At 61.9% G+C, this 50,715-nt stretch carries 52 protein-coding genes and 1 pseudogene; 38 read left to right on the forward strand and 15 right to left on the reverse strand.

What is annotated here, in order from left to right:
* A partial coding sequence (locus CKO42_RS18090) for an SDR family NAD(P)-dependent oxidoreductase (protein ID WP_200247099.1) occupies positions 1-544 on the reverse strand: 544 nt, incomplete at its 3' end.
* Between the two features lie 108 nt (positions 545-652).
* Here CKO42_RS18090 and CKO42_RS18095 point away from each other — a divergent pair.
* From CKO42_RS18095 to CKO42_RS18110, 4 genes are all read left to right on the forward strand, one after another.
* On the forward strand, positions 653-1,132 hold the full coding sequence (locus CKO42_RS18095) for an aminoacyl-tRNA deacylase (protein ID WP_200247101.1): 480 nt from the start codon (positions 653-655) through the stop codon (positions 1,130-1,132).
* 107 nt (positions 1,133-1,239) lie between these two features.
* Positions 1,240-1,710 (forward strand): hemerythrin domain-containing protein, encoded by a 471-nt coding sequence (locus tag CKO42_RS18100; RefSeq protein ID WP_242479505.1) that lies wholly within the window; start codon positions 1,240-1,242, stop codon positions 1,708-1,710.
* Positions 1,707-2,174, forward strand: a complete 468-nt coding sequence (tsaA, locus tag CKO42_RS18105) for a tRNA (N6-threonylcarbamoyladenosine(37)-N6)-methyltransferase TrmO (RefSeq protein ID WP_200247103.1) — start codon at positions 1,707-1,709, stop codon at positions 2,172-2,174. Before CKO42_RS18100 ends, tsaA begins: the two co-directional genes overlap by 4 nt.
* Positions 2,175-2,182: 8 nt before the next feature.
* Positions 2,183-2,872 carry a hypothetical protein gene (locus tag CKO42_RS18110; protein ID WP_200247105.1) on the forward strand — a complete coding sequence of 230 codons (690 nt, stop codon included), beginning with the start codon at positions 2,183-2,185 and terminating at the stop codon, positions 2,870-2,872.
* Here CKO42_RS18110 and CKO42_RS18115 read toward each other — a convergent pair.
* Both CKO42_RS18115 and CKO42_RS18120 read right to left on the reverse strand, forming a co-directional pair.
* Positions 2,853-3,089, reverse strand: a complete 237-nt coding sequence (locus tag CKO42_RS18115) for a hypothetical protein (protein WP_200247107.1) — start codon at positions 3,087-3,089, stop codon at positions 2,853-2,855. The two genes, CKO42_RS18110 and CKO42_RS18115, sit on opposite strands and share 20 nt — an antisense overlap.
* A complete protein-coding gene (locus CKO42_RS18120; RefSeq protein WP_338034945.1) occupies positions 3,086-3,442 on the reverse strand; it encodes an SOS response-associated peptidase family protein in 357 nt (118 codons plus the stop codon). Before CKO42_RS18120 ends, CKO42_RS18115 begins: the two co-directional genes overlap by 4 nt.
* Before the next feature lie 137 nt (positions 3,443-3,579).
* On the opposite strand from CKO42_RS18120, the gene CKO42_RS18125 reads away from it, so the two are divergent.
* Entirely contained in the window at positions 3,580-4,230 is a 651-nt protein-coding gene (locus CKO42_RS18125) for a peroxiredoxin (protein WP_200247111.1), read from the forward strand.
* Positions 4,231-4,311: 81 nt separating this feature from the next.
* On the opposite strand, the gene CKO42_RS28745 is transcribed toward CKO42_RS18125, so the two are convergent.
* The 3 genes from CKO42_RS28745 to CKO42_RS18135 all read right to left on the reverse strand — a co-directional run bounded on the left by CKO42_RS28745 (position 4,312) and on the right by CKO42_RS18135 (position 6,999).
* Positions 4,312-5,163 (reverse strand): ATP-dependent DNA helicase, encoded by an 852-nt coding sequence (locus CKO42_RS28745; RefSeq protein WP_476737476.1) that lies wholly within the window; start codon positions 5,161-5,163, stop codon positions 4,312-4,314.
* Positions 5,079-6,503 (reverse strand): helix-hairpin-helix domain-containing protein, encoded by a 1,425-nt coding sequence (locus CKO42_RS18130; RefSeq protein WP_476737477.1) that lies wholly within the window; start codon positions 6,501-6,503, stop codon positions 5,079-5,081. The genes CKO42_RS28745 and CKO42_RS18130 overlap by 85 nt, the downstream gene beginning before the upstream one ends.
* Before the next feature lie 103 nt (positions 6,504-6,606).
* Positions 6,607-6,999: a hypothetical protein gene (locus tag CKO42_RS18135; protein ID WP_200247113.1), complete on the reverse strand. Its 393-nt coding sequence runs from the start codon at positions 6,997-6,999 to the stop codon at positions 6,607-6,609.
* Here CKO42_RS18135 and CKO42_RS18140 point away from each other — a divergent pair.
* The 8 genes and pseudogenes from CKO42_RS18140 to CKO42_RS28590 all read left to right on the forward strand — a co-directional run.
* On the forward strand, positions 6,901-7,641 hold the full coding sequence (locus CKO42_RS18140) for a metal-dependent hydrolase (protein ID WP_242479509.1): 741 nt from the start codon (positions 6,901-6,903) through the stop codon (positions 7,639-7,641). The genes CKO42_RS18135 and CKO42_RS18140 overlap by 99 nt on opposite strands.
* Positions 7,623-7,889 carry a hypothetical protein gene (locus CKO42_RS18145; RefSeq protein ID WP_200247115.1) on the forward strand — a complete coding sequence of 89 codons (267 nt, stop codon included), beginning with the start codon at positions 7,623-7,625 and terminating at the stop codon, positions 7,887-7,889. Before CKO42_RS18140 ends, CKO42_RS18145 begins: the two co-directional genes overlap by 19 nt.
* 19 nt (positions 7,890-7,908) lie before the next feature.
* Positions 7,909-8,748, forward strand: a complete 840-nt coding sequence (locus CKO42_RS18150) for an endonuclease (protein ID WP_200247117.1) — start codon at positions 7,909-7,911, stop codon at positions 8,746-8,748.
* Positions 8,745-9,020 carry a hypothetical protein gene (locus CKO42_RS18155; protein WP_200247120.1) on the forward strand — a complete coding sequence of 92 codons (276 nt, stop codon included), beginning with the start codon at positions 8,745-8,747 and terminating at the stop codon, positions 9,018-9,020. Before CKO42_RS18150 ends, CKO42_RS18155 begins: the two co-directional genes overlap by 4 nt.
* 894 nt (positions 9,021-9,914) lie before the next feature.
* Positions 9,915-10,277, forward strand: a complete 363-nt coding sequence (locus tag CKO42_RS18160; protein ID WP_200247122.1) for a hypothetical protein — start codon at positions 9,915-9,917, stop codon at positions 10,275-10,277.
* Positions 10,278-10,502: 225 nt separating this feature from the next.
* Complete coding sequence (locus CKO42_RS18165) at positions 10,503-11,309, forward strand: restriction endonuclease (protein ID WP_200247124.1); 807 nt, start codon at positions 10,503-10,505, stop codon at positions 11,307-11,309.
* Positions 11,302-11,496, forward strand: coding sequence for a hypothetical protein (locus tag CKO42_RS18170; protein ID WP_200247127.1), 195 nt, complete (start codon positions 11,302-11,304; stop codon positions 11,494-11,496). The genes CKO42_RS18165 and CKO42_RS18170 overlap by 8 nt, the downstream gene beginning before the upstream one ends.
* 416 nt (positions 11,497-11,912) lie before the next feature.
* A pseudogene (locus CKO42_RS28590) lies at positions 11,913-12,020 on the forward strand (HNH endonuclease); the annotation flags it as partial.
* Between the two features lie 226 nt (positions 12,021-12,246).
* Here the strand turns inward: CKO42_RS28590 and CKO42_RS28300 are convergent.
* Positions 12,247-13,593 carry a trypsin-like peptidase domain-containing protein gene (locus CKO42_RS28300; RefSeq protein ID WP_200247129.1) on the reverse strand — a complete coding sequence of 449 codons (1,347 nt, stop codon included), beginning with the start codon at positions 13,591-13,593 and terminating at the stop codon, positions 12,247-12,249.
* A gap of 52 nt (positions 13,594-13,645) precedes the next feature.
* Positions 13,646-14,743 (reverse strand): endonuclease/exonuclease/phosphatase family protein, encoded by a 1,098-nt coding sequence (locus CKO42_RS18185; protein ID WP_200247132.1) that lies wholly within the window; start codon positions 14,741-14,743, stop codon positions 13,646-13,648.
* 379 nt (positions 14,744-15,122) lie between these two features.
* Between CKO42_RS18185 and CKO42_RS18190 the strand changes: the two genes are divergently transcribed.
* The 11 genes from CKO42_RS18190 (at position 15,123) to CKO42_RS18240 (ending at position 30,147) form a co-directional block, all read left to right on the forward strand.
* The gene (locus CKO42_RS18190) at positions 15,123-15,539 is read left to right on the forward strand and encodes an H-NS histone family protein (protein WP_200247134.1); all 417 of its coding nucleotides are present in this window, start codon (positions 15,123-15,125) and stop codon (positions 15,537-15,539) included.
* 192 nt (positions 15,540-15,731) lie between these two features.
* Entirely contained in the window at positions 15,732-16,505 is a 774-nt protein-coding gene (locus tag CKO42_RS18195) for a hypothetical protein (protein ID WP_200247137.1), read from the forward strand.
* 813 nt (positions 16,506-17,318) lie between these two features.
* Complete coding sequence (locus CKO42_RS18200; protein WP_200247140.1) at positions 17,319-18,302, forward strand: GIY-YIG nuclease family protein; 984 nt, start codon at positions 17,319-17,321, stop codon at positions 18,300-18,302.
* Positions 18,303-18,369: 67 nt separating this feature from the next.
* Positions 18,370-21,102, forward strand: a complete 2,733-nt coding sequence (locus CKO42_RS18205; RefSeq protein ID WP_242479506.1) for an HsdM family class I SAM-dependent methyltransferase — start codon at positions 18,370-18,372, stop codon at positions 21,100-21,102.
* On the forward strand, positions 21,093-22,313 hold the full coding sequence (locus CKO42_RS18210; protein ID WP_200247150.1) for a restriction endonuclease subunit S: 1,221 nt from the start codon (positions 21,093-21,095) through the stop codon (positions 22,311-22,313). Before CKO42_RS18205 ends, CKO42_RS18210 begins: the two co-directional genes overlap by 10 nt.
* Before the next feature lie 91 nt (positions 22,314-22,404).
* Positions 22,405-25,518, forward strand: a complete 3,114-nt coding sequence (locus CKO42_RS18215) for a type I restriction endonuclease subunit R (RefSeq protein WP_200247152.1) — start codon at positions 22,405-22,407, stop codon at positions 25,516-25,518.
* On the forward strand, positions 25,518-26,234 hold the full coding sequence (locus tag CKO42_RS18220) for a M48 family metallopeptidase (RefSeq protein WP_200247154.1): 717 nt from the start codon (positions 25,518-25,520) through the stop codon (positions 26,232-26,234). The genes CKO42_RS18215 and CKO42_RS18220 overlap by 1 nt, the downstream gene beginning before the upstream one ends.
* 24 nt (positions 26,235-26,258) lie before the next feature.
* Complete coding sequence (locus CKO42_RS18225; protein WP_200247156.1) at positions 26,259-27,026, forward strand: hypothetical protein; 768 nt, start codon at positions 26,259-26,261, stop codon at positions 27,024-27,026.
* A gap of 616 nt (positions 27,027-27,642) precedes the next feature.
* Complete coding sequence (locus CKO42_RS18230) at positions 27,643-27,828, forward strand: hypothetical protein (protein WP_200247158.1); 186 nt, start codon at positions 27,643-27,645, stop codon at positions 27,826-27,828.
* A 1,657-nt stretch (positions 27,829-29,485) separates the two neighbouring features.
* On the forward strand, positions 29,486-29,680 hold the full coding sequence (locus tag CKO42_RS18235) for a hypothetical protein (protein ID WP_200247161.1): 195 nt from the start codon (positions 29,486-29,488) through the stop codon (positions 29,678-29,680).
* A gap of 74 nt (positions 29,681-29,754) precedes the next feature.
* A complete protein-coding gene (locus CKO42_RS18240) occupies positions 29,755-30,147 on the forward strand; it encodes a PIN domain-containing protein (RefSeq protein ID WP_242479507.1) in 393 nt (130 codons plus the stop codon).
* A 5-nt stretch (positions 30,148-30,152) separates the two neighbouring features.
* On the opposite strand, the gene CKO42_RS18245 is transcribed toward CKO42_RS18240, so the two are convergent.
* Positions 30,153-30,785, reverse strand: a complete 633-nt coding sequence (locus CKO42_RS18245; RefSeq protein WP_207148770.1) for a hypothetical protein — start codon at positions 30,783-30,785, stop codon at positions 30,153-30,155.
* 1,094 nt (positions 30,786-31,879) lie between these two features.
* Positions 31,880-32,428 (reverse strand): hypothetical protein, encoded by a 549-nt coding sequence (locus CKO42_RS18250; protein WP_200247167.1) that lies wholly within the window; start codon positions 32,426-32,428, stop codon positions 31,880-31,882.
* Between the two features lie 289 nt (positions 32,429-32,717).
* On the opposite strand from CKO42_RS18250, the gene CKO42_RS18255 reads away from it, so the two are divergent.
* Positions 32,718-33,623: a hypothetical protein gene (locus CKO42_RS18255; protein ID WP_200247169.1), complete on the forward strand. Its 906-nt coding sequence runs from the start codon at positions 32,718-32,720 to the stop codon at positions 33,621-33,623.
* Positions 33,624-33,649: 26 nt separating this feature from the next.
* On the opposite strand, the gene CKO42_RS18260 is transcribed toward CKO42_RS18255, so the two are convergent.
* On the reverse strand, positions 33,650-34,201 hold the full coding sequence (locus CKO42_RS18260; RefSeq protein WP_200247171.1) for an ankyrin repeat domain-containing protein: 552 nt from the start codon (positions 34,199-34,201) through the stop codon (positions 33,650-33,652).
* A gap of 195 nt (positions 34,202-34,396) precedes the next feature.
* On the opposite strand from CKO42_RS18260, the gene CKO42_RS18265 reads away from it, so the two are divergent.
* The 7 genes from CKO42_RS18265 (at position 34,397) to CKO42_RS18290 (ending at position 39,009) form a co-directional block, all read left to right on the forward strand.
* A complete protein-coding gene (locus CKO42_RS18265) occupies positions 34,397-35,095 on the forward strand; it encodes a DUF4417 domain-containing protein (protein WP_200247173.1) in 699 nt (232 codons plus the stop codon).
* A complete protein-coding gene (locus CKO42_RS18270; RefSeq protein WP_200247175.1) occupies positions 35,092-36,528 on the forward strand; it encodes a B12-binding domain-containing radical SAM protein in 1,437 nt (478 codons plus the stop codon). Before CKO42_RS18265 ends, CKO42_RS18270 begins: the two co-directional genes overlap by 4 nt.
* Before the next feature lie 26 nt (positions 36,529-36,554).
* Positions 36,555-37,094, forward strand: a complete 540-nt coding sequence (locus CKO42_RS18275; RefSeq protein ID WP_200247177.1) for a LexA family protein — start codon at positions 36,555-36,557, stop codon at positions 37,092-37,094.
* Between the two features lie 15 nt (positions 37,095-37,109).
* Complete coding sequence (locus tag CKO42_RS18280) at positions 37,110-37,940, forward strand: Y-family DNA polymerase (RefSeq protein WP_200247180.1); 831 nt, start codon at positions 37,110-37,112, stop codon at positions 37,938-37,940.
* Complete coding sequence (locus CKO42_RS28305) at positions 37,840-38,076, forward strand: hypothetical protein (RefSeq protein WP_338034946.1); 237 nt, start codon at positions 37,840-37,842, stop codon at positions 38,074-38,076. Before CKO42_RS18280 ends, CKO42_RS28305 begins: the two co-directional genes overlap by 101 nt.
* The gene (locus CKO42_RS18285) at positions 37,965-38,312 is read left to right on the forward strand and encodes a DUF4113 domain-containing protein (protein ID WP_200247182.1); all 348 of its coding nucleotides are present in this window, start codon (positions 37,965-37,967) and stop codon (positions 38,310-38,312) included. Before CKO42_RS28305 ends, CKO42_RS18285 begins: the two co-directional genes overlap by 112 nt.
* A gap of 124 nt (positions 38,313-38,436) precedes the next feature.
* Positions 38,437-39,009, forward strand: coding sequence for a hypothetical protein (locus CKO42_RS18290; protein WP_200247185.1), 573 nt, complete (start codon positions 38,437-38,439; stop codon positions 39,007-39,009).
* Positions 39,010-39,156: 147 nt separating this feature from the next.
* Here the strand turns inward: CKO42_RS18290 and CKO42_RS28310 are convergent, their stop codons facing one another.
* Together CKO42_RS28310 and CKO42_RS18300 are read right to left on the reverse strand one after the other, a co-directional pair.
* Positions 39,157-41,001 (reverse strand): mechanosensitive ion channel domain-containing protein, encoded by a 1,845-nt coding sequence (locus CKO42_RS28310; protein ID WP_200247195.1) that lies wholly within the window; start codon positions 40,999-41,001, stop codon positions 39,157-39,159.
* A gap of 165 nt (positions 41,002-41,166) precedes the next feature.
* A complete protein-coding gene (locus CKO42_RS18300) occupies positions 41,167-42,633 on the reverse strand; it encodes a sensor domain-containing diguanylate cyclase (RefSeq protein WP_200247197.1) in 1,467 nt (488 codons plus the stop codon).
* Positions 42,634-42,799: 166 nt separating this feature from the next.
* On the opposite strand from CKO42_RS18300, the gene CKO42_RS18305 reads away from it, so the two are divergent.
* Positions 42,800-44,197 carry a metal-dependent hydrolase family protein gene (locus CKO42_RS18305; protein WP_242479508.1) on the forward strand — a complete coding sequence of 466 codons (1,398 nt, stop codon included), beginning with the start codon at positions 42,800-42,802 and terminating at the stop codon, positions 44,195-44,197.
* 358 nt (positions 44,198-44,555) lie between these two features.
* Here CKO42_RS18305 and CKO42_RS18310 read toward each other — a convergent pair whose 3' ends face one another.
* Entirely contained in the window at positions 44,556-45,800 is a 1,245-nt protein-coding gene (locus CKO42_RS18310) for a serine hydrolase domain-containing protein (protein WP_200247199.1), read from the reverse strand.
* A 187-nt stretch (positions 45,801-45,987) separates the two neighbouring features.
* Complete coding sequence (locus CKO42_RS18315; protein WP_200247202.1) at positions 45,988-46,350, reverse strand: SpoIIAA family protein; 363 nt, start codon at positions 46,348-46,350, stop codon at positions 45,988-45,990.
* A gap of 517 nt (positions 46,351-46,867) precedes the next feature.
* Between CKO42_RS18315 and traL the strand changes: the two genes are divergently transcribed.
* The 5 genes from traL to CKO42_RS18340 all read left to right on the forward strand — a co-directional run.
* A complete protein-coding gene (gene traL, locus CKO42_RS18320) occupies positions 46,868-47,149 on the forward strand; it encodes a type IV conjugative transfer system protein TraL (RefSeq protein WP_200247204.1) in 282 nt (93 codons plus the stop codon).
* A gap of 7 nt (positions 47,150-47,156) precedes the next feature.
* Positions 47,157-47,738: a TraE/TraK family type IV conjugative transfer system protein gene (locus CKO42_RS18325; RefSeq protein WP_200247206.1), complete on the forward strand. Its 582-nt coding sequence runs from the start codon at positions 47,157-47,159 to the stop codon at positions 47,736-47,738.
* The gene (locus tag CKO42_RS18330; protein ID WP_200247208.1) at positions 47,735-48,766 is read left to right on the forward strand and encodes a TraK domain-containing protein; all 1,032 of its coding nucleotides are present in this window, start codon (positions 47,735-47,737) and stop codon (positions 48,764-48,766) included. Before CKO42_RS18325 ends, CKO42_RS18330 begins: the two co-directional genes overlap by 4 nt.
* Positions 48,763-50,082, forward strand: coding sequence for a TraB/VirB10 family protein (locus CKO42_RS18335; protein WP_200247210.1), 1,320 nt, complete (start codon positions 48,763-48,765; stop codon positions 50,080-50,082). The genes CKO42_RS18330 and CKO42_RS18335 overlap by 4 nt, the downstream gene beginning before the upstream one ends.
* A gap of 104 nt (positions 50,083-50,186) precedes the next feature.
* On the forward strand, positions 50,187-50,715 hold a 529-nt coding region (locus CKO42_RS18340; protein ID WP_476737478.1), incomplete at its 3' end, for a thioredoxin domain-containing protein.

Here is a 50,715-nt window from a genome sequence, read left to right on the forward strand (position 1 = left end):
TGATCAGGTGTGCGACATGAATCCCTTGCGGGCCAACCTCGCGTGCCAGACTGCCTGCCAGTGCTCTCAGGCCATGCTTGGCCGCAGCAAAGGCGGAAAAGCCAGCGCTCTGTTTGACCGAGGCGGTGGCGCCGATGAAGAGCAATGATCCAGAGCCGGCCGGCAGCATGCGCTTGGCCGCCTCACGCGCAATCAGGAAGCCTGCCAGCGTGCTGCCCTGCCACAGCTCATAGAGCCGGCTGGGCTCGGTCTCGACCAGATGTCCCATCGCGAACCCGGCCGTCGCGAACACGACCAGCTCCGGTGTGCCGAAGTGCTCTGCCGCGGTCTCGAACAGGGCGCTGACCTCAGCCTCATCGCCGGCATCGGCCGCGACGGCCAGCGCCCGACCTCCCGCCGCCTCGATCTCCGCGGCGAGCGCATCGAGCGCCTCCGCGTTGCGCCGGGTCAGCACCACCGGCCAGCCTTCAGCGGCCAACCGTTTGGCAACGGCGGCGCCGGTGCCGGAGCCAGCGCCGACGATCATCGCGTAACCTGTTTTCATACCTTGTGTCTCCTGGACGATGAACGTCCGATCATAGGACCCGTTGTGCTGAGCGCTCGTGTGACCCTTGCCTCAAAAGGGCAAGACGACTGATCGATGGCGATTGAGATGGCAAAAACCAAAGAACCTGTGACCGCCGCCGTGCGGCTTCTACGCCAGGCTGACGTCCCCTTCAGCGGCCACTGCTATCCCTACAGCGGTGGCGGGACCGCCGAGGTGGCTCAGGCATTGGGCGTCGATGAGCACCAAGTGGTCAAGACCCTGATCATGGAGAATGAACAGCAGCAGCCCTTGATCATGCTGATGCACGGGGATCGCGAGGTCGCGACCGGTGCCCTGGCGCGCCAGATCGGCGCGAAGCGGATTCAGCCCTGCGCACCTCAGATCGCGGACAAGCACTCCGGCTACCAGGTCGGCGGCACCTCACCCTTTGCGACCCGTCGGACGATGCCGGTCTACTGCGAGCGCAGCATCCTGCAGCTCGAGCAGCTCTACATCAACGGCGGCAAGCGCGGCTACATCCTCCGGCTGCGCAGAGCGGATCTGCAACGTCTGCTGTCGCCAAAGTGGGTTGAGGTCGCGGTCTAAGCCGGCGTTGGAAGCCCGATGTCTGGCCGCCGGTCGCGGTGAGGCATTGACCGCCCAGCCCCGGCAGTGGGAACCTCAATCCTCAGCCCTCGATTCGGACCCTGCCGATGCAACGCGATCCCAACCTGGTGCGCCTGTCGCATGACCATCAATCAGCACTGGTCCTGGCCAAGCGGGCGCGTGAACTGGCGACGGCTGAAGACCCCGAGCGTCGTGCCCTCTGGGCCGAGATCCAGGCCCGCTTTGCCGATGAGCTTGAAGCGCACTTCCAGCTTGAGGAGCGGGGGCTGCTTCCTGCCTTGCGGGTCGCCGGCCAGCAGGCCTTGGTTGAGCAAACCCTTGCCGAGCATACCGAGCTGCGGGGATTGATTGTGAGCGACGCCCCTGATGCCCCGGCGCGCTTCGGCGACGCCTTGCAGGCGCATATCCGCTTTGAAGAGCGGACCCTGTTCGAGACCGCGCAGCAGGTGCTCGAGCCGGCAGTGCTCGCCGAGCTGGGCGTGCTGCATGAAGCGGCTGCGCGCCCAGCGTGTTCGACGACAGCGCGCAAGGGCGGCGCGCGCGGAGCGCCGCAATGAGTCAACAGCAAGCCAAACGCCCCGGCGAGGTTGCTGTGGAGCACTCCCAAGCGTCGGATGCCTGGCTGCAGTACATCGGGCGCATCCACACCCCTTGGCAGCGGCGCGAAGACTGTCCGCGCCAAGGTGAACTGGACGGCCCCGAGTGTCAGATCGAGGTGTTCCAGCCCTGGGATCATGCGCTGGTCGGTCTTCAGACGACGACTCCGCTCGAGGTGCTCTATTGGCTCGATCAGTCCCGGCGCGACCTGGTCCTGCAATGCCCGAAAGGGCGTGAGCAGCCCCTCGGCACCTTTGCATTGCGCTCGCCGGTGCGGCCGAATCCGATTGGCAGCAGCGTTGTCGAACTGATCGGCATCGAAGGCCAGCTGCTACGGGTGCGCGGTTTGGATTGCCTGGATGGCACACCCTTGCTGGATCTGAAGCCAGCGCGCTCGGCATTCATGACCAACCCAGGAACCTGATTGACATCGTGCTCACTGATCGCCGTTTCGACCGCTGGCTGTTCGCCGTACTCTGGCTCCTGCTGCTGACCTACGCGCTGTTGTTCGCACCTCCGGTTCCAGCGGACCTGCTCGGCCAACTCCGCGATCTCGCCTTGGCGCGCGTGCAAGCCGTCGATCCGATCGCGATCGCGGTGTTCAACCTGCTCGGGGTCTTGCCGGTCGCCTTCCTCGCCATCCTGCTGTTCGACACCGGCAAGCCTAGCCCCTGGCCCTTTGCGCTGGGCAGCTTCGTCCTCGGTGGTTTCGTCTTGCTGCCCTATCTGGTGATACGGGATCTGCGCGCGCCCTTGCAGCGGGCACCCGGTGCCTTTGTGCGCGCGCTCGGCTCTCCGATCACCGGCGTGGTGTTGCTGCTGACGGCTCTGGGGCTGATTGGCTTTGCGGTCTTGGCTGGAGATCTGAGCGTCTTCGCCGCCCAGCTTCAGGACTCGGCCTTCATCGCTGTGATGAGTGCCGACCTGCTGGTCTTGACCATTGCGCTGCATCGCTGTGCGGTGATGGATCGACAGCGGCGCGGGCTGCGCCTGAGCGGCTGGTCCGCGCTGGCTGTGCACATGCCGCTACTGGGTCCGCTGCTCTATCTTGCGCTGCGCCAGCCGGCATCGCAGGACGACCTCGGGGTGAGTCCAGACGGTGCTACAGGATCGGCTCGCTGAACGAGCGCAGCCGGTAGCGGATGCGGATCTGGCCAGCGTCCGTGCGCGTCGCGCTGATCGGGTAGCCGGAGTTGTCGAGGATGCTGGTCACCAGCGCCGCGACCAGCTCCTCAGGCGGGGTATCGCGATGCCGCTGTGCCAGGCGCTCGCGCACATGCTCGAGCAAGGACGGATCGATCTCAAGCGTTAGAGTCTCAGCGGGCGGGGATGCGTTCATGGCGCTCCAGTGGCGATTGGCTCGAGCAGTTCCGGGCTGTCGTTGGCCGACGAGTTTAGCGCCCGCGAGATCGGATAGGCCTCCCAGCATCTTGTATCAGCCGGCTTGAGCAGCGCCAGCAGCGCCGCCTTGCTCGCGCTTCCGTCACCGCTCGCAAGCCAGTTCCCATAGTCCTCAGGCGCCAGGATCACCGGCATCCGATCATGGATCGGCGCCAACAACGCGTTGGCCTCAGTCACGATCATCGTGCAAGAGTCGATGACGGCCCCCGGTGCGGCGCAGGCCAGGACACTCAGCAGCCGGCCAATCGACCGCTGAGGTGGGCTGTTGATCGGATCAATGAAAGGCTCGATCTATCGATTGACAAAACACAATAGGTCTGGCCCATAGCATCCATCCGATCAAACGATTTCACCCCGAGCGGCGCGGCGCCTAACCTGGTGTCAACCTCAAACGAGGCATCCACACCCACCGACTAGGAGCTGTACCCATGACCACCGACGTCCAGACCACCCCCGCCATGCCACGCCTGAACGAGCCGGCCCCGGCCTTCGATGCCCCGACCACCCACGGGCGCAAGACCATCGAAGATTATCGCGGCCAATGGCTGGTGCTGTTCTCGCATCCGGCCGACTTCACCCCGGTTTGCACCACGGAGTTTATCGCCTTCGCCAAGCGCCATGCCGACTTCCAGGCACTCGGCTGCGAACTGCTCGGCCTGTCGATCGACAGCAACTTCTCGCACATCGCCTGGGAGCGCAACATCAAGGAGAAGTTCGGTGTCGAGATCGGCTTTCCGATCATCGCCGACCTCTCGATGCAGGTGGCCAAGGCCTACGGCATGATCCAGCCCGGTGCCAGCGACACCTCAGCGGTGCGCGCCACCTTCATCATCGATCCCAATGGCGTGCTGCGTGCGATGGTGTACTACCCGATGAGCAACGGCCGCTCGATCGACGAGTTCGTGCGCCTGGTCAAGGCCCTGCAGACCTCCGATGAGCACGGCGTGGCGACCCCAGAAGCCTGGCAGCCGGGCGACAAGGTCATTGTGCCGCCGCCGGCCACTGCCGAGCAGGCCGAGGCGCGCATGGCTGAGGGCTATGAGTGCAGCGATTGGTACTTCTGCAAGAAAGCGCTCTGATCCAGGGAGCGAAGACGGGCGGCGTTCAAACGCCGCCCTGACCAGCGACCACCACAGCCCGCACCGCCGCTGTCCAGCCACTCATCCAAGCCCACCCAAGCGCTCCGCCAAGCGCGTGATCCGCCGCGTCGCCTGTTGCCGTCCGACCGCGATGCGCAACGCCTTCGCCTCCACAATCAGCACCACCAACTGACGTCCACGGGTAACTCCGGTATAGAGCAGGTTGCGCTCGAGCAGCGCATAGTGCTGCATCGCCAACGGGATCACCACCACCGGATACTCCGAGCCCTGCGCCTTGTGGATGCTGATCGCATAGGCCAGGCCCAGCTCATCGAGCGCGCTGGCCTCATACTCCACCGCCCGGCCATCGATCGCCGCCACCACCAGGCCCGTTTCGGCATCGATGCAGGTGATCTGTCCGATATCGCCGTTGAACACCTCCTTGTCGTAGTTGTTCACGCGCTGGATCACCTTATCGCCCGGGGCATAGGTGGTGCCGAAGCGCTGCAGCCGCGGCTGCGCATCGGGATTGAGTCGCTGCTGCAAGGCCAGATTCAGCGCCTGCGTGCCGAGCGCACCCCGATTCATCGGCGTCAGCACCTGAATCTCCGCAAGCGGATCGAACCCAAAGCGATTTGGGATGCGCTGCGTGACACTGGTCACAAGCTTCTCGGCAAGGTCTTCCGCATCAGCGGCCTCGATCAGATAGAAGTCGCTGGTCTCCCCCTTGGCCGGGGCGATCGGCCGCTCACCGCTGTGGATGCGATGGGCATTGACGATGATCCGCGAGGACAGCGCCTGACGGAATACCTCGGTCAGGCGCACCGTCGGGATCGCCCCCGAGGCGATCAGATCCGCCAGCACCCGACCGGGTCCGACTGAGGGCAGCTGATCGACATCGCCGACCAAGAGCAGCGCGGCCGCATCCGGCAACGCCCGCAGCAGCTGGTTAGCTGGTTCATCAGCACCGTATCCAGCATCGAGGCCTCATCCAGCACCAACAGCTCCGCCTCCAGCGGATACTCGGCATCGCGCTTGAAGCGATAGGCACTGGGGTCGAACTCCAACAGCCGATGAACCGTTTTTGCCTCACAGCCGGTGGTCTCCTGCAGGCGCTTGGCTGCACGCCCGGTCGGGGCGGCAAGCTGCACCTCGACCTGCTTGGCTTGGAGGATACGCAGCAGGCTGTTGACCAAGGTCGTCTTGCCGACCCCGGGGCCACCGGTCAGCACCGCGACCTTGCTTGAGAGCAGGGTGGTGAGCGCCGCACGCTGCGAGGGCGCGAGCGTCAGTCCGGTCTGGATCTCGACCCAGGGCAGGGCGCGGCTGACGTCGATCTGGCCCCAGGGTGGAGTGCCCTGCAACAGGCGCTGCAGCTGCACCGCGCAGCCCTGCTCGGCGCGATAGAGCGGCGTCAGATAAAGAAGGCCCTGATCGCGGATCAGATGCTTGGCCTGCACCTCATCCTCGATCGCCTGTTCGATGATCGGTGCCGGAATCTCCAGCAGCTGACTGGCCTGTGTGAGCAAGGCCTCGGGTTCCGAGGCACAGTGTCCCTGCTCGGACCAGACCTGCAGCGCATGGCGGACCCCGGCGCGGGCACGCAGCGGCGAGTCGCGGGGAATGCCGAGGCTCTGCGCCAGGGTATCGGCGGTCTTGAAACCGATGCCCCAGATGTCGAGCGCCAAGCGGTAGGGATTCTCGCTGACGGTGAGGATCGCCGCTTCGCCATAGGTCTTGTAGATGCGCACCGCCCGCGCGGTGCCGACGCCGTGCGATTGCAGAAAGACCATGATCTCGCGCACCACCTGCTGCTCGGCCCAGGCGGCGCTGAGCTGCTCGCGGCGCTTGCGGCCGATGCCGGGCAGTTGCTCCAAGCGCTCCGGATTCTGTTCGATGACCTCGAACACCGCCTCGCCGAAGGCGTTGACCAGGGTGCGCGCGAAGTGCGGGCCGATACCGCGGACCAGCCCGGAGCCGAGATACTTCTCGATCCCCTCGCGGGTGCCGGGCAGGATCACCTGCAGGCGCTCGGCGCGAAACTGCAGCCCATGCTTGGCATCCTGCACCCACTGGGCCAGGGCTTCGATGGACTCGCCGGGGCTGACGGCGGCGGCGCTGCCTAGCACGGTGACCAGGTCTCGCTGGCCACGGACCTTGACCCGCAGCACGCAGAAGCCGGAGGACTCACTGTGGAAGGTCAGCCGCTCGATGCTGCCGGAGAGACGCTCGCAGGGGGTGTCGGTGGCATGGCTGGGGGAGGGATGTGACATCGGGGCAGTGTAGCGAATCGGCCAGGGGCGGGATCGACGATGAGAGCCTGCGGCTTGTTGCCGATGTCTTTGGCGATTGAACCCTGATTGCCTGCTGGGTGGGTCACTCGCGTTTGGACGATCCGCAGGCGAACGGGGTAGGGGCTATGAGGCGGTGGACACTGATCAACGCGACCGCTTCGACTTCGCGCTCAGCGCCGAAGACATGCAGGCCATCGATGCGCTCGGCACTGGCGAGGCACGCCGCACCTGTCCTGATCCGTCGAGTGTTGTCTAGCCAGTGCGGGCAACACGCGGCCTGATTTCCGAAGGCCCGCACTGAGACGAATACTCCAGAGTCGCCTATCCGCCAGCTCCAGCCCCAGCCGAGGCTGCGGTCGCGCTTCTCGGCGGTCTGCTGCCCGATCTCGACAGTAAAGCCAGCTACATCGGCCGCCTGCTGCGCCTGACCTCGGGCACGCTCGAGCGCTATTTCGGCCACCGCACCTTTACCCATTCCCTGCTGCTGCAGTGCATCGCGGGACTGCTCGCGTGGTGGCTACTGCCGGGTGGCTATGTGCTGGCCCTGATCGCTGGCTGGGTCAGCCACAGTTGGTGCGACATGATGACCAAGGGCGGTGTCGCGTGGTTCTGGCCCGCACGCATCCGCTGTGTGCTGCCGGGCAATCCGGCCTATCGCATGGAGGTCATGGGCGGGGGCGAATTGGCGTTCCTGCTGATCGTGATCGGCATCGGCCTATTGATGATGCCGTTAGCCGTCACCGGGACCGGAACCGCTGGCCTGATCCGAGGCGCGCTCGGGGATCTGGAGATGGCCCGCGGCGACTACGACCGCAACAAGGGTACCGCCGCGTTTAGCGTCAAGCTCTCCGGGCGCGATAACCGCACCTACGAGGACGTCAGCGGCACCTATCCGATCATCGGCCCGTGGTCCACCGAGGGATTCATCGTTGATGCCGGCGACGGTCCGCGCTCACTGTGTGCGAGCTCTAACTGCGACTGGCACGCCAGCCACGCCAAGCTCGAGCGCGGCGAGCCGATGGAGACCACGAGCATTCCCATCCAGGGCGACACCTCTCAGCCACCGAGGTCCGCGCGCTGCTGCGCCCGCTGGAGTCCGTGGGCGAGGTCTACCTGATCGGCTCGGTCCTGCTGCAGGGCCTCAAGGCCGACCCGCCAACGCTGGAGGTGGCTAGCGACACGGTACGGCTCATCTACGCCCTACCCGAGCGCTTAGAGCCGTGGGCCGGCAAGACCCTGCGCGAGGTCGACCTGACCGCCCAAGTGCGCCACGTGCCCGGCGCCGAGATCCCCGCCATCACCCCGCTCGCGGCCTCATCCGCCGCCATCCCACCCCGACTGCAACGCTGGCTGACCGCACCATGACCACCGCAAAGGCCACCGCATGACACGCCGCACAATCCCTTGGCATCGCCTCCTGCCGCGCCATCAACGCCTGCTCGTCTGGTGGATCTTGGCCGGCGCTGGCATCGCCTTGCCTTGGCTCCTCGACGGCAGCAATCGCGAACAGACCGGCGGTATTGGTCAACTCATCGCGCGTGGCGATCTCCCGCGCGTGGCTGAAACCTTCTCCGAAGCCAAGCAGTTGCTCTACACCCGCGTTCAGCGCGGGCAGCCGGTCACGGCCTACTGCGGCTGCACCTACAACGGCCGGCGTCAAGTGGATCTCCGAAGCTGCGGGCTCGAGCGCTATGCCGGCAACGCCAGGGCGCGGCGGGTCGAGGCCGAGCATGTGTTTCCAGCGGCCCAGTTCGGCAACTTCAGGCGCTGTTGGCGTGAGCCTGAAGCCTACCGGGCTTGTCGCCAGAAGGACGGGGATCTGGTGTCGGGGCGTGAGTGCTGCCTCAGAGTCGACGAGACCTTTGTTGCGGCGCACAACGATCTGCAGAACCTGATCCCAGCGGTCGGGATGATCAATGGTGATCGGCGGGACTATCGCTGGGGGATGGCGACCAATGGCGACCGCTACGGCGCCTGTGACATCCGCATCGACGCCAGCTACCGCCGCGTCCAGCCACCCGATGCGCTCAGAGGCGACATCGCGCGAATCATGCTCTACATGCGCGATACCTATGGGTTCCGGCTCTCAAAGCAGGATGAACAGTTGTTCTCCGCTTGGAACAACCTCGACCCGGTCGACGCCTGGGAACGCACACGCCAGGCGCGAATTGCACGGCTGCAGCGGCGAGCGAATCCTTATGTGGAGGATTACAGGCCGCTATGAACCAGCATGAAATGGGTATCGCCCTAGCCTTGCTGGAGCGCCTGCGCCTCTCCCGTATCCCGCGCCTGCTGGCCCTGCACGAGCGAGTCAGCCAGGGGTCGCGGCTCGATGCCGCCGATCTGCGCTATCTCCGCGAAGCCCTGCACGACGCCCAGCGCTTGCAGCCGCAGTGGCGATTGTTCCCGGAGTTCGGGCCGATCTTCGGCGGCCTCGCTCGGATCTATCTTGATCACCACCAAAGCACTGGCCAACGAACACGCTTTGCTATCTAAAACCACACACGGTTCGCTCAACAAAATGTGATCGAGGTCATTTTTCTGTTGTTCAAGCAGGACAAATCGCCCGGTGAAGACTATTCCTGCTAGTCATAATCGCTAAACTCAAGCGAGGCGCTACACGCGCTCAGGGTCAGGGGATCTGGATAATGGTAGGGGAGCGCCAACAACCGTGGACGTATGGATGTCGCTGATCGGTGAGGACTTATCATTTTTACGTGTTACACCAACAACCGGATCTGTTTTGTGTCCGCAGTATGTAATCGGGTTGTGCATGACCGTGTCTATTTTGTGCTGGCAGGCGATCAAGACGAGCTGCTAGTAGCGATTCTTCCTGTCTCCTTTAAGGAGAATTTATGCGCCAGACCAGAGCTGAATTCTGTCCAATCAACAGGTTAGCGGACCAAAACCTCGGCGAGACGTCATCGTAATGACAGCGGACCCACACTTAACGCTTCAACCATCGGCTGGCATCGTTGTTTTACGCGGATACACAAGGCCAGACTCCAAACTTGTTGGTGAGCGCCATGCGCCTCTCGAAAAAACGCTGTATCTAGACTTGGTCGACTTCACAGAAATTCACTTCGTCACGCTCAAGAACGACCTAAAAAATTTCTACACCTATGAACTTGTGGCTCCGAAGTCGAGCATCGCAGTGTGCTTTTCTAAACCCGAATGGCACGGTGAAAGTAAACTCACTATAAAACGCTCTATTCTTTTCGCTACAGGCCGTGATTGCCCACAATACGTAAAACTAAGAAAGCAAATTGACGCGTTTCTTACGGAACAAATTAGTCGCCAAGACTGGGAACATTTATCAATATATCGTCCAATTAAAAAATAGCATGCCAACATTTTGCGCATGTTTGATATGTCTTTCCGGAGTTTTCAGTGATATTTAAGCATTTTGAAGACCTGTTACCGACCAAGATAGCTCTAGTTGCGCTGGCTAGTATTTTTGTCGTCTCGCCGGTGGCTTTCCATATTCCTGACCATCTCCCAGAAGCCTGGTGGGGAGGCAATACCCTAACTCTTATTCAGGCTCGGTTACTTTTTGTTTTAATAACCGCGATATCGCTAGTGATGGTGGCTTTGATATCCGTCGTCAATGAGTGTCGTCGCCAAGCATCTGAAATCTATAAGCTAAAGAGGCACATGAAGGCTGAAGAACTCATAGGTTTTTCGGAAAAAATGCGTGAATTGAATAGCAAAGTTAGCAAAAAATGCGCCAGCCCGACCGTCAACCGTAGCTGAAACTCCGATTGATGAGAGCGGGGAGGGCAAGAAGTTGGCGCAAAGCACCATTTGGTCGTTAAATATATTCAAGCGCTCTGTTACAGCGGGAACCAATGAGCGCGAGCGAGCAAGGTTATTAAATCATAGCAATGTATTCGCGATAGCTCTCTTTCCAGTCTGTGCCGTGATTGATGGAGAGAGTAAGGTGAGGTTTTTTGTTAGGCATTCATCAGGAGATAGAAAGTGGATTGGTCTTCTTATGAAAAAACTGTTGCAGGGATATATAAAGCTCTCGGTAAGGAATCTGGAGTAAATATCATCTGCAGCGGTAGAAATTGTAAAGTACTTGGCAAGTCAGGAGTGTGTCATCAAGTTGATGTCTTAACTGATCATTCGGTTGGGGTTCATGTATATAAAACAGCTATTGAATGCAAGTTTAGAGAAAGAAAACGCTCTAAAGACGATGTTACAAAATTGGCTGAAATAATTGAGGACGCAAGAATCCACAAAGGTGTGATCGTCTCGAAAAACGGGTTTACGGAAGACGCGATAGCTTTTGCTCAATACAAAAACATCGATCTCATGGAATTACGCGCGCCAACCCAAAAAGATTGGGAAGGAAGAATAAAAGATATACAAATAAGAGGTCGCATCCACATGCCAATAGTTGAAAATGTCAACTTGTTGTTGCTAGAGGGTGAGAGCGGTGTTGGCCTTATAGATGCTGAGGAAACAATTATACAAGAACCCAATGCAGAAGAAATTACGCTGAGCAATCTAATGCAATACATGATTTCTTCGTCCGATCATAGTGGTCGCGATCCAGTAATTCTAAGAAAAGAGTTTAAAGATGACACGGAGATACATAGCAGAGTTACTCAAACTTCAACGAAGCCAAAAGAGTTATACTTTAGCCTACGGTATGAGACAGATGGTCATGAAACACTTATCAAAGGCGAAGATCATGTCACATTGCTATTAATGTCAACTCTAGGAGAAGGGAGGTTTGTGATTTCTCCAGATGGTAATATAAGAAAATCAGATGTCTAAACAAAACATCCAGCCGACCCGCAACTACTTCGCGCTGCTTTTGCGCATGGCTGCGCCATTATTGCGCAAACGCTGCGATACGTTGTGGTCGTCCGATGTTGAGTGTGGTTATTGCGTCGGAGCCTATAGTATTATCCGCGAATACACTGACAAAATCAGCCGTTCGAAAGGCCATGCAAAAGTATGATCGAGGCGAGAGGCGGTTCCGGTTTACTGGGGCGCGAGCGTGGTATGTCCGAGGACTTCAAGAGCGGTTATATCCTCTGAAATACATTTACGCTTTGGCCACCGACTAGATTCCATCCTCGTTCAACACCTCAGACCCTATCCGGGATTTAGAACTTTTTGAATTCACTCTCATTCGTCAACCAACGGACGAAGACGCAGAGTTCAATTCAAAAGGGGAAAGAGGCACTGTGTGACTCAAAAGGTCGAGCTGCAAGATTGAATTCCGCGCCTGCAAATCCACCAATTCGTCTAGTCGAAGTGGTTACCTATGAACGCAATCCAGATGTGGCGGCCGAAATTCTGTCTCGCGCGAGCGGCGTCAGTGAGCTTTGTGGATAAAAAGCGTCTTTTTTTTGTCGATCGGACGGTTGCCCCCATCTTGATGTTCATCACAAGAAACCATTAGCGAAAGGAGGAGACAATACTGTAGCGAATGCGGTCGCTGCATGTCCGAACTGCCATCATAAGGCACATCATAGCTAGCTAGCGCTGTGCTCCAGCCTACGCCATCTCAAAACCCCCAACCAAACCACCTAAAGTCGCCACTCTTAGTCGGCGCCGAACAGCTATTCAAACCACCCGTCAGCACACCCACCAACACCCCGCTTTCCACCCGAAACGCCCCCGCACCACTGCTCCCGCCACTGGTGATCCCCATTGTCCGCTGGGCGACCTCGGGCGCAGCTATCGGCTTCCATCCACGCGCCTATCACCGCCCTAGCCATCTGCGCAGACCAGCCCGGTACGCGCAGTCAAAGCGCCCAAAGTCGTTCGGACCTTCTGGCGACCCACACCGGCTCAGTCCGCCGGTCAGCACACCGACAAGCTCGCCTGTATCGGCGCGGAAGGCCCCGGCACCACTGCTGCCGCCACTGGTCAGGCCGTCCAAACAACTGACACCAAAGTAGTGGATCGCATCGCTGTCGGCATTGGCGCCGCAGTAGACGACATCCGCGCAGTTCCAGTAATGACTCACCCGCCCGCGGGCAATCTTCGCCGTCTGCCCATGCGGATGGTGCACGCTGATCAAGGGCGTATCGGTCTCTGGCAAGCGCGCTGACCAGTGCGCGAACACCGCCGTCTGTGGCGGCTCTCCGCGCAACCGCAGCAACACCGTATCGATGCTCTCGTGAGCAGACAGCAGATCAGCGCCGCCAGTGATCCGTTCAGGCTGCCGCGCCGGGACCGCACCGCAAGCCTCAGCCCGATGCCCCCAGAATGTCTCGACGCTCGAGGCCCGCGCTTGATCGGGGATGCAATGATGGGCCGTGATGAGGTAGGGAATGCGCGTCTCCGGGTCCGCATCGGCCAGCAGGGTTCCGGTGCAAGCGTTGCTACCGCCATCCGAGCGCGTGAAGAGCACGGCAGCCGTTGCCCGAGCCAATCGCTCGAGCAGCGGATCATCGACACAGGCGAGATCGACATGGCAGTCATCCGGCCCCTGGTAGCGCTCACCCGGCAAGGTGAACGGCAGCCGGAACAGATGCGACACGCGCACGAGGTCCAGATCGAGCGCTTGCGGCTCCAACCCCGAGGGCAGGGTCAGTTCCAGCATCAGGCTGTCGCCCAGCAGGAGTGGGCTCCAGTACAGCGACTCAGCGTCCGCAGCATCCGCGCTAGCCATCGGCAACGCCGCTCGGTCGCGCTCCAGGCTGGCCTTGATCTCAGCCCCGCTGATCGGCGCCAAGTCATCACTACCGGCCGTGAACAGCCGCAGCGAAGCCCGTTCCGGCAAGGCCCGCACCGCAAGCCCAAGCCGCAACGCCCGCGCTTCCGGCGAGCGCACCTGCAGCACGAGGTGCTGTCCACCATCCGCCGTCGCCTGCCAATGCTGGGGATCACCGAGAGCCGCAGCCAAGCCGTCCTCGGGGATCACACGTCCGAAGCCAAGCCGAGCGGGAATTGGAATGCTGCCAGGATCAGCCACCCAACCGCGCTCGGTCGCATCAAGCGGGGGCAACGTGATGCTGATCGCCTCGGTGGGCGCGAGCGGGTCGTCGCTCGCTGTGGACTCACCCCGCGCGCTGTCAAGCATCGCAACGAGGGCAGTGCTCACCATCACCATCCTAAGCCCGCTTGCCCGGCACCTCAGCAGACCGGACCGCTCGCTAGCGGTTGCCATGCCGGTCGCAGGCCGCTGCCTGGCGCCCCGTAGGCGCTGGGCGCTGTGGTCGTATCAGGCCCTCGTCGATGGGCGCACACCAGTGCTGCATGTATTGCGCGATCACCGGCCGATGATCCGACCCCTGCCAGCGCTGGCCGTGGACCGGTGGCGTCCAGGAACCGAAGAAGGCATCTGCATCAGGACCGGCAACCAGGATGTGATCGATCGCCCCACCCGGAAAGTGCCGCAGCACATAAGTCGAGTCCAGATCGCCAGACAGCAGCCGCGCCGTGTCATCGACCCCTAGCAAGATCGCAATGCTGTCGTCGTAGCCATCCAGCCCTCCAGCGCCGCACAGGCCCTCACAGGTACCGTCTGTCGGCGCGCAGTCCTCGCCCGGATCGGTGCCGACGCGCAGCACCCGGCCTGGAGCCTGGATGTTGAAGTCGCCGGCGACGATGACCGAGCGCCCGGCCTCGAGCACGCCCACCGCATCCGCCGCCAGCCCGGCTGCATGGACCTCGCGCCGTCGCGCGTTCTCGCGGTCATCAGCCGTGCAATTCTCACCGCGCGAGCTTTTCCAGTGCACCGCATAGACGGTTAGCCCAGTGGCCAGATCAGCCCGCAAGAAGCCCCGCGAAGGTGCCGGATCGCCGGTGTCGATATCGACCCGCAGCTCAAGGCTCGGAACCCCGGCATCGGAGGACCGTGGCGGGTAGCCGTCGCCGGTCGGCTTGCGTCCGGTCAGATCCCATTCGGCAGCCGACTCGATCGGAACCCGGCTCAGGATCGCCACCTCGAGCGACTTCCACCAAGCGTCGGTGATCCGCATCGGTGGCGAGAAGTCGCTCATCGCCCAATGCGCGAAGCCGCCTGCCTCAGCCGCGGCCCGCACCTGCTCCTCAGCCACGACCTCCTGCAGCACAAGCACATCGATCGCGCCGACCTCAGCCAGCGCCTGCGCGACACGCTCAGCCACCACGCGCGGGGGCTGCTTGCCGCCCTCGACGTTCCAGGTCATTAGCCGCAGCCCATCGGCTAGGGCAGGGTTAAGCGCAAGCAGCAGCCAGGCCGCGGGGATTAGCGTCAGAAGGGATCGCATGGGTGTCGAGTAGCGCCTAGCCGTCGTTGATGATGGCGCAATGGTGGGGATTGAGCGGGCAGGCTTCGAGCGCCGCAGCCCTTGCACGAGTCGTTCGCACAGTCACAGGCGCGAGTCTGGCGTCTTGCTACATTCGGCACCAACCGGGACTCGCCCTGATATCGGCACCGATAATAATGATCGGATGACTTGCGCGTTATCGCTATCGCGTCATATACAAACGCCCATTCAAAACGGTCACGACTCGCAGAATCAGTGGCAAACATGCTCATTCACCTTGCATTCTGTAAAAGAACACCGAATGATACAGATCAACCCGCGATCGCCATTAGCGCAGCGCGGAGTGATCCCAAACGAAACACGAAAGATGGAGCCACTGATGAACACCACTGAACACCTCAGCGCCGATGAACTGAAAGCCCAGCTCGAAGCCATTACCGCCGAACGCGAAGCCCTCCATGTCGCGCTTCAACAGCGCCGCGAAGCAGAAAAGGCCAACCTCGCCGCCGAGATCAAGACCATGATCAGCGAGCGCGGACACGCCCTCGAGGAGATCACCGAGCTCGTGATCGGCCGCTCGCTCAACGGCAAGCGCCGCCGTTCAGCCAGCAGCGCCAACGATGCCCAGGCCAACTACACCCGCTATGCCGACCCCGACAACCCCGACAACACCTACACGCGCGGCCGTATGCCGGCCTGGCTGATCGACAAGATGGCCGCCAACGGCTTCGACCCCAGCGACGCCGAGCACCGCCAGCAGTTCAAGTCCGAGCACTTGGTCCAGCTCGCCGCCTAAACCCCGCCGCTACCGCCTGTCCGCTCGGCACGCCCCACCGGTGCCGAGCTGACAAGATCCCTTGTCAGAGGGGATCTATACACAACGATAAAAAAAACAACCCATCACACCCCGACCACCGACCCCATCACCCCCGCAGCACTGACGCCCGTCAATCCTCGCTCGCATCCGTTCCGCCGCGCACATCAAGCCGTGTTCCTCGTCACAACGCCGAGCCGCACAAAGCACCACACTGGATTCATCCGCCAGGCGCGCCGCCCCGAAGAAGAGATGTTCTCAGAGAAGCCGTCCACCGCTCACGTGCAGACCGTCGCCGCCACCCCGGCACCCAAGCCCAAGCAGCAGCGCCGCCCGAAACGGCCGATGACCGCCACCGAAGCCATCTCCACGATCGTTGTCCTAATCGGCCTGCCGATCCTGCTCATCGACTACTCCGGGCTATTCCTGATCATCCCCGGCCTTGCCGTCTACCTCTACGCCCGGATCACCTACAAGCCAATTGTCTTTGAGGAACTCGACGCCAACTGGCTCCACTCAATGCCCGCAAGCGAATCCAACGCTCCATCCAGAGAGAACCAACCACCCGTGCACGCAACCGCGCCCGCCATCCAACACCGTTATCCGGACCTCCCCGCAACCCCAGCCGCCATGCACCCGGCCGACCACCCAAAGCCGGGTCTCTCAGATCGCGAAGAATGCTGGATCACCGCCGGAGAGGGCGTCTTTCGCTCCGGTCCCAAGGCCGCGCCACTCCCGCCGCTCGACAGTCCCGCCATCCAACGCCTCTGGCTCGGTGGCTTCGCCATGGCCTGGCTCGACAGCATGGAACCCAACGACGAGCCCCAAGACAGCCCCGACAGCTGGCTGTGCGAAGACGACGTGCGCGCCGCCCTCGCGCAGCGCCTCGCAGACTATCCGGAGCTACTCGACCAGCTCAACACCTGCGGGATAAACAAGCCTCGCTAGATCCACCTCGCGCGCCTCACCGCGCGAGCGTCACGCAACCAAGGCATCCTCGCGGTGCCATCTGGTGAGCCCCTGCGGAATCGTCTATGCTCAAAGGGCACTTGGACAACGCACGGAGGCCTTGTGGAAACCTCGCTTGCCCGTTCCTTCTCGCCAACTCACTCCCTCGCCACCTGGCGCACTCTCGGCCGCCGCGCCTTTCACACCCGCCCCAAGCACCGCTGCCTGCCACCCCCGGATGATCCCGCAGCCATAGCGGCCTGGTCCGAGGGCTACCGGCTCGCCTGGTGCCACTGGTACGACCGCCTGCCAACCTCGCCGCTCGACCGTTGCTACTTCGAGGCCGACCTGCAACGCGCGCTCCAGGGCCATCCCCCGGGCAGCGGGGACGACGACGCCTGTGAGCATCGGCCCGTCGGGTACCTGCATTGAGCCGCAACGGGGCTGCACAACGCTGTCGCGCGCGGCGTCCAGTGCGCCGCTCCGCGATCAGCCCCGGGGCCCACAACGTGGGCACATCGCACACCCCATCCCTGGACGCTCCGCACCGGCAGCGCTAACGCGCACCGGCGCTCCGCCATGCTCGGCTCCTGCCTCGCCGATCCCGCCGAACAACGCCGCGAGCTATTACCCTCAGACATACGTCCGCGTTATACTACGGAGGCACTTCAAGCGCCGTTCCGGCCCAAGGACAAAAGGAAGACTGCAGGAACATCGAACGATGGCCAGAACATCTCATCATCTGATCGTCCCCAGAAGCGCCAACCAAGCCTTCCTGGCCACAGGTACCCGCCCGCAACGGAGCGCCGCCCGATGACCGATGCCATCGGCCGCAGCGTCCGGCTCTTCCTCGTCGACGGTAAATCCACAGGTCTGATCACCGCCGAGATCATGAATTGGACCGGCCACGTCCTGACCGGCCCTCGCACCGAACTCCCTAAGTTCCTCGCCCGCCCCGAGGTCGCCCGCACTGGCGTCTACCTGCTGCACGGTCGCGATCCCGAAGACCCCGATCGCACGATGCTCTACATCGGCGAGAGCGACCAAGTCGGCACCCGCCTCAAGCAGCACAACCAGGAAGACAAGAAGACCTACTGGGAGCGCACCTGCGTCATCACCAGCAAGGACCAGAACATCACCAAGGCGCACGCGCGCTATCTGGAATCGCGCCTGATCGGCATCGCGACCAAGGCCAAGCGCGCCAAACTCGACAACGGCACCGCGCCGCCGGTAGTACCACTGCCCGAAGCAGACTGCTCCGACATGGAATTCTTCATCGAGCAGATCCGGCTCATCCTGCCGGTGCTCGGGCTCGAGTTCTTCCGCGAAGCGCCAACAGCATCGGTATCAACAACAGCAACAGATACGAGCTACCCGGCAACGCAGCCCCCCGAGCCTGCTGGCACCGTCTTTGCCCTCGACCACAAGAAAACCGGCCTGCATGCCGAGGCCCAAGAAATCGACGGCGATTTCGTGCTCCTCAAAGGCTCGCGCACGGTCACGCACTGGAAGCAAATCTCAACCAAGGATCAGGGCTACGCCAAGCTGCATCGCAAGCTCATCGAGGACGGCACCCTACAGCCCGATCCAGACCCCAACTCCGATTGGCTGATCCTCACTGAAGACATCGCCTTCTCCAGCCCCAGTGCCGCCGGCGCCGTCGTGGTCGGCCGCTCCGCTAACGGCCGCATCGAGTGGAAGGTCAAAGGCACGCAGCAGACCTACGCCGCCTGGCAAGAAGAGCAGATCAACCAAGCCGAGCAAACCGCAGCCGTGCCTGACACTGCACCACCGTAGCTACGCATCGCCGCCACGCATGCCCAAGAACGTCGGACATCGATAGAGAACACAACCACCGTATCCAATGGCCATCAAGAAATCCGATCTTTACTCCTCCCTCTGGGCCTCCTGCGACCAGCTGCGCGGCGGCATGGATGCCAGCCAATACAAGGACTACGTCCTGTTCATGTTGTTCATCAAGTACATCTCGGACAAGTACGCCGATGCCTTCGCACCCCCGGTCACCATCCCGCCCGGCGCAAGCTTCAAGGCCATGATTGAACTCAAGGGCAAGAGCGACATCGGCGACAAGATCAACACCCAGATCATCCAGCCATTGATCGACGCGAATAGCCGGCTCGCGCGCAGTGACTTTCCTGACTTCAACGATCCGAACAAGCTCGGCGAAGGCCAGGCAATGGTCGATCGCCTCACCAATCTGGTCGCGATCTTTCAACGCCCGGAGCTGGATTTTTCCAAGAATCGCGCCGACAACGACGACATCCTCGGGGATGCTTATGAATACCTGATGCGGAATTTCGCGATTGAAAGCGGAAAAAGCAAAGGACAGTTTCTCACGCCGTCCGAAGTCAGTTCCGTCATCGCGCAGATCGTTGGCATCTCACCAGACAACGCTAGGGCATCCACCACGGCCTCTGATCCAACCTGCGGCTCGGCCTCACTGCTGCTCAAAGTCGCCGCTCAAGCCGGCACCCATATCACGCTGGAAGGCCAGGAGAAGGATGTCACCACCGCCGGTCTGGCGCGCATGAACATGATCCTGCACGACTTCCCGACTGCCAACATCTTGGCTGGCAATACCCTCGCCAATCCCAAGTTCAAGCAGGGCGATCAGCTGCGGACCTATGACTATGTGGTCGCCAATCCACCGTTCTCGGATAAGGGCTGGCGGACCGGGCTCACGCCGGACAGCGACCCCTATCAGCGCTTTCAGTGGGGTGTGCCACCCACAAAACAGGGCGATTACGCTTATCTGCTCCACATCATCCGCACGATGAACCGCACCGGCAAAGGCGCCTGCATTCTGCCCCACGGCGTACTGTTTCGCGGCCATGCCGAAGCCGAGATCCGCCAACAGCTCGTCCGCTCCGGCATCCTCAAGGGCATCATCGGCCTACCGCCCAACCTCTTCTATGGCACCGGCATCCCCGCTTGCATCCTCGTGCTCGACAAGGAGAACGCACAGGCACGCACCGGCATCTTCATGATCGATGCCTCTCGTGGCTTTAAGAAGGACGGCAACAAGAACCGCCTGCGCGCCCAGGATATCCACCGCATTGTCGATACCTTCCGCAAGCAGACTGAAGTGCCGCGCTATGCGCGCATGGTGCCGTTTGACGAGATCGCCGACGCCAAGAACGACTACAACCTCAACTTACCGCGCTACATCGATAGCACCGAACCTGAAGACCAACAGGACATCGACGGTCACCTGCGCGGGGGGATTCCAGAGTCCGATATCGATGCACTCGGACACTTCTGGCGGGTCTTGCCTGACGTGCGCGCGGCGTTGTTTCAATCCGCCGGCCGTGACGGCTACAGCACCCCAAAGCTGCCAAGCACTGCGATCAAGGCCGAGATTCTCGGGCATCCAGACTTCACCCGCTTCACCACGACCATCACCAAGCTGTTTGAGCGTTGGCGCACTGACAATACCGAACGTTTGCGCGCGTTCGACCGCGATGCCAAGCCAAAGGCCCTGATTACAGCCATCGCCGAGGATCTGCTCGCGACCTTCCACGACGCGCCGCTGCTCGATGGCTACGACATCTACCAGCACCTGATGGACTACTGGGACGAGACCATGCAGGACGACTGCTATCTGATCGCCGCCGAGGGCTGGGTGGCCAAGACCTACCGCCTGGTGGAAGAGGTCAAAAACGGTAAGAAAAAAGGCAGCACCAAAGACAAGGGCTGGACCTGCGACCTGGTCCCCAAAGCACTGGTCATCGCCCGCTTCTTCGCCGAGAAGCAGTCAGTCATTGATACCAAGCAGGTCAAGCTCGCGGACCTTGAGGCGACGCTCACAGAGCATAAAGAAGAGCACGGCAGCGAAGACGGCCCGCTGTATGAGGTCTCCACAAAGTCTGACGCGCTAGAGGCCTATGCACAGGCATTGGTCGACTTGTGGGGTGAACAGGACAAATCCGCATTCGATGCCTACACCGCGTTGACCGAAAAAGCGCAAGAACTCGCCGACCACCTGCTGGAACTGGCCAACCATCACCACTTGATCGCGCTGAAGAACGGCAAAGGCCGATTAACCGCCAAGGCCGTCAAGGATCGTCTCGGCAGCATTATGCCGGGCGAGGAGCGCACGCTGCTCAAAGACTATATCGAGACTCAAGCTCGCTATAAAGCCACCACAAAGCAGGCCGAGGCACGGATGGAAGCAGCCGAGAAGGAGTTATTGACGCAACTCGGTCAGGAACCACTGCCCGAGGAGTGCAAAGACCTCCATGTCGCCATGCGTTATCTCCAGCTGCTTGACGAACAGACCAAAGTCAAATCCGAGATCAAGGAGGCGGAAAGTGAACTCGATACCCTTGCTTATGAAAAATATCCCGAGCTGACCGAAGACGAGGTTAAAACCCTGGTCATCGAGGACAAATGGATGACCCGGATTGCCGCCGATGTTAAGAACGAGGTCGAGCGAGTCTCGCAACGTCTGACAGGTCGGGTGCAGGAACTTGCCGAGCGTTATGCCACGCCGTTGCCTGCGCTGGTTGACGAGGTGGAGACGCTATCAGCGCGTGTCGATGGGCATTTGGAACGTATGGGGGCAGTATGGAAATGAAGGCGGGCTATAAGCAGACGGAAGCAGGTGTCATTCCCGAAGATTGGGATGTGCTTGGTATTCTTGAAGTTGCCGATTTTTTCAACGGGAAGCCCTATGAAAAAAATATCAAGGATGGCGGACAATATTTTCTGATTACATTGGACAGTATTGATATTGATGGCTACTTAAAAAAAGATCATAAGCAGATAGATATTTTGGATGGGTCTCTCAAAAAAGGCGACCTTGTAACAGTATTGAGCGACTTGGCTCATGGTAATCTCCTGGGCCTTTGTGACTTAATCCCTGAAGATGATCGATACGTATTGAATCAGCGAATGGGCTGTATTCGTATAAAAAGTGAGGCGATCCCGCTCTATTTGAGATCGCAGATAAACACTCGCCAACACCATTTCAAAATCCGCGGGCAGGGAACATCCCAAAAGCATATATATAAAAAAGATTTTGCAACACTTAGGATTCCCTTTCCAAATCATGAAGAACAAAGGGCAATTACTACTGTTATATGCGACATTGAAGCTCTAGTAGATAGCTTAGGCAGCCTTATCACCAAGAAGCGCAACTTTAAGCAAGCCGCCATGCAGCAACTGCTCACCGGGCAAACTCGGCTGGCGGGGTTTGATGGCGTATGGGAAATTAAAATAATAGGCGAAATAGCTGAAATAGTAAGCGGTGGTACCCCTTCTACGCGAGACTTTTTGTATTGGAATGGTGATATTAAGTGGTGCACGCCTACCGATATTACTCGGTGCCAAGCAAAGTATATAAACAACACGGAGCGCAAAATTACTAACCTCGGACTCAGTAAGAGTGGAGCAAAGTTGCTACCACCCGGTACGTTACTTCTGTGTAGTCGCGCAACAATCGGGGAAGTAAGAATTGCACTAACCGCAATTACCACAAACCAAGGATTCAAGTCGCTAATTTGCAAACCAGGGATTAATAACGAGTTTGTTTACTACAAGCTGCTAACAATGAAGCAGCAGATGATAGATAGGTCGTTCGGCTCGACGTTTTTAGAAATTTCAAAAGCAAATGTTGCCGCGCTTGAGTTGGAAATCCCACCGGAAGAAGAGCAAGCCGCTATCGCTGCAGTCCTCTCCGATATGGACAACGAGATCGAAGCCCTCGAACAACGCCGCGACAAAACCCGAGCCCTCAAGCAAGGCATGATGCAGGAACTGCTGACCGGAAGGACTCGGCTGATCTGAAGAGCCACACCATCCCCGACCACATCGACTGTCGTGCGTCACGTGAAGGGTTGTGAGCGCACCAATCAGATCATTCTCACGGAGAACAGCGATGCCTGAGCAGATCCGCCCCGAACGATTGACACAGAATCGCGTCGTCTCGCTATTCACGGACGAGACCCATCCGGATTGTCTGGGCTATGACTACCTCGGCGACTGGCACAAGCGCGATCAGAACCGGCCCATCGAGACTGCGCTACTGCGCAAAAACCTTGAACAGCGCGGCTATTCCTCCGCCCACATCGCCGCCGCTTTGCAGAAGCTCGAGGCCGCTGCAGACATCACTGGCGTGACCCTGTATCAGGCCAATCTCCGCACCTACCAACTGCTGCGTTATGGCGTTCAGGTACAGATTGCCGCTGGCCAGCCGCATGAGACGGTGCATCTGATCGATTGGGAAACCCCAGAGCACAACGATTTCGGCTTGGCTGAGGAGGTCACGCTGCGCGGTGGCTACGAGCGTCGCCCGGACTTGGTGATCTACATCAATGGGATTGCGTTCGCCGTGATTGAGCTAAAGCGCGGCTCGGTGGAAGTCGCCGATGGCGTGCGGCAGCTTAGGACCAACCAGGAGCCGATCTTCAATGAAGGCTTTTTCAGTACCGTCCAGCTCTTAGCCGCCGGCAATGACACGCAGGGGCTTCGCTACGGCACCACGACAACACCAGAACAGTTCTTTGTCAGCTGGAAGGAGGACAGCCACGCCCAGCCCGTGATCGCTGCAACGGGGCCGCTCGCCGCTGGTGGGTTATTGGATCAACCGCTCGCCTATCTCTTCGATCGCCACCGGCTGCTCGACCTGGCCCGGAACTTCGTCATCTTCGACGCCGGCATCAAGAAGGTGCCACGGCCACATCAGTTCTACGGCATCAAGGCCGCCCAAGCGCGGATCATACGGCGCGAGGGCGGCGTCATCTGGCATACCCAAGGCAGCGGCAAGAGCATCCTCATGGTGCTCATCGCCAAGTGGCTGCTCGAGCACGACCCGCAGGCCCGCGTGCTCATCGTCACCGACCGCGACGAGCTCGATCAGCAGATCGCAGGCGTGATGCGCAACGCTGGGGTGATTGGCGAACACGACCCATCGCCGCGGATTGTCAATCGCGCTCAATTCGTCGAGAAGCTCGGCGCGACGACGCCACGGGTACTCTGTGCCCTGATCCATAAGTTCGATCCGGCTGATCTCAATGGCCCGCCGCCACCGATCCATGGGCGTTTCTACGTCTTCGTCGATGAATGCCACCGCACGCAAGGTGGCCACATGAACCAGCAGATGAGGCGCTGGATGGAGGGCGCACTGTTCATTGGCTTCACGGGCACGCCACTCCTGCGCAAGGACAAGAAGACCACGCGCGAGATCTTCGGCACCTACATCCACACCTACAAGTTCCACGAAGCGGTCGCCGACAAGGTCGTCCTTGACCTCAAGTACGAGGCCCGCGACGTCCCGCAGCGCTTGACCTCACAGAAGGACATCGACAACTGGTTTGCGCAGAAGACCAAGGGCCTGAACAACTACCAGCAGGCCATCCTGCGCAAACGCTGGGCGACCATGGAGCAGCTGATGAGCGCCGGTGAGCGTAAGCAGCGCATCATCGCCAGCATCGTTCATGATTTCGGGTTACGGCCGCGCCTGAACAACGACCGTGGTACAGCGCTGCTCGTGGCAGCGTCCATCTACGATGCGTGCCACTACTACCGGCTGTTTCAGAACACGAGCTTTGGCCAATACTGCGGCATCATCACCTCGTTCGAGCCGAACCACAACGCGATCTCGCGGCTACCTGCCAACAGTGACGAACGCTATAAGTTCGACACCTATACCAAGCACGTCCTCGCGCCTAAGCAGAGCACCAAGACCTACGAGCTTGAGATCAAACGGCGGTTTCGCGAGGAGCCGGCCAACTGCAAGCTGCTGATCGTGGTCAGCAAGCTGCTGACCGGCTTCGATGCGCCCTCCTGCACCTATGTCTACCTCGACAACGAGCTGCGCGATCACAACCTGTTCCAGGCCATCTGTCGCACCAATCGCCTGGATGGCGACGACAAGGATTACGGCTATATCGTCGACTTCAAGGAGCTGTTTACCGATGTGCAGCAGGCCATCGCCGTCTACAGTTCCGATGAGCTTGATATCGATAGCGGTGGCGGTTCGGACGACAACAACGTCCACATTAAGGATTGGCTCAGCGAGGGCAAGCAGCAGCTCGACGAGGCCTGGGAGGTATTGCATTACTTATGCGAGCCAGTACCGGACCCAAAAGAACTCGAGCAGTATCTCCACTACTTCTGTGGTGCCGCCGATGACCCCGAGGGGCTCAACAACACAGAGCAGCTGCGGATCAGCTACTACAAGGCGACGGCTACCTTCGTGCGCGCCTATGCGGCGCTGGCTCAGGACCTCATCGCCGCCGGTTATTCGCAGTCCGAGGCGGATGCCTTGCAGGAGGCGGTGACCTTCCATGGCGACACCCGCGATGCGATCAAGAAGCACTCCGGCGAAGAGCTGGATATCAAGCCCTACGAAGCGGATATGCGCCATCTGCTCAACACCTATATCCAAGCAGACCCAGCCGATCCGCAGGGCAACCTAAACGCCTTTACGCTGGTGGATCTCATCATCGAGACCGGCATCCACGATGCCATTGCCCGCAAGCTGAACCAGAAGGGCAAGTTATCGAAAAATGCGGTGGCCGAGGGCATCATCAACAACGTGCGCAAGACCATCGTGCGTGATCAGCTCACCGACCCGCGTTTCTACGCGCACATGTCCAAGCTGCTCGATGACCTGATCAAGCAAAGCCGGGACAGTGCCGAGAAGTACGAGGAGTTCCTGAAGAAAGCCGAGGCACTCGTTCAGCAGCTTGCAACCAAGGATTCAGGCTCGCATCCGGATGTCCTACAAGGCCGTCCAGAAGCCATCGTGCTCTACAACAACCTCGAGCAGCTCAGCACTGACGGCCTCGTCTGGCCTCACGACCCGGATGAACGGGCGATGCTCGCACTGCGCCTTGATGAAGCCATGCGACAGCATGCGCCGGCTGGCTGGAAGGGCGATCAAGCGCGCGAATCCCAAGTGCTCAACGCCTTGTTTCCGCTGCTGTCGCAGGATCGCACGGCGACGCTTTCGGTCTTTGAGCTCATCAAGAATCAACCCGGCTACTGATGACCGAGCAGATCCAACTGGGTGACATCTCGATCCTGGTCACCCGTAAGGCGATCAAGAACGTCCACCTATCGGTGCATCCACCTGATGGGCGCGTGACGTTGGCCGCGCCACTGTCGACGCGCTTAGAGGTCGCGCGTGCCTACGCGATCTCCAAACTCAGCTGGATACGCGTCCAGCAGCAACAACTGCGCAATCAGGCCCGGGAGACGCCGCGCCAATTCATCGAGCGCGAAAGCCATTATCTCTGGGGCCGCAGACACCTGCTGACCATCATCGAGCGCGATGCGAAACCAGGCGTTAGCCTGGACCATCGACGCATCAGCTTATCTGTCCGTCCTGGCAGTGACCAAGCGAAACGCGCCGAAATAATGCACACCTGGCATAAATCACTGCTTCATCAAGTCGTGCCGGGGATGATCCAACACTGGGAGCCGCGCTTAGGCGTATCCGTTGACGCATACTTTTTGCAGCGCATGAAGACGAAATGGGGTGGCTGTAACCCCGAAGCGGGGCATATCCGCCTCAACACCGAGTTGGTCAAGAAGCCAAAGGATCTGTTGGAGTACGTCATCGTTCACGAGATGACACACCTATTGGAGCCAACCCATAGTGACCGATTCATCGCACTCTTGACCAAACACTACCCAACCTGGCGCGAGGCCCGAGCAGAGCTGAACGAGCTCCCCTTGGGAGCCGAGGAATGGAACGAGTGATATTCACATTTGAGGAAGCATTCAATGCACTACCTTGACATTACGATTGAAGATCATGTGGTACCGCAACTCTTTACATCTGCACTCGAAGCCTACGAAATTGGTGATACAGTAAAAAAGAAGAAAAAAGACAAGTTAGAAACATTCGGCCTTCTTTGGGGTTATGTGATACCAGAAAGAGAAGAGCGGCGCCCGAGAGTTGTTGCTACCTTTGCCACGGTAGAAACATCCGCTCTTCGTGAAAAAGGATCAGTAGACCCTAAGCTAGAGTCACTATCGATGAAGACGGAGTTTTTACAAAAATACTGGCCGCACGTGGAGGTGGTTGGCACATTTCATTCGCATCCGTACGACTCGGTTAAGGTTGTAAACGAAGTAAAAGGATGGCGGGCCTCCTGTCCTGATGATTTTGCTGATGGAGGCGGCGATACCATTTTTTGGCCTTACATTCATGAAACTTTATTCCCAGAAACGCCTTATATGGCGCATATAATTGTAACAGTAGCCGCTATGCAAAAAAGAGGCTGGGCGCTTCCCAAAGATATCGAGGAAGGCTCAGGCATTGAATTATCAATGGGCCTGAGAAAATTATGGATCACAAGCTATGCCACGCAGAAAAACTATCTCGGCTTAGATGACGCAGACGACGATGAGATTGAAGATGACGAGGAAGATGAAGATGAAGATGAAGATGAAGATGAAGATGAAGATGAAGAGTATGTGATGATGGATGATTTACCAGCTCTCGATATCCCCTCGTTGAGCATGCGCGTAATTGCTGGGAACTGCTAAGCTTTCGAATCGATTTGCGTTTTTGGCATGGCGGCTCTTGGGTAAATGTCAGTCATGCTAAGTACACCAAGAACCGCCTTGTTCCGCCTACCATAGCGTCATACAGGTGATGAAGCCGGTTGCTCATCATTGTGTCAATCGTTCACTGCCGTCAGCCGCAAACCTGCGGTCTCTACTGCCTGAAGTGGCCAAATAATCTATCCGTTACGCCTTTAGCCTGCCGCTCCCGGCGGCAGCAAGCGTCGCGCCGTCGCTCTGCCGTGCCCCTCGACCGTCATCGCCGCCTGTACTCGTCGTGGACCCCCGCGGTCCGCTCGGTTGCCATCCTCGACCGCCCGCGTTAGCTGCCCGCCCGGTCACGCCCCTTGCGTGCTGCTCCCGGCAGCCGCAAGGGTCGCGCCGGGCTATTCAGTGCCTAACTCGACCGTTCTCGCTAGCCTCACTCGACGTGGACCCAACCGGCGAGCTCGATACCAGCCAACAACCGACATCGCCAGCCGCCCGCTCCGTCACGGCTCTTGCTTGCCTCTCCCGGCGGCAGCAAGAGCCGCGCCGTCGCTAGGCCGCAGACCGATCACCCTCGTCGCCAGCGCTGCTGCTTATCTGGCGTCGTCGGTTGCACTGTCGTCGCTCGACGCCCGTCCTGCTGCACTGCTATCCCTTGATCGCCGTCCTGCTGCTCCTCCTGCTGTGCTGCCGCCGCCCCTTGAGCACCCGCCTGCTGCTGCTCCTGCTGCTGTTCCTCCTGCTGCTGCGCTGCTGTCTCAGCCCGAACCGCCCGCGCCGAGTCGCCTTGCCTTGAGCCTTGATGGTGACGAGGGCAGCGTTGCGGCACGCTCGACGCCAGCCAATCAGCGCCGACGCCTGCTGCCAGATGCTGCCGCGCTCTGGGGTTCCTGTTCGTCTTGCTCCTGAGACGGTGTGCCGTCCTGGCAATCGGCGCGCTCCCGGCGCGCACTAGGCAGTAGAAGAGCCCATCCCTGGAGGCTCCGCCCCGTCCATCGCTGTCGCTCGGCGGCGCTCCGCGTAGCTCGGCTCCTGCCTCGCAGGCTCCCTGCCGAAGATCGCCCGGCATCCTTGCCCGGCTCGATCGCGACTCCTCGCCGGATGCCAAAAGCCTGGCGGCTTCCGGCATCCGGCATCGCGCACCACCCCAGCGAGCTTGCCCTCCTTGGCGAAACGCACGGCCGCAGCCGCACCTCACTCACTCGCTCCGCCTTCGTTCCGCAAGCTCCACTCTCGGCTCCGGTCGCTCGTTCGGCGACGTCTGCCGCCTTAGCACGCCCGTTCCCGACGGGCAGGGCTCCCAGCCAGAAGAGCCGCAGGCTCCCTGCCAGCGGGCACCTACGGTGGTCCGGCGCGGCTTGCTCCCGGCAAGCGGCGCCGGGCTCGGCTCCTGCCTCGCTGTCGTTGGCCGCTGGCCCAGCGGCACGAGAAGAGTTGGATGGTGGGTGGTGATCGCTCATCGCGTCTCGCTTGCTCCGCGCCGGGCGCCTGGCTGCCGCTCGGTCGCTGGCCCAGCGCCCCAGCGGCGCCGGCCCCGCCACTCCGCGCGCTCAATCTCGCTCGCGCTGAACGCTCAGCCCTGGCCCCGGGTACCGTTCCGGTCCCGGCGCCCGGTCTGGCGTCAGCACTTCGCTACCGTCGGTGTTGCCTGATCTGCAGCGTCGCAGGCTGAGAGGAGGACGCAGACCTCGCCGCTCGCGCCGGACGCTCGGCCCAGCGCGCGTGTTGTCCCAACCCGCACACTGGTCCGGCACCGGCACTTCGCTAGCCTCAGCGTTGGCTGAGAGGCAGTAGAAGCCGCTCCTCAGCCACCCTCCGCCCATGCCCTCCGCAAGCTCCGGGCATCGGCTCCAGGCGGCCTCGTCGCGGCTGTCCGGCGGCTCTCTCGGTGCTCATCCGGCCCGCTTCGCGCCGGGGACTCGGCTCCGCGTCCGGTGTTGGCCCAACCCCGCACGCTCCACCGGCCCCGGCACTGCGCTCTCTCATCGCAGGCTGAAAGGCGGCAACGCCGCTCGTCGGCGACCCTCCGGCCGCGGGTGCTGCGCGCGGCTCCGCTACGCCCTCCGCGTTTTTCCCTCCGATCCGGCCCGGCACCTGTTCCGCTCCACCGGCCCGGCTGAGCGGCGCCGGTCACGCCCCTTGCTCGGGTCCCCTCCGCGCCGTGCGGGTGGTTGATCTCCTTGGCACGCACCGCGCTCCGGGGGCAAGGGGCGCGCCCAACGCCGGCTGTTTAGATATCGGGCCGGTTCCACTGCACAGGCGCCAACCCTCCGCTCCAGAAAAAACGCTCCGGGTCTCCGCTCCACCGTGCTCGCACCCGCCGCCTCCGGGCCACCTCCTCGCGGCGGGCTCCCTGCCCGAGTCGGCACGATCCCTGTGCCTGGCTAGCGAAGAGCCTGACGCTGCACACGGGGGATCGCGCTATCATCATGTGCCGACACGAGGAGCCAGCAATGCGCATCAAAAACCTGCTGAACAATCGCGAGTACGACGCCACTTTGACTACCGAGCACGCGGCCTCGAGCTTCGGCCAAGCTGTGGTCATCGTCGAGGGCGATGCCATCGATCCGGTCGGTGTTGAGATCATCGAGATTAACGATGCCGAGCGCGAGCAGTTGCCGCCGCAATGGCAAGCGGTCCTGCGCTAGGCGCGCCAATTAGCGGGAAGCGCCATTTTTTGGCCACATTTGGTAAACAGACCCGTTCCCTGAGCGCATCGGCCTTGAACATCATCCTGATCGATTACGAAAGCCTACAACCGGCAGATCTTGCCGGCCTGGAGGGCGAGGATGTGCGGGTCCTGGTGTTCGTCGGCGCTCAGCAGAACCGCATCCCCTTCGACTTTGCCGAGGCGATGCAACAGCTTGGCGAGCGAGCCCGCTATGTCAAGATCGGTGGTACCGGTCGCAACGCGCTCGATTTCCACTTAGCCTTCTATCTCGGCGAGCTAACCCAACAGTATCCGGGCGGGGCCTTTCGGATCGTCTCCAAGGACAGCGGTTTCGATCCCCTGATCGAGCATCTTCAGGCCCGTGGATTTGATGTGGAACGCTGCCAAGCGCTCCCGGTGCAGATAAGAGTCCCTGAGGAACAGGTCACGCAAACTGCCAGTTGAATCGCCTAAACAAACCCAAACAGGCAGTCGTAGAGACAGCAGACATATTGCGGCTGATAGCGCTTCATGTAAGCGTTATATTCCTCATCGGACAGGTCGTCGATATCGTCGTCGTCTTCGTCGTCTCCGTCGTCATCGCTCCACATCGGATGTGTGATGAAGGGCACGTCTTCCTTCAGCGCCTCAAGATCGAATTCCTGCAGATCGAGCCTCTGGCCTAACGCGCGTACCGCCTGCACGAGCGAAGCCCAAGGCTCGAAGGCCGTTTCGTGCAGGAAGCTCTTGGTCTGCAGCCCGTCGTCGTATCGTCCCTTGGCCTTGTCGCCGTAGGTATCCGGGTTGAACCAAGTTTCCTGGATGTCGATGAAGAGGGCGGGCAAGATGGTCGAAACCTTGAATGCCAAAGCAACCTGAGGTTCGCCGGCAACACGCAAAGCCTCAATCTTTTCAGTCCGGTTATCGCAGAAGGACCAGTGCGCCGGTTCTCCAAGGCGATACACTGGAAACTCGACCACATGCGGCGTATCAGACCAGATATCAGGCCCCTGGCAATAGAAACCGTGCGCGGCGAGGATCGGCTGTAGTTCATCCCAGAAGCTACGCGCCGGTTCTAGGTCGGCCTGATCCTGCGCGACCACACCATGAAGGCCAGCCGGATAGCAAAGGCGTAAGCGCTGTTCGAAGGCATGATCCATCGCGTTTTACTCCCTGAGTCTTAGCAAGTCTGCATGGAGGAGGCCGCACAAGCGGAGACCGAAGCTGCCGTTTGCCCCAAAGAAGGTCGATAGTCAACGGAAAAGCGCTCTAACCTCCTCGGGAGTTGCCCAAGAGATGCCTTCGCTATAGCTCATCGGATCAACGCCCAAGAGCCCGCAATGTTTTTCGTAGTTGTCCCAGGTAACGCGACCAAGCGGCCCCTGCCGCCATTCCCAACACTCGACACAGCAGCGATCAACCTCATCCGGATAATTCTGCTCAAGAAGCCCTAGAGCCTGTTCCGGACTCTCAGCCCAGCAGTCCTCACGGCCTTTAGGATCGATCACCTTAAAGCGCATGACGATTGGCAAACTCATCCGATAACCTCAAAGATCGACTTCTGCACCCTTGCTGGTTGTAAGGTCTTGGCGGCCTCAAGACGATGAACACTGAGGCGCTTTAATCCGCGTTGGTGGAGATTCTCAGCGCGGGCCAACGAAGGCGAGGGTAGCACGCACCGACAAGCCGATACAGTTTTGAGATCCCAGTCCGTCATCTGCCACGGGTCGGCTTTGCTATCGCCCCTTGGCTGGACTTGCCTTTTGTCGGCACTGTTTATCTGCTCAGCGTTGGGCGCGTCCGGGACGGCCTGCGTAACTGGGTTGCGAGCGAAGCCCGAACGCTGCATCGCGTCATTGTATCAGGCGGCAGAAAAACAGAACCCCTGTCGCTTTCGCGCAGGGGTTCCTCGTGACGCAGTGTTCCGAGGTTCAGGGGTGCCCAGCGAGCCACCAACCAAGCCTGAATCGACTTCTGCGCCCTTGCTCGCTGTAAGGTCTTGGCGGCCTCAAGACGATAGACACTGAGGCGCTTGTTCCGCGCTGGTGAAAGTTCTCAATGCGGGCCAAGAAGACCGAGGGTAGCACGCACCGACAAACCGTTACAGTCTTGAGATCCCCGAATTGACGGGACTGTATTCGAGTGTGAAGCGTCCGCTTCCTGGCAGAACGGAGACAAACGCAGCCTCAGAATATCGCTACGTAATCGACGCATCCACCATCGGCACTGCCTCAACAGAGAGCGCCCGCAGGTTCAGCAGAATCTGCTTGCAACACAACTCGACCGTTCGGCATTGAATCTCTTCGCGCCAAACACGCGCGCTTTCCGATCCACACATGTAAGGCGCGGCGAGCGCCTTGGCATCTGCCACCCCAAGCACAAATGCGAGATGCGCCGCGGCATGAACGGACTCATGGACGATGGTCAGCTCCGTCAAACCTTCACGGATCAGATGGATGTCGGCCAGCAATCCGCTGCGCTGATTGGAGGCGTTACGCGGCATGACGCAGCCGTAAAAAACTTGTTTGCTGCGCGATCGGTTAAAGCGCATAAACTGCTGGCTATCGCGGTGCAGGTAGCAGTGAAAGTACCACTGTGGCGACAGGCTCTTAACCTGGAACATCAGGGTCAGCGCGCCATCAAGCGCGATCGAAAACACCCGACCCGACGGTGCGCCGGTCTCCGTATCAACCACGCCAAGCAAGCGCTTGCGCCAGTTCAGATGACGCTGTTGGCGTGCGTCCAACAGGCGCTCCGGCGTCTCACCGGCCAGCAGCGCGATTTGCTGCTCATGCACTAATCGGGGGTCAGTTCTGCCCTTGACCAACGTCTTCTCCCGCAGCAGCCGTAACCGAAACGCGCCGAGCAACAATCAACATCGCCGACCGGCCAGATGCAAGTCAGGCGTCCAACACGGAGGCCAAGCCCAGCGCTTGTTGGCCGTTATACTCAAGATCGCGACGCCAAACAATCAACCGCCCAGCGGCATTGGCAGACCCCCGTCACTGCCCCGGCAACGCAAGGAGCTGACCCCCATGCTCGATCTCTCCGGCCTGCAGCAGTACCTGCCAGTCTCGCATCTCGACTCAGAGACCATCGGCTGGATCGACGGTCTCGCCGACAAGAGTCCCCACTACTGGGTGCCCTCCCAGATCACCCTCTTGGAGCCGCCAGCAGCCCAAGCCGCGCCCTATGTCGACCCACTGACGGCAATGATCGTGCTCTTCAGGGCGCAAGGCGAAACCTTCGAGGCTGCCTCAGCCCGTGCCGAGGCCGAGTATGCGGCACTGCGCCCAAGCCTGCCGCTGATCGAACGGGTTCGCTTTTTCGGTATCTGCGACCCCGATACCCCTGAGTGCATGCCATTGCCGCGCCTGCTCGAGCACCTTCAACATCGTCGCCTCATCAGCGAGCCGCTGAGTGCCTTTCTCGCGCGCGTGCTCGATGCACTCGCCTGCGCCGCGCTCTTTCGCAATCCTGAGCGTCCCGATGCGCCCTGGACCTTGGCAACACGCCCCGATCAACCGCCCGCCAAGGCGATGATCTCATTCATCCCTGGCCCGCCGTGGCGGTGCGACATGGATACGCCAGAGGGCATGGCCGCTTTCGCCGAGTGGCATCAGCATCTGCGGCCGATCGTCGGGCGCTTGGAGCAGACACTGGGTAAAACGCTCTACGAGTTTCGGGATTTTGACGATGAGTTTGCCGACGACTACGGCCACCGCTTCCTCGAACTCTACTGTTGCTGTCGCTCGCACCCCGAAGCGGCCTTTGTGCAGTTCCTGTTGGAGGCCAGCGGGGCCGAGGATCTCGGCACGCTCAAGGCGGCCTTGATCGACCCGGAGAACTACCGCCATCCCTTCGAGATGAACTACAACTCGTGCGACGACTTCACAACACGGGCGCTCAAGTTCAACTATCCGCAGGCCGATGCGTGCTGATTGACTGGGGTGTTGCTCTCCTTGTGTCAAGGCTCATGCGTCGCGCTGTGCTTATCTCGATGGGTCAACGCACCCGCTCGCCTGAGCGTGATCAGATAGTCTGGCGGATGCTTGCCGTACTTCACGGCGAGTCTGGACAGAAACTCGAGCCAGGTTTCTTCAGAGGCCCGGTCCTGTTCTGTGGGCTCTTCCGGTAAGTTCAGGTCGTACTCGTCGTAACGATAATCGAACTCGGCCCAGCTGTAGAGCGGTTCTCCCAAGTCATGCTCTTTGTTCGGATCAGCCCCGCGCGATAACAAGTAGTCGATCAGGCGAGCGTCTTTGGCGATCACACAGGCAAAGAGCACACCGCTTCCTTGCGGCTCCGTGTAAGTCGGATCTGCCCCGGCATCGAGCAAGTCCGCCACCATCAGAAATCGGCTCTCCGGTTCGTTCCAGCTAACACAAACCTTAATCAGCGCCGATTCGCCGTACTCGTCAATCGCGCTTGGGTTAGCACCTCGCGCAAGTAGCGTCTTGACTTGCGCCACATCCTCAGACTCAATCGCCGCGAAAAGCTGCAGGTTGTGATCATCCATCGTACTTACTGGGTCCTCTGCAAAACCAGGTCAGTGCTTATCATATCTGGGCGAACTCGCCAGTTCGAAGCTGCTCAATCGCGGGCCAACGGGCTATACTGTCTATAAATACAGTCTCCGGAGATCCCGCTCCATGCACCACCACGATCGGCATCCGAACGGCGGCCGCGGAAACGACAGCAAGCCCAAAGGCGGATGACCCGAAGCTCGGCCAACTGGACCGCCAACCCTGGAGGCTACGACGCGCTGCACTGCGAGCGCCAGGTCTGGCCGAGCGACAGCCCGCACGGCATCCCCAACCTGCAACCCCAACGCTTCGACCTCCCGCCCAACCTCCGTCTGCTCCCGTACCGCTCCCGCCTCGATCGCCTCGACCGATCCCGCGACTGCTGCCACTTCTACCTCGACGACTACCGCTTTGAATCGACCTGGACCCGGCTCGACGTGGGCGCGCGCCATGTCGCCGGCTACTTCGCCACGCTAACCCCCGATTTCAGCCTCTATCCCGACTGGCCGATCGCCGCACAGCTCTGGAACACCTACCGCAGCCGCTGGCTCGGGCGCTTCTGGCAGGAGGGCGGTCTGCGCGTGATCCCCACCGTGAACTGGAGCGATCAGCGCTCGTTCGCCTTCTGCTTCGACGGCATCCCACCCGGCCAGATCCTCAGCATCGGCACCGCCGACTGCCGCCGCGCCCACGTCCAACGACGCTTCAACGAGGGCCTTGCGGCGATGCTCGAGCGCCTGCAGCCCTCTCTCCTGATCGTCTACGGTCGCCTGCAGCCTCAGCAGCGCTACCGCATCGAGCGCACCGGCTGCCAACTCCTCGAGATCGCCCCCGCCTGGGAGCGGTTACGCCAGTTCGCCAAACCGACCCCAGGGCTCGCTGCATGAACATCCTCTGCGTCTACCCCGAGTTCCCCGATACCTTCTGGTCGTTCAAGCACGCGCTGAAGTTCGTCAACAAGAAGACCGCTTACCCACCGCTCGGCCTGCTGACCGTCGCCGCGATGCTGCCCGAGGCCTGGGATAAGCGCCTGGTCGATCTCAACGTCCGAGCGCTGCTCAATGAGGATTTGGTGTGGGCCGATGTCGTCTTCATCAGCGCCATGACCGTGCAGCGCGAAGCCGCGCGCCGGGTCATCATCCAGTGCAACACCGCCGGGGTTGCCGTGGTCGCCGGTGGACCGCTGTTCACGATGGAGTTCGAGGAGTTCAGCGGTGTCGAACATTTCATCTTGAACGAGGGTGAGCTGACCCTGCCGCCGTTCCTGGCCGACCTGGCCAAGGGCGAACCGCACCACGTCTACCGCTCGTCCGAGTTTCCCGACATGGCGCTCTCACCGCCGCCGCTCTGGTCGCTGCTCCACCTGGCCGATTACGCATCGATGTCGGTGCAGTTCTCGCGCGGTTGCCCGTTCAACTGCGACTTCTGCAACGTGACGGCCTTGCTCGGTCGCAAGCCGCGGATCAAATGCACCGAGCAGGTGATCGCTGAACTGGACGGGCTCTATCAAGCCGGATGGCGCGGGCCGGTGTTCTTCGTCGATGACAACTTCATCGGCAACAAGCGCTATCTCAAGCAGGCCCTGTTACCGGCGATCATCGCCTGGCGCCAAGACAAAGCTGGTTTCTCCTTCTCCACCGAGGTCTCGATCAATGTCGCCTCCGATGACGAGCTGATCGACCTGCTGGTTCGCGCTGGCTTCAACAAGGTCTTCATCGGCATCGAGACGCCCGGCGATGAGGGCCTGTCCGAGTGCGGCAAGGGCCAGAACGTCAACCGTGACGTGATCGCCGACACCAAGCACCTACAGCGCTCGGGACTGGCGGTGCATGGCGGCTTCATCGTCGGCTTCGATAGCGATGGCGCCGACATCTTTCAGCGTCAATTCGACTTCATCCAGCAAAGCGGCATCGTGTTCGCCATGATCGGCATGCTGCAGGCACCGCCGGGCACTGAGCTCTATGCACGCTTGGAGAAGGAGGGCCGGCTACTTGGTGCGATCTCCGGCGACAACATCAACGGCGGCACCAACATCCTTCCGCGCATGGGTCTCGACGTCCTAGAGGAAGGCTATACCGCGCTGTTCGATCGCCTGTACTCGCCGCAGGGCTATTGCGCGCGCGTGAAGACCTTCCTCAGCGAGTGTCAGGCTCACGCCTGGAAACAGCTGCACGCGACGCCAGAATCGAAAGCTCATGATGAACCCTCCTTGTCGATGAATGGACAAGCCGGATCGGGCCGCTCGCCGAATGAAGTGGCGATGATGACACACACTGACCGCCTCGAGCAGAGCACTCGGCTATACTGTCCTTTTAAATAGTCAGCGTGCCTACCCTGAGCCATCCCATGCCTGAGCGCGTCATCCGGCCGAATCCTGCACGTCTCGAGCCCGGCCTGGGTGTCATCGCCAACCGCGTTCACAGCCTCACGGCGTCCAAGCCACCGGCCGCTACCACCGCCGAACCCCTCGGCGCCCTGTGCAGCCTCGCCACCCGCAGCCATCGACCGCTGACCCGGCTGCGCTGGCCGGTGCAGGCGGGCTTTCCCTCGCCGGCCGAGGACGACCAGGACGCGGCGATCGATCTCAACGAACTGCTCGCCCCGCATCCGGAGGCCTGCTTCCTGCTGCGGGTGCGAGGCTGCTCAATGGTGGACGCCGGAATCGACGACGGCGACCTGCTGCTGGTGGACCGGGCGCTCGAGCCCAGCCATGGGCGCATCGTCATCGCCGTGGTGGACGGCGAGTTCACCGTCAAGCGGCTGCACCGCCAAGCCCAGGTGGTGCGGCTGGAGGCCGCGCACGCGCAGTATCCGGCCATCGAGCTCAAGGACGGTCAGGAGCTGCAGGTCTGGGGCGTGGTCACGCGCGTGATCAAGTCGGTCTGAGCGACGGCTGCCGGCATGCCCGTCGCGCTGGTCGACTGCAACAGCTTCTACGCGTCCTGCGAGCAGGTGTTCCAGCCGCGGCTGCAGGGCAGGGCGGTCGTCGTGCTCTCCAACAACGACGGCTGCGTGGTGGCGCGCTCGCGCGAGGCCAAGGCGCTCGGGATCAAGATGGGCGAGCCCTGGTTCCAGGTCCGGCGCCGGCTGCAAGGGCAGGGGCAGGGGCAGGGGCAGGCAGAGGAGGTCACCGCGCTGTCGAGCAACTACGCGCTCTATGCCGACATGAGCAACCGCGTCATGCGCATCCTGGGTCGCTTCAGCCCGCGCCAGGAGGTCTACTCGATCGACGAGAGCTTCCTCGAGCTGGACGGACTGCCCGAGCCGCCCGAAGTCATCGGCCAGCGGATTCGCTCGACGGTGCTGCGCTGGACCGGGCTGCCGGTCTGTGTCGGCATCGGCCCGACCAAGACCCTGGCCAAGCTCGCCAACCATCTCGCCAAGCAGGACCCGGCCTGGGCCGGGGTCTGTGATCTCGCGGTGTTGGATGCCGGCGAGGTCAAGCGCCTGCTCGCGCCGGTGCCGGTGGGTGAGGTCTGGGGGGGCGGTCAACGGCTGGCGCATCGCTTGGGCGCCTTGGGTATCCTGACCGCACTGGACCTGCGCCGCGCGCCGTCCAAGCGCATCCGCCAGCACGCCTCGGTGATGCTCGGGCGCAACCGTCTCGAGCCTCGAGGAGCTGACCGAAGCGATCACCAGCTTCACCAGCCGCGCCGCCGAGAAGCTGCGCGCCCAGCAGGGCGAGGCTGCGGCGATCATGGTCGAGATCCGCAGCCGTGCCTTTCGCCGTGATGCCGCAGCCTACGCCGCCAGCCGGTGGTACCGCTGGCCGCCCCGACGGCGGACACGCGCGCGCTGGTCGCCGCCGCCCGCGCTGGGCTCAACCGCCTTTACAAGCCGGGACCGTCTTACGTCAAGGCCGGGGTGATTCTGCTGGATCTCACCCGTGCCATAGAGCGACAGCCGGACCTGTTCGCCGATCCCTCCGCCGTTGACCGCAGCCAGGCGCTGATGGCGACCCTGGATCAGATCAACCGCCGCTTCGGTCGCGGCAGCCTAACGCTGGCGAATGCGCGCCCGGCACCGCATTGGCGCCGACGCGAGCAGTTCCGCGCACCGCGCTACACCACGCGCCTCGACGAGCTGCCGGTGGCCCACTGCTGAGGCGGAAACGACGGGCGTGTGGCGTCATAGGCGCTAATCAGACGAGGATACCTAACGCAGCGCACGGCGCCTCGACCGGACCCGCCGCGTCCGACCCGTCAGCCACGGCTGCTATGCTGAGCGGATGAGCAAGTCCGAACACCCCAACAACCGGCCCCTCCGCTATCCAAAGGCGCGTCTGTCACCGGCGAAAGAGGATCGGCTGCTGATCAAGATCGCCCGCGCCGAGGTCGAGGCCGGCGACATCGCCCCGGTGCTGCAGCAGCTCGAGTTCATGACCGAGACCCGCGAACTGGCCGAGCGCTGGGAAGGCCGGGTTGCGATGGTCTTCGCCGGCTGGGACGATGATCCGCGCGAGGTCGTCGAGATTCCTGAGGTCCGGCGCTACTTCGCCAGCCTCACCGAGGCCTGGCCCTATTGGCTGCACTTTATCGAGAAGGTCGGCGACAGCCTGCCGCTGGTGCTCGGGCTGCTCTGCCTCGGCCATCGCGAGGCCATCGCCCCGGGTCTGATCGGCTGGGCCTTCGACGACCTAGAGGAGGTGCGCAAGCAGCTGCTGCTTCTGTTTCTGCGTCAGAACGCGCTCTATGAGCGCCTTGGGCTCTCGGAGTCGATGAACCAGCGCATCACCGAGGAGGTTGCCCAGCTGCTCGAGTCCGTGTTCTCTGGCGCGCCACCACCGGCAGCGCCGGGATGACCGAACCGGCTTCGGGTCTCGATGGCCCGGCCTTGCTGATCCAGCACCGCCGCGCCAACCGGCTCGATTGAGTGCTGATACTCGGGCACTGAAGTATAGGCACGCTCCCTGGTTTCGCGCGCCCCACGCTAGCAACCTCGGTTTGAATTATCCGTGCTCAGCCCAACGCGAGCCCTCGGGCGGATAATCCAGAGTCCCGGTGATGCGCTTGCGTTGGGCCTCGTCCATGTCGGGAAACGGCAGCTCATGCGCGGCAGCCCATTCGCGCACGCGCCGTTCGGCCGCCGCGCGCGCGTCGGCATCGAGCCCGCTGTCGCGAGCCATGTAAAGGGTCTGCGCCGGCAGCGCAAAGCCGGTGCCGGCCTGCTGGATCGCCTGCATCACGCGCAGCATGATGTCTTCCTGAATGGCCAGGAATTCGGTGTAGGAGGTGGTGCGGATGTAGGCGCGCAGCTCCAGCGTCAGCGCCTGGTCGCGAAAGCCGAGAAAGCGCGCGCGAATCGGGTATTCCTCGGTGTGAATCGTCATCGGATGCGCGTGTAGCAGCTCGCGCAGGGTCGCGAGCAGATAGCGCAGTTGATCGGCGCTGGTCTCGTAGCGCAGCGGTAGGCGTTGCTGGAGCAGAAAGCGCTCGCAGGCGCTGAGGTTGACGATATTGCGCTCGGCCAGATCGGCGTTCGGAATGGTGATCAGCGAGCGATCGAACTGTCGGATCTTGGTCGAGCGCAGGCCGATCGCCTCGACGGTGCCGACCGGATTCCAGCCCTGACCATGGCGCTCGTCGAACCGGCACAGGTCGCCGACGCGGATCGGTCGATCGGCGAACAGGTTCAGCGCGCCGATGAAGTTCTCCAGCGTTGGCCTTGCGGCGAGCGCGATCGCCAGGCCACCGACCCCGGCGCCGGCGACCAGGCCATAGACCGGAATCCCGAGATCCTGGGCGGCGGCAAACAACAGCCCCAGCACCGTGAACAGCGCAAAGACGCGCGCGACCCAGCGGATCAGGCTGGCATCGGCGTGCTCGGTCTTGCGCCCTGGCGCGGCGATCAGCGCCTCGGGAATCCAGCGTGCGACCAGCAACACCAGCCAGATCAGCGCCAGCACCCGGGTCAGCTCGGCGAGGTAGTCGGGCCAGGCGATCACCAGACCCGTGACCTGCACCTGGTCATCGAGAAAGCGGCGCAGCAGGGGCATCCAGAACAGCAGGGTCAGTGGTGCGCTCAGGCGTCGCAGTAAGGTGCTAGGGTGGGCATCCCAGGCACGGCGGTGCGCCCAACGCAGCACCAGTCCGAGCAGGACCAAGGTCAGCGCCAGACTGACCACGAGCATCGCCCATTTCCACAGCACCTGGCCGGCGATAGGCTGCCGCGCCCAGTCGGGCAAGCGCTCGATCAGGTGCGGCGGTAGCATCCAGCCGGAGAAGCCGAGCGCTGTGGCGCTGAGGTCTCTGACGTTGTCGATACGTGAGGAGCGGCGATAGGGCAGCTCCCGCGCCAGCTCAGCGTAGCTGCGCGCCGAGGCGACCGTCTCCGGGCTGAACAGGAACTCGCCCGTGCGTGGACCCTCTTCGACGCGCGCGATGACGATGCTGGTATCAGGGAGACGCCAGCGCGCGGGTTGATCAGCAAGTGGGCCACCGCTGCTGAAATCGGCCGCCTCCGGGATCAGTTCGGCCTCGGGCAGATCGACGCGGGCGATGATCTCCCAGAGCCAGATGATGGTGGCGGTGGCGATCTCGTGCTGTGCTGCGGGTGGCACGTTGCTCAGATCCATCAGTTGCTTGCCCTGCTCGACGGCGCGCAAGAAGGTCTGCTGGCGTTGCGCGCTGGGCGCCTCGCGATAGGCAGCATACTGCTCGGCGATCTGATCGGTGAGTCGGCGAAAGCTGTCGAAGGTTGCCCGTGGCGAGCTGGTGTCGGGTGGGCTGAGCAGGCTGGTGCTGGCGCTGGTGGCGAGCGCCGGGGAGGTGATGGCGGTGTAGAAAAACGCCACGCATAGCATCCAGCCCAGTTTCCAGTAGGGCCTCCAGCTCAGCAGCGATGCGAACGTGGTGGGCTGCCTCAGATTCACGCGGACAGCATGATGAGAGTTGGCATTGCATTAATCGCTGCAGTGGATTGCTAAGTCGGCAGCATAGCCGATCACTAGGATGAGCGTTTAACCGGTGCTCAAGTCGGCTGAGTCTGAAAGGGTTCCAATCCGTCCACGCCCGGTTCGCTTCACCTCCAGCATGGCCAGATCGGCCTGATGCAGTAAGGCATCCAGATCCAGGGGCTGGTCGGCACGCAGGCAGGCGACGCCGATACTGGCGCTCAGGCTCAAAGGCTCGCCATGATCGTTGAGGATCTTGGCCGCCCGGATCTCCTCCAGAAGGCGTTCGGCGAGGCCAAGCGCCGCTGTTTGATCTTGACTGATGAGCACGACGAATTCATCACCGCCCCAGCGGCCAACGACGTCCTCGGCGCGGGTGACCCGGCTGCAGCAGGCGGCAAAGGTCTTTAGGGCGCGATCGCCGACATGATGACCATGGGTATCGTTGATGGTCTTGAAGCGATCGACATCGACCATCAGCAACGCGATCCAGCCCTGAGTCCGCTGCGCCCGGGCGATCTCGCGTTCCGCCAGCGCGGCGAAGTAGGAACGGTTGGCGATCCCGGTCAAGGGGTCCGTGCGCGCCTGCTGATGCAATGCGTTGCGCCCTTCGAGCAAACGCAGGTAGTTGCGCAGGGCGATAAACCCCAGCGCCATGATCAGGGTCCAGCCCAACACCGCTAGCCAGGCCAGACGATACCAGTCCGCCAACCAGTTGGCGCGATCGATGCCGAGGATGATCGTATAGGGGGTCCCCTCGATCTTCAGTGAGCCGAAGTAGCGGTTTTTTTGATCCAGTGGAGAACGCACAGTGGCGACCCGAAAGCGTTCGTCAGAGGCGAGGAAGTCGCTCAGATTTGGGTTGTCGACCAACTGTCCAATCGCCTGCGGCAACGGCGGGTAGCGCGCCAGCAGCATGTGTTGGTCGTCCACGATCGCCAGGGAATCGAGGCGACCTGTGCCCATGCGGGCCAGCCATTGACTGAAGAACTCGAGATCCAGGGCAATGGCGACCAGGCCGAGAAAGCGCCCGTCTTCATCCCGTAGAGCGCGTGCATGGGTCACATTCACCGGGCCGACATTGGAGCGATAGCCGCGCGTCACCAGGCTATCGAGTTCGGGATCGGCCTGCAGCCGCTGACAGTATTCGCGCTCGCTGGCGTCGTAACCGAGCCTGGCGTTGCCATGTGTGACCACGCACTGGCGATTGAACGCGCCATACAGGAAGGCGTAGGGAAAGGTCTTGTAGCGTTGCTCGAGCCGTTGGCTCAGATCGGCATGGGCCTCGGGGTCGGGATGGGGATAGCGCAGGTCATCGGGGTCGATCTGGCCGGCCATGTCCCGCAACAGGTAATCCGAGGCGACAAAGGCGCCGCGAATCCATTCGGCGATCAGTTCCGAAGAGAATGCTAGGCGGCTCTCCTGGAGTTCCAGGGACCGCTGATACGACGACCAGAGGAACAGGCCCAGGAGAAGACTCGACAGCCCCAACAACAGCGCATAGGTGGCGAGCCCTGAGCTCCTTTTTTGCAACTGACGACTCCTGACTAACCTAAACCCGGGATGATACCGACGACCTTGCTTGATGTCACAAGCCGGTCGGCTGGGCTGCTAAACTGGCCCCATCGTCTCGGCGATCAGAGCGCAACCCATGCCTGGTCGCGCGACGCATTGCACCGAGGGCTGTTGATCTTCAACCATGTGGTATCCCCTAAACATCGCGTTCTTGATCCTGATGTGTTTCACCACCGCAATGGCCGCGAGCGCCGACTCTTCGGCGCCAGCGCCAGCGCCAGCGCCAAAACCAACGCCAACGCACAGAGTCCTGTTCGAGGCGGTGCGCGTCTTCGACGGCACCGCCGAGCAGCTTACCGAGCCGATGCAGGTGTTGGTGGTGGGCAACCGCATCGTCCAGCTCTCGGCGGAGCCGATCGCGCCGCCAGCCGAGCTCGAGCTGACCTGCATCCAGGGCGCTGGCCGCACCTTGATGCCGGGGCTGATCGATGCGCACACCCATGTGATGTACGCCACCCTGTCGCAGCAGGCGATCCTCACCAGCGATCTCGGTTTCCTCAATGTCGCCGCGACCAAGGCGGCGGCGGACATGCTACTGCGCGGCTTCACCAGCATCCGCGATCTCGGTGGTCCGGTGTTCGGGCTCAAGCGCGGCATTGACCTGGGGCTGGTGCCGGGGCCGCGCATCTGGCCGGCAGGCGCCTTCATCTCCCAGAGCGGCGGTCATGGCGACTTCCGCCTGCCGAGCGAGCTGCCGGCCGCGCCGGATGCCTTCTCGTTCAGCGAGCGGGTTGGTGCTGCGGTGATCGCCGATAGCCCCGATGCGGTGCGCAAACGCGCCCGTGAGCAGCTGGCATTGGGCGCCTCGCAGATCAAGCTGATGGCCGGTGGCGGTGTCGCGTCGAGCTACGACCCGCTCGATGTGACCCAGTACACGGTGCCGGAGCTGCGCGCTGCAGTCGAGGCGGCGGAGAACTGGGGCACCTATGTCGCCGTGCATGCGTACACGCCGCGTGCCGTGCGTCAGGCCATCGAGGCGGGTGTGGCGAGCATCGAGCACGGCCAACTGTTGGATGAGGCGACGGTGCGGCTGATCGCCGAGCAGGATCTCTGGTGGAGCCTGCAGCCGTTCATCGATGATCAACCCTCGCCCTATGCCGAGGGTTCGATGAACCGGCGCAAGCAGCTGGCGATGTACGCCGGCACCGATCGCGCCTATCGGCTGGCCAAGCAGTTTGGCGTCAAGACCGCCTGGGGCACCGATATCCTGTTCAATGCCGAGAATGCCAAACGACAGGGCGCCAAGCTGGCCGCGATGACGCGCTGGTATACGCCGGCCGAGGCGCTGCGCATGGCGACTGCGGACAATGCCGAGCTGTTGGCGCTCTCCGGTCCGCGCAGTCCTTACGAGGGCAAGCTGGGGGTGGTCGAGGAGGGCGCACTGGCGGATCTGCTGCTGGTCGATGGCAATCCGCTCGAGGATCTGTCATTGGTTGCCGATCCCGCTAACAACTTCTTGGTGATCATGAAAGATGGATCGATCTACAAGAACACAGCGGTTCAGTCGCTACAGCAGAAATAGCGTTGTCAGCCCAAGGAAGATTAAGAATCCCCGGAGTCGGTCAGGACCGTGATCATCACCGAGCTACCCCAACTAAGCGTGGGGTCTTGGCCCAACCGTTGACGCAGCCGTGGGACTGCTTGCCGGCATGATCCGGCAACGCATCGAAACGACGCAGATAACGCGCTACCACATTCAGCGTCACATGCTCGCGGACTTTGACCAGATGCGTCCGAGACCTTGAGCAGGATGTCACCATGAGTCAGGTCACACGGACAGCCACACCATCTTCTCTCCCATCACCGTCCTGGTGCACTGACCGAAAAGCGTAGCGATCGTACCGGATCAATCCATTCACAGCCATTGTGGACAATCCTGCTCAGTCGACGGCTGTTTCAGCAGAAGCACAATCGCCACCCATGCTGTCCTCGTGGTGAGATTCACCGAGTGCATCCAGCCACAGGCACAGCAAATCCTTGCGCAGCGCCCGGCCCCCGGCGGCATTGGTCATCACCACCAGTCCGACTCCACGCTCCGGAATGAGCGCGATCAGATTGTGCCAGTTGGGCAGATTATCGCCAGGGTGATAGGCCAGCTGCCGGCCACTGGCGAGTGGGTAGAGCGCCATGCCCAGCCCATACCGCGAGCCCTTAAAGACCAAGTCATTGTCCGAATTGGGCATGGGGGTCAGCAGGCGCTGGATCAGCGTTGGCTCCAGCACCCCTCGACCAGGCTCCTCCTCGCAGGGACCGGGCATCAGCAGGGTGAGCAGCCGCGCCAGATCGATCGTGGTGGTTTGCAGCCCCGCGGCGGCCAAGGCCGTGAAATGCCGGGCGGGGGCGCGCTGGCCCTGATCGTCGAAGGTCGCCGCCAGGGGCGGCGAGGCCGTTGGCGTGGCCGGAAACCGGCTGCTCGTCATCGCCAGCGGCTGCAGGATGCGCTGCGCTGCGGCGATGGCGAAGGGCTTGTCCGCCTGCGTGCGGATCAGCAGTTGCAGCAGGCTGTAGCCACCGCCAGAGTAGCGAAACCCCTGACCTGGCGGCTCCACCACCTTGAGCGACGTGTCGCCAGCGTCCGCTGCCCCCTTGAGCGATGCGAGCAGCGATTGCGCGGGTGTTCCGGGCGGGAAGCCGCCGTAGCCGGGCACGGAAAGCCCGGCGGTATGACTCAACACCCGCGCCACCGTGACGGCGTTGCGGTCGTAGGGGGAGGCGGGAAGCTGCCAAGACCCAGCACCACCCTGCACTTGCGGCATGATGGCTTGATCGAGCGCGACGCGCCCCTGCTGCACCAACGTCAGCACCGTCAAGGCGGTAACCGACTTCGAGATGGAGGCGGCCTGGAATAGGGTGCTCGAGGGATCGACTTGAATCCCCTGGTCCGGAATCGCCAAGCCATAGCCATGGCTCCAGTCTGGAACGCCGTTCTGAACCAAGGCCACCGCCGCACCAGGAACCTGGTAGCGCTCAAGCAAGCGCGGCATGGCAGCATGAATGCGCTGCCGCGCGGCGACGTCGGAATCCGCTTGATGAGGCGCAGGCTGGCGACAAGGGGCTTGCGCAGGCGCGGGGCCGCTCAGCAAGAATGCAGACATGGCCGTCATAGCGATGAAAGCGATTCGCATGATTGAGACTCCTGGGGAACACAAGGGCCATAAAGCATGGCTGATTCAGCCCGATCAGGTGCGAATCACTAGCATGGTTGGGTCGACGGTTCCGGCCTGGCCACGCAGACTATCTATCCTTGGCTGTAGCGGTCGTAATGCGCTCTGCGCCGATGGCGCAGCTTGAGCCTGAGCGCAGTCGGTGGCTTCAACCCGTTGCCCACGCTAACGCAGCGTCGAACTCGGCATTGGAGAACACCCTGACCTCGCCGGGCATCGCAAAGCCAAACACCTTGGTCGCGGTGCGCAGCCAATCGACATCGGTCACTACCGCCACCCGCTCCCAGGCGGCCAGATGCGAGAGCCCGACCTTGGCGTCCTCCCACATCGCGCCGGCCTCGAAACGTTCGAAGTCGGGGCCTAGCTGATAGAGCAAGCGAAGCTTTTTGTGTGCTTGCAATGCGGATTCGACAGCCGGAACCACTGTTTCCTCGTAATCGGCGGCGGTCACCGTTCCGCTGGCCTGCAATGCGATGACATGGTCTACGCTGGTTGGTAACAGTTTGATCATGGAGAATCTCCGTTAGCGAAAGCATCCGAGAACCCGTGCGCAACCATCGGCTGCGCACGTCGATTGTTGCCCCTCGACCTATCCTGTCTGCGGCGCTCGAGCGAGATGGGTGACCACAGTGAAAGCATAGACGCAGGGACCAGTTGATGAGGCCTGCAGGCGCTCTTCTCTTGCCTCTGCCCGTGGCGATGGCGCAGGGACCAATAGCGACTTACCGTGAAAGAATCCGACGTCGGGTTCTTTCACGTTAACGAAGCCTCGACTCTTCAGCCTGTAGGGCGGATCAAGCCACTTGCCAGTTGGGCGCGAGATCACTAGCGAAAATCAGCCCTTGTACTCATTTGCCGACCTGTGGGCTGTGCTTCCAGTACCTCGTTTCGACGCGTTTCGACCCGTTGTCCTCGCGCTACCCAAGCCACCCGCTCGCAAATCAGCCGCAATTTGCTGATCTTTCGCTGTCGCGCGCCGATGCCAATCCCGCCAGGCTATCGCCACCGAAACACCGGAGGCGAACCCCATGCATGCCCTCGACCTGCCGCGCGGCATCGATGACCCACCCTCGCTGCTGCTCTGGCGCCTGGATGATCTAATCCCCCTGATCCTGATGCTGATCATCGGCATCCTCGCCGATCGTCTGCTGCTCTTCGTGCTGCTCGGCCTGGGCCTGTCTCGGCTCTATGGCCGCTTTCGCGACAGTCGCCCGGATGGCTTCGCACTGCACTGGGCCTACTGGCACGGCCTGGTCCCACTCGGTGCGCGCAGTTACCCGAACCCCTTCAGTCGCTGCTGGCGGGGGTAGGGCGATCATGACACTCGATACCCTGACCAAGACCTGGCGCGGCATCAACCGCGAGAACCGCTTTCATCGCCTTGCGGTCGCGCTGTTGCTGGTGACCAATCTGCTCACCTTGGCTGCACTGCTGCGCGCCGATCGCACCGTGGTGCTGGTGCCCCCGATCCTCGAGGGCGAGGTCAACGTCGCCCGCGACCGCGCCTCGCGCGAGGTCAAAGAGGCCTGGGCGATCTATGTCGCCGAACTGCTCGGCAATGTCGGCGCGCGCTCGGCCGACTTTATCCAACAGGCCCTTGAGCCACTGCTGGCTCCGCCCTTGCGTGCCGCCGTGATGGAGGTCATCGGCGAGCAGGTCGACGCGATCAAGCGCGAGCGCGTCTCGATGCACTTCTCCCCGAGTGCGCTCAGCTACGACCCCGCCACCGACACCCATTACATCACCGGCAACCAGGTCAGCATCGGTCCCGGCGCCCAGCCGGTGCGCCACCAACGCACCTTCGAGGTCCGTGTCGGTTTCCGTCATTACCGACCGGTGATTACCCATCTGGATGTCTATCCCGGCACCCCTCGCCAACCGGAGCCGTCTTCGTCATGACCTTCTTTCCATTGTCTGTCGCACGCTCTGCACCGCGGACACCGCGCCTCCTGCTTCCTGCCATGCTGACCCTGGCGGGCAGCACCCTGGTTGCTGTCACGCCATCGCTGCACGCCGATAGTCCCTTCCTGCGCGGCAGTGCCGGAGCCACCCAGACCGCAGCGACTGCGTCCACCGCCACAACCGGCGCCGCCACTGACAGTGCCGATCCAGACGAGCCAGCGGTGCTGGCCTTGGGACCGCGTACCGTCACGGTCGCACCCGGCGCCAATGCCATCCTCGAGCTGGCGATCGATCACCTCAATCGCATCGTCACCCCGTTCGAGCGTCCATCGGTGCGCACCGTCTCCGACCTCAGCACCGAGGTCGAGGGCTCGGTGGTCTATGTCGCCACCGCCAGTGAGGTCCCGGCGACGCTCTACATCAGTGCTGGCGATGCATCAGGCACCACCATTGCGCTGACCCTGGCACCACGCCGTGTGCCGCCGCGCGAGATCCGTCTCCAGGTCCCCGGCTACAGAGCTGCCCAGGCGCAGTCCAAAAACAACGCTCAGACCGCCAAGGATACGCAGCCCGACAGTGCCCAGGTCGCGCTGAGTCCGGCGCACCCAGCCCTCTGGCAGCAGCCACTGCCGTATCTGCAGACCCTGACCACGGCCCTGCGTGATCTGGCACGTGGTGAAGTGCCCGAGGGCTTTCGTCCTGGCTCCGTTCGCTCGGAGGATCGTCTGCGCTGCGAGGCTCCCGGGCTGCGAGCCTCGGATGTGGAGGTCTTCGAGAGCGAACACCTAACACTGCTGAAAGCGACGCTGCGCTACAGCGGTAAGGAACCCCTCGGGATCACCCCGCAATACTGCCGCCCACGCAGCAAAGCCGTGATTGCCGCACAGGCGACCTGGCCCCGCACAGAACTGCGCAACGGTGAGGAGACCCAACTACTGATCGCGTTGCGAGCAGGTGAATCCGGTGTGCCGTTGCCTGCTGGTCCAGGTCTGACAGCGACCCAGCAATCGGAGGGCCGCCGATGACCCAATTTACCGACCACTGGTCCAGCCTCAGCCCAAAAGCGCGCCGAGCACTGACGCTGAGCGCCGGCGGCGCGGTGATCGCCGGGCTCGCCTGGCTGATGGCCACCGCGCCCGGCCAGCATCAGCCGGGTCAGGGTGAACGCGAGCGTCTGGTGACCAATCTGCTCACCGATGTCGATCCGCGCGATCTGGGTATCGATGGGCTGGGCCGACGGCTCAAGCGCCTGGAAAGCGACGTGCGCGGCATCGCCCACAACCTGGAGAAGGTTGGCCTGAGCGTCGCCGATGACAGCAGCCAGAGCCGGCTGGTGCAGACCCTGCGCAGCGAGCGCGAGGCGGAGCTGAAGGCGCTGCGCACTGAGGTGCGGGGCTTGCGTGATGATCTGCAGACGCGTCTTGCCGAACGGGCTGATGCTGGCATCGCTGAGCCGTCGTCAGTCTCAATCACTGACGCCAACCCCGATGCCGGTCGCTTTACCCCACCCGCCGCTGGCGAACGAAACCGGCCAACATTGGAGCCAACCGCACCACCGAGCCTCGATCAGCTGTTTCTGCCCCCAACGGAGCCCGGCACCGCTGCCGCCAACACACCCAAGACCCCAACCCGCAGCCTCAACATCCGCCATGTCGCCGATGCCGATGCGCCGCCAGCGCCGAGTCCGGAGGAGGCCGCTGAGGCCGCGATCCCCGAGGTCCGCATCCCCGCCGGCAGCATCCTGCGCGGGGTGCTGTTATCCGGTCTCGACGCCCCGACCGGCCGCGCCGCGCGCCAAGATCCCTATCCGGCACTGCTGCGCCTGAAACACACCGCGATCCTGCCGAATCGCTTCCGCGCTGATGTGCGCGAATGCTTCCTGCTGGTCGGCGGCTACGGTGATCTGGGCTCGGAGCGGGTCTATCTGCGCGCCGAATCGATCAACTGCGTGCGCCGCGATGGCCGCACCCTGGAGGTCGCCGTCGACGGCTATGCGGTCGGTGAGGACGGCAAGGTCGGCGTGCGTGGGCGTCTGGTCAACAAGCAGGGGCAGGTCATCGGTCAGGCCCTGCAGGTGAGCTTCCTGCAGGGCTTCAGCCAACTGTTCAGCACCGTGCCCGCAGCCACAGTGGCCACCGGGACCGGTGCGGTGCCGTTCCAGCAGGTGTTCTCTGGGGCGGCGATGCAGGGCGCCATGCTCTCCGGCACCGGCGAGGCCCTGGAGCGCCTGGCCGAGTACTACCTGGATATGGCCGAGAACCTGTTCCCCGTGCTCGAGGTCGACGCCGGGCGTGGCATCGAGGTGATCCTCAACCGCGGTGTCGGGCTGAAGCTGCAATGAGCGTCGCAAAAGCGCCGGATATTGCTTGCCTTTCGCTGTCGCGCCAAGCGCGGTGGGCGGGGCAAGCTGTGTCTCACCGATCCACTGCTTGGCGATTGATGCCCATGTCTCTGTCCCGCTGCGTTCGTTCCACCCTGTCCCGATCTTCCTTGGCGTTGTCGCTAGCCGTTACGACGCCGGCAGCGCTCAGCGCGCCGCCGATGCCGCCAGCGCTGAGTGATCTCTCGGCGCGCATCCAGGCCTCGCTCGAGCTGCCTGGGACCCGCGTGCAGATGCTCGACCTCGAGGGCCAATCGGTCTATCTCGCCGGGGGTGGGCGCTATGCCTTCACCGGACCGGCCTGGGATCTCTGGCATGGGGTTGAGCTGCAGGATGTGGCGCAGGCCAGTGCTTTGGCCGGTCGGCTCGATCGCGATCGGCTGCCACTCGATGCGGTGGACTTGGGTGCCTTGCCGATGAATACCGACGTCCTGGCGGAGGACAGCCTCTGGGTCTTCGTCGATCCATTGTATCCGGCGGGACTCGAGGTCTTGGCTGAGCTGCGCGATACCGGCACTCCGGCCCAGGTCGTGCTGCTGCCGGTCGGTGGCCCGGAGTCGCTGGATCTGGCGCGGCGACTGCGCTGTGCCCCCT

The organism is Lamprobacter modestohalophilus (assembly GCF_016583905.1).
Lineage (GTDB): Bacteria > Pseudomonadota > Gammaproteobacteria > Chromatiales > Chromatiaceae > Lamprobacter > Lamprobacter modestohalophilus.

Bases quoted from the DNA above. Each gene is read 5' to 3' on its own strand.
- CKO42_RS18095 (WP_200247101.1), top strand. From the start codon at position 653: ATGGCAAAAACCAAAGAACCTGTGACCGCCGCCGTGCGGCTTCTACGC.
- CKO42_RS18100 (WP_242479505.1), top strand. From the start codon at position 1,240: ATGCAACGCGATCCCAACCTGGTGCGCCTGTCGCATGACCATCAATCA.
- tsaA (WP_200247103.1), top strand. From the start codon at position 1,707: ATGAGTCAACAGCAAGCCAAACGCCCCGGCGAGGTTGCTGTGGAGCAC.
- CKO42_RS18115 (WP_200247107.1), bottom strand. From the start codon at position 3,089: ATGAACGCATCCCCGCCCGCTGAGACTCTAACGCTTGAGATCGATCCG.
- CKO42_RS18125 (WP_200247111.1), top strand. From the start codon at position 3,580: ATGACCACCGACGTCCAGACCACCCCCGCCATGCCACGCCTGAACGAG.
- CKO42_RS18130 (WP_476737477.1), bottom strand. From the start codon at position 6,503: ATGTCACATCCCTCCCCCAGCCATGCCACCGACACCCCCTGCGAGCGT.
- CKO42_RS18135 (WP_200247113.1), bottom strand. From the start codon at position 6,999: ATGGGTAAAGGTGCGGTGGCCGAAATAGCGCTCGAGCGTGCCCGAGGT.
- CKO42_RS18150 (WP_200247117.1), top strand. From the start codon at position 7,909: ATGACACGCCGCACAATCCCTTGGCATCGCCTCCTGCCGCGCCATCAA.
- CKO42_RS18155 (WP_200247120.1), top strand. From the start codon at position 8,745: ATGAACCAGCATGAAATGGGTATCGCCCTAGCCTTGCTGGAGCGCCTG.
- CKO42_RS18170 (WP_200247127.1), top strand. From the start codon at position 11,302: ATGTCTAAACAAAACATCCAGCCGACCCGCAACTACTTCGCGCTGCTT.
- CKO42_RS18185 (WP_200247132.1), bottom strand. From the start codon at position 14,743: ATGCGATCCCTTCTGACGCTAATCCCCGCGGCCTGGCTGCTGCTTGCG.
- CKO42_RS18190 (WP_200247134.1), top strand. From the start codon at position 15,123: ATGAACACCACTGAACACCTCAGCGCCGATGAACTGAAAGCCCAGCTC.
- CKO42_RS18200 (WP_200247140.1), top strand. From the start codon at position 17,319: ATGACCGATGCCATCGGCCGCAGCGTCCGGCTCTTCCTCGTCGACGGT.
- CKO42_RS18205 (WP_242479506.1), top strand. From the start codon at position 18,370: ATGGCCATCAAGAAATCCGATCTTTACTCCTCCCTCTGGGCCTCCTGC.
- CKO42_RS18210 (WP_200247150.1), top strand. From the start codon at position 21,093: ATGGAAATGAAGGCGGGCTATAAGCAGACGGAAGCAGGTGTCATTCCC.
- CKO42_RS18215 (WP_200247152.1), top strand. From the start codon at position 22,405: ATGCCTGAGCAGATCCGCCCCGAACGATTGACACAGAATCGCGTCGTC.
- CKO42_RS18220 (WP_200247154.1), top strand. From the start codon at position 25,518: ATGACCGAGCAGATCCAACTGGGTGACATCTCGATCCTGGTCACCCGT.
- CKO42_RS18225 (WP_200247156.1), top strand. From the start codon at position 26,259: ATGCACTACCTTGACATTACGATTGAAGATCATGTGGTACCGCAACTC.
- CKO42_RS18235 (WP_200247161.1), top strand. From the start codon at position 29,486: ATGCGCATCAAAAACCTGCTGAACAATCGCGAGTACGACGCCACTTTG.
- CKO42_RS18255 (WP_200247169.1), top strand. From the start codon at position 32,718: ATGCTCGATCTCTCCGGCCTGCAGCAGTACCTGCCAGTCTCGCATCTC.
- CKO42_RS18260 (WP_200247171.1), bottom strand. From the start codon at position 34,201: ATGGATGATCACAACCTGCAGCTTTTCGCGGCGATTGAGTCTGAGGAT.
- CKO42_RS18265 (WP_200247173.1), top strand. From the start codon at position 34,397: ATGACCCGAAGCTCGGCCAACTGGACCGCCAACCCTGGAGGCTACGAC.
- CKO42_RS18270 (WP_200247175.1), top strand. From the start codon at position 35,092: ATGAACATCCTCTGCGTCTACCCCGAGTTCCCCGATACCTTCTGGTCG.
- CKO42_RS18275 (WP_200247177.1), top strand. From the start codon at position 36,555: ATGCCTGAGCGCGTCATCCGGCCGAATCCTGCACGTCTCGAGCCCGGC.
- CKO42_RS18280 (WP_200247180.1), top strand. From the start codon at position 37,110: ATGCCCGTCGCGCTGGTCGACTGCAACAGCTTCTACGCGTCCTGCGAG.
- CKO42_RS18290 (WP_200247185.1), top strand. From the start codon at position 38,437: ATGAGCAAGTCCGAACACCCCAACAACCGGCCCCTCCGCTATCCAAAG.
- CKO42_RS18305 (WP_242479508.1), top strand. From the start codon at position 42,800: ATGTGGTATCCCCTAAACATCGCGTTCTTGATCCTGATGTGTTTCACC.
- CKO42_RS18310 (WP_200247199.1), bottom strand. From the start codon at position 45,800: ATGCGAATCGCTTTCATCGCTATGACGGCCATGTCTGCATTCTTGCTG.
- CKO42_RS18315 (WP_200247202.1), bottom strand. From the start codon at position 46,350: ATGATCAAACTGTTACCAACCAGCGTAGACCATGTCATCGCATTGCAG.
- traL (WP_200247204.1), top strand. From the start codon at position 46,868: ATGCATGCCCTCGACCTGCCGCGCGGCATCGATGACCCACCCTCGCTG.
- CKO42_RS18325 (WP_200247206.1), top strand. From the start codon at position 47,157: ATGACACTCGATACCCTGACCAAGACCTGGCGCGGCATCAACCGCGAG.
- CKO42_RS18330 (WP_200247208.1), top strand. From the start codon at position 47,735: ATGACCTTCTTTCCATTGTCTGTCGCACGCTCTGCACCGCGGACACCG.
- CKO42_RS18335 (WP_200247210.1), top strand. From the start codon at position 48,763: ATGACCCAATTTACCGACCACTGGTCCAGCCTCAGCCCAAAAGCGCGC.